Source organism: Buchnera sp. (in: enterobacteria) (assembly GCF_056343165.1).
This window is the reverse complement of the sequence record NZ_JBWHTS010000001.1, coordinates 1-55,799: the sequence shown is the minus strand read 5'-3', so window position 1 is coordinate 55,799 and position 55,799 is coordinate 1. Positions and strand designations below refer to the sequence as shown.

70 protein-coding genes, 4 tRNA genes and 1 rRNA gene (1 of these 75 running past the window's edge) are annotated in these 55,799 nt (G+C 27.2%); 61 read left to right on the top strand and 14 right to left on the bottom strand.

What is annotated here, in order from left to right; translation table 11 throughout:
* The 6 genes from rnr to dut all read left to right on the top strand — a co-directional run.
* A protein-coding gene (gene rnr / locus ACTP5B_RS00375) for a ribonuclease R (RefSeq protein ID WP_464829027.1) crosses the window boundary here: on the top strand, positions 1-1,355 show its 3' portion. The gene continues 841 nt to the left of window position 1, outside the view; only the last 1,355 of its 2,196 coding nucleotides appear in the window; its start codon lies off the left edge, out of view; it ends in the stop codon at positions 1,353-1,355.
* A gap of 146 nt (positions 1,356-1,501) precedes the next feature.
* Positions 1,502-1,843, top strand: coding sequence for a 30S ribosomal protein S6 (rpsF, locus tag ACTP5B_RS00370; protein WP_464829025.1), 342 nt, complete (start codon positions 1,502-1,504; stop codon positions 1,841-1,843).
* Positions 1,844-1,955: 112 nt separating this feature from the next.
* On the top strand, positions 1,956-2,183 hold the full coding sequence (gene rpsR, locus ACTP5B_RS00365) for a 30S ribosomal protein S18 (RefSeq protein WP_464829024.1): 228 nt from the start codon (positions 1,956-1,958) through the stop codon (positions 2,181-2,183).
* Positions 2,184-2,227: 44 nt separating this feature from the next.
* Positions 2,228-2,680 (top strand): 50S ribosomal protein L9, encoded by a 453-nt coding sequence (rplI, locus tag ACTP5B_RS00360; protein ID WP_464829022.1) that lies wholly within the window; start codon positions 2,228-2,230, stop codon positions 2,678-2,680.
* A 43-nt stretch (positions 2,681-2,723) separates the two neighbouring features.
* Positions 2,724-3,473, top strand: coding sequence for a 3'(2'),5'-bisphosphate nucleotidase CysQ (gene cysQ / locus ACTP5B_RS00355; protein ID WP_464829020.1), 750 nt, complete (start codon positions 2,724-2,726; stop codon positions 3,471-3,473).
* Between the two features lie 42 nt (positions 3,474-3,515).
* Entirely contained in the window at positions 3,516-3,971 is a 456-nt protein-coding gene (gene dut, locus ACTP5B_RS00350; RefSeq protein ID WP_464829018.1) for a dUTP diphosphatase, read from the top strand.
* 10 nt (positions 3,972-3,981) lie between these two features.
* On the opposite strand, the gene pyrE is transcribed toward dut, so the two are convergent.
* Positions 3,982-4,623 carry an orotate phosphoribosyltransferase gene (gene pyrE / locus ACTP5B_RS00345; protein ID WP_464829016.1) on the bottom strand — a complete coding sequence of 214 codons (642 nt, stop codon included), beginning with the start codon at positions 4,621-4,623 and terminating at the stop codon, positions 3,982-3,984.
* Positions 4,624-4,762: 139 nt separating this feature from the next.
* Positions 4,763-4,835: transfer RNA gene (locus tag ACTP5B_RS00340), tRNA-Ile, on the bottom strand.
* 131 nt (positions 4,836-4,966) lie between these two features.
* Between ACTP5B_RS00340 and ACTP5B_RS00335 the strand changes: the two genes are divergently transcribed.
* Together ACTP5B_RS00335 and sbcB are read left to right on the top strand one after the other, a co-directional pair.
* Positions 4,967-5,039, top strand: a tRNA-Asn gene (locus tag ACTP5B_RS00335).
* A gap of 406 nt (positions 5,040-5,445) precedes the next feature.
* Positions 5,446-6,885 (top strand): exodeoxyribonuclease I, encoded by a 1,440-nt coding sequence (gene sbcB, locus ACTP5B_RS00330; protein WP_464829015.1) that lies wholly within the window; start codon positions 5,446-5,448, stop codon positions 6,883-6,885.
* Here sbcB and murI read toward each other — a convergent pair.
* The 3 genes from murI to mutY all read right to left on the bottom strand — a co-directional run bounded on the left by murI (position 6,878) and on the right by mutY (position 9,039).
* Positions 6,878-7,666, bottom strand: a complete 789-nt coding sequence (gene murI / locus ACTP5B_RS00325; protein ID WP_464829013.1) for a glutamate racemase — start codon at positions 7,664-7,666, stop codon at positions 6,878-6,880. The genes sbcB and murI overlap by 8 nt on opposite strands.
* Before the next feature lie 67 nt (positions 7,667-7,733).
* Positions 7,734-7,967 carry an oxidative damage protection protein gene (locus ACTP5B_RS00320; RefSeq protein ID WP_464829011.1) on the bottom strand — a complete coding sequence of 78 codons (234 nt, stop codon included), beginning with the start codon at positions 7,965-7,967 and terminating at the stop codon, positions 7,734-7,736.
* Positions 7,968-7,986: 19 nt separating this feature from the next.
* Complete coding sequence (gene mutY, locus ACTP5B_RS00315) at positions 7,987-9,039, bottom strand: A/G-specific adenine glycosylase (protein ID WP_464829009.1); 1,053 nt, start codon at positions 9,037-9,039, stop codon at positions 7,987-7,989.
* Between the two features lie 114 nt (positions 9,040-9,153).
* Between mutY and trmB the strand changes: the two genes are divergently transcribed.
* Complete coding sequence (trmB, locus tag ACTP5B_RS00310; protein WP_464829007.1) at positions 9,154-9,873, top strand: tRNA (guanosine(46)-N7)-methyltransferase TrmB; 720 nt, start codon at positions 9,154-9,156, stop codon at positions 9,871-9,873.
* 10 nt (positions 9,874-9,883) lie between these two features.
* On the opposite strand, the gene hemW is transcribed toward trmB, so the two are convergent.
* The 4 genes from hemW to dnaB form a co-directional block, all read right to left on the bottom strand.
* The gene (gene hemW / locus ACTP5B_RS00305) at positions 9,884-11,014 is read right to left on the bottom strand and encodes a radical SAM family heme chaperone HemW (protein WP_464829005.1); all 1,131 of its coding nucleotides are present in this window, start codon (positions 11,012-11,014) and stop codon (positions 9,884-9,886) included.
* Between the two features lie 721 nt (positions 11,015-11,735).
* Positions 11,736-12,155, bottom strand: coding sequence for a Holliday junction resolvase RuvX (gene ruvX / locus ACTP5B_RS00300; protein WP_464829003.1), 420 nt, complete (start codon positions 12,153-12,155; stop codon positions 11,736-11,738).
* A gap of 13 nt (positions 12,156-12,168) precedes the next feature.
* Positions 12,169-13,128, bottom strand: coding sequence for a glutathione synthase (gene gshB, locus ACTP5B_RS00295; protein WP_464829001.1), 960 nt, complete (start codon positions 13,126-13,128; stop codon positions 12,169-12,171).
* 296 nt (positions 13,129-13,424) lie between these two features.
* Positions 13,425-14,822, bottom strand: coding sequence for a replicative DNA helicase (gene dnaB, locus ACTP5B_RS00290; protein WP_158355303.1), 1,398 nt, complete (start codon positions 14,820-14,822; stop codon positions 13,425-13,427).
* Positions 14,823-15,498: 676 nt separating this feature from the next.
* Between dnaB and ACTP5B_RS00285 the strand changes: the two genes are divergently transcribed.
* Positions 15,499-16,011, top strand: coding sequence for a single-stranded DNA-binding protein (locus ACTP5B_RS00285; RefSeq protein WP_464828998.1), 513 nt, complete (start codon positions 15,499-15,501; stop codon positions 16,009-16,011).
* A gap of 66 nt (positions 16,012-16,077) precedes the next feature.
* Here ACTP5B_RS00285 and bioH read toward each other — a convergent pair whose 3' ends face one another.
* Positions 16,078-16,848, bottom strand: coding sequence for a pimeloyl-ACP methyl ester esterase BioH (bioH, locus tag ACTP5B_RS00280; RefSeq protein WP_464828996.1), 771 nt, complete (start codon positions 16,846-16,848; stop codon positions 16,078-16,080).
* A 127-nt stretch (positions 16,849-16,975) separates the two neighbouring features.
* Between bioH and ACTP5B_RS00275 the strand changes: the two genes are divergently transcribed.
* From ACTP5B_RS00275 to deoD, 4 genes are all read left to right on the top strand, one after another.
* On the top strand, positions 16,976-17,554 hold the full coding sequence (locus ACTP5B_RS00275) for an NfuA family Fe-S biogenesis protein (protein ID WP_464828995.1): 579 nt from the start codon (positions 16,976-16,978) through the stop codon (positions 17,552-17,554).
* Between the two features lie 1,209 nt (positions 17,555-18,763).
* Positions 18,764-20,356, top strand: coding sequence for a peptide chain release factor 3 (locus ACTP5B_RS00270; RefSeq protein ID WP_464828993.1), 1,593 nt, complete (start codon positions 18,764-18,766; stop codon positions 20,354-20,356).
* 55 nt (positions 20,357-20,411) lie between these two features.
* Positions 20,412-21,635, top strand: a complete 1,224-nt coding sequence (locus tag ACTP5B_RS00265; protein WP_464828991.1) for a phosphopentomutase — start codon at positions 20,412-20,414, stop codon at positions 21,633-21,635.
* A gap of 46 nt (positions 21,636-21,681) precedes the next feature.
* Positions 21,682-22,386: a purine-nucleoside phosphorylase gene (gene deoD, locus ACTP5B_RS00260; RefSeq protein ID WP_464828989.1), complete on the top strand. Its 705-nt coding sequence runs from the start codon at positions 21,682-21,684 to the stop codon at positions 22,384-22,386.
* 30 nt (positions 22,387-22,416) lie between these two features.
* Here the strand turns inward: deoD and ACTP5B_RS00255 are convergent.
* Positions 22,417-22,501: transfer RNA gene (locus ACTP5B_RS00255), tRNA-Ser, on the bottom strand.
* Positions 22,502-22,897: 396 nt separating this feature from the next.
* Here ACTP5B_RS00255 and aroK point away from each other — a divergent pair.
* The 5 genes from aroK (at position 22,898) to trpS (ending at position 27,460) form a co-directional block, all read left to right on the top strand.
* Positions 22,898-23,419, top strand: coding sequence for a shikimate kinase AroK (gene aroK / locus ACTP5B_RS00250; protein WP_464828987.1), 522 nt, complete (start codon positions 22,898-22,900; stop codon positions 23,417-23,419).
* Positions 23,420-23,457: 38 nt separating this feature from the next.
* Positions 23,458-24,540, top strand: coding sequence for a 3-dehydroquinate synthase (aroB, locus tag ACTP5B_RS00245; RefSeq protein WP_464828985.1), 1,083 nt, complete (start codon positions 23,458-23,460; stop codon positions 24,538-24,540).
* Between the two features lie 297 nt (positions 24,541-24,837).
* A complete protein-coding gene (locus tag ACTP5B_RS00240) occupies positions 24,838-25,650 on the top strand; it encodes a Dam family site-specific DNA-(adenine-N6)-methyltransferase (RefSeq protein WP_464828983.1) in 813 nt (270 codons plus the stop codon).
* An 83-nt stretch (positions 25,651-25,733) separates the two neighbouring features.
* Positions 25,734-26,420, top strand: coding sequence for a ribulose-phosphate 3-epimerase (gene rpe, locus ACTP5B_RS00235; RefSeq protein WP_464828981.1), 687 nt, complete (start codon positions 25,734-25,736; stop codon positions 26,418-26,420).
* Positions 26,421-26,440: 20 nt separating this feature from the next.
* A complete protein-coding gene (trpS, locus tag ACTP5B_RS00230; RefSeq protein WP_464828979.1) occupies positions 26,441-27,460 on the top strand; it encodes a tryptophan--tRNA ligase in 1,020 nt (339 codons plus the stop codon).
* Between the two features lie 17 nt (positions 27,461-27,477).
* Here the strand turns inward: trpS and tsgA are convergent, their stop codons facing one another.
* Complete coding sequence (gene tsgA, locus ACTP5B_RS00225) at positions 27,478-28,635, bottom strand: MFS transporter TsgA (RefSeq protein WP_464828978.1); 1,158 nt, start codon at positions 28,633-28,635, stop codon at positions 27,478-27,480.
* A gap of 284 nt (positions 28,636-28,919) precedes the next feature.
* Here tsgA and ACTP5B_RS00220 point away from each other — a divergent pair, with 284 nt between their 5' ends.
* The 37 genes from ACTP5B_RS00220 to rplQ all read left to right on the top strand — a co-directional run bounded on the left by ACTP5B_RS00220 (position 28,920) and on the right by rplQ (position 50,665).
* Positions 28,920-30,137, top strand: a complete 1,218-nt coding sequence (locus ACTP5B_RS00220) for an aspartate aminotransferase family protein (RefSeq protein WP_464828976.1) — start codon at positions 28,920-28,922, stop codon at positions 30,135-30,137.
* Positions 30,138-30,441: 304 nt separating this feature from the next.
* Positions 30,442-31,206 (top strand): FKBP-type peptidyl-prolyl cis-trans isomerase, encoded by a 765-nt coding sequence (gene fkpA / locus ACTP5B_RS00215; RefSeq protein WP_464828974.1) that lies wholly within the window; start codon positions 30,442-30,444, stop codon positions 31,204-31,206.
* Positions 31,207-31,305: 99 nt separating this feature from the next.
* On the top strand, positions 31,306-31,689 hold the full coding sequence (gene tusD / locus ACTP5B_RS00210; protein WP_464829401.1) for a sulfurtransferase complex subunit TusD: 384 nt from the start codon (positions 31,306-31,308) through the stop codon (positions 31,687-31,689).
* A gap of 55 nt (positions 31,690-31,744) precedes the next feature.
* Positions 31,745-32,101: a sulfurtransferase complex subunit TusC gene (gene tusC, locus ACTP5B_RS00205; RefSeq protein WP_464828972.1), complete on the top strand. Its 357-nt coding sequence runs from the start codon at positions 31,745-31,747 to the stop codon at positions 32,099-32,101.
* An 11-nt stretch (positions 32,102-32,112) separates the two neighbouring features.
* Positions 32,113-32,400 (top strand): sulfurtransferase complex subunit TusB, encoded by a 288-nt coding sequence (gene tusB / locus ACTP5B_RS00200; protein WP_464828970.1) that lies wholly within the window; start codon positions 32,113-32,115, stop codon positions 32,398-32,400.
* Positions 32,401-32,520: 120 nt separating this feature from the next.
* Complete coding sequence (gene rpsL, locus ACTP5B_RS00195; protein WP_464828968.1) at positions 32,521-32,895, top strand: 30S ribosomal protein S12; 375 nt, start codon at positions 32,521-32,523, stop codon at positions 32,893-32,895.
* A gap of 40 nt (positions 32,896-32,935) precedes the next feature.
* Positions 32,936-33,406 carry a 30S ribosomal protein S7 gene (rpsG, locus tag ACTP5B_RS00190; RefSeq protein ID WP_464828966.1) on the top strand — a complete coding sequence of 157 codons (471 nt, stop codon included), beginning with the start codon at positions 32,936-32,938 and terminating at the stop codon, positions 33,404-33,406.
* Positions 33,407-33,517: 111 nt separating this feature from the next.
* Positions 33,518-35,626 (top strand): elongation factor G, encoded by a 2,109-nt coding sequence (gene fusA, locus ACTP5B_RS00185; RefSeq protein ID WP_464828964.1) that lies wholly within the window; start codon positions 33,518-33,520, stop codon positions 35,624-35,626.
* 65 nt (positions 35,627-35,691) lie between these two features.
* A complete protein-coding gene (gene tuf / locus ACTP5B_RS00180) occupies positions 35,692-36,876 on the top strand; it encodes an elongation factor Tu (protein ID WP_464828962.1) in 1,185 nt (394 codons plus the stop codon).
* Between the two features lie 258 nt (positions 36,877-37,134).
* On the top strand, positions 37,135-37,446 hold the full coding sequence (gene rpsJ / locus ACTP5B_RS00175; RefSeq protein ID WP_009874476.1) for a 30S ribosomal protein S10: 312 nt from the start codon (positions 37,135-37,137) through the stop codon (positions 37,444-37,446).
* Positions 37,447-37,476: 30 nt separating this feature from the next.
* On the top strand, positions 37,477-38,106 hold the full coding sequence (rplC, locus tag ACTP5B_RS00170) for a 50S ribosomal protein L3 (protein WP_464828960.1): 630 nt from the start codon (positions 37,477-37,479) through the stop codon (positions 38,104-38,106).
* Positions 38,107-38,123: 17 nt separating this feature from the next.
* A complete protein-coding gene (rplD, locus tag ACTP5B_RS00165) occupies positions 38,124-38,729 on the top strand; it encodes a 50S ribosomal protein L4 (RefSeq protein ID WP_464828959.1) in 606 nt (201 codons plus the stop codon).
* A complete protein-coding gene (gene rplW / locus ACTP5B_RS00160; protein ID WP_464828957.1) occupies positions 38,726-39,028 on the top strand; it encodes a 50S ribosomal protein L23 in 303 nt (100 codons plus the stop codon). Before rplD ends, rplW begins: the two co-directional genes overlap by 4 nt.
* Positions 39,029-39,043: 15 nt before the next feature.
* Positions 39,044-39,865 (top strand): 50S ribosomal protein L2, encoded by an 822-nt coding sequence (gene rplB / locus ACTP5B_RS00155; protein ID WP_464828955.1) that lies wholly within the window; start codon positions 39,044-39,046, stop codon positions 39,863-39,865.
* A 19-nt stretch (positions 39,866-39,884) separates the two neighbouring features.
* A complete protein-coding gene (gene rpsS / locus ACTP5B_RS00150) occupies positions 39,885-40,163 on the top strand; it encodes a 30S ribosomal protein S19 (RefSeq protein WP_464828953.1) in 279 nt (92 codons plus the stop codon).
* Positions 40,164-40,195: 32 nt separating this feature from the next.
* Positions 40,196-40,528: a 50S ribosomal protein L22 gene (rplV, locus tag ACTP5B_RS00145; protein ID WP_464828951.1), complete on the top strand. Its 333-nt coding sequence runs from the start codon at positions 40,196-40,198 to the stop codon at positions 40,526-40,528.
* 18 nt (positions 40,529-40,546) lie between these two features.
* A complete protein-coding gene (gene rpsC / locus ACTP5B_RS00140) occupies positions 40,547-41,248 on the top strand; it encodes a 30S ribosomal protein S3 (protein ID WP_464828949.1) in 702 nt (233 codons plus the stop codon).
* Positions 41,249-41,268: 20 nt separating this feature from the next.
* Positions 41,269-41,679 (top strand): 50S ribosomal protein L16, encoded by a 411-nt coding sequence (rplP, locus tag ACTP5B_RS00135; protein WP_464828946.1) that lies wholly within the window; start codon positions 41,269-41,271, stop codon positions 41,677-41,679.
* The gene (gene rpmC / locus ACTP5B_RS00130; RefSeq protein ID WP_464828944.1) at positions 41,679-41,876 is read left to right on the top strand and encodes a 50S ribosomal protein L29; all 198 of its coding nucleotides are present in this window, start codon (positions 41,679-41,681) and stop codon (positions 41,874-41,876) included. The genes rplP and rpmC overlap by 1 nt, the downstream gene beginning before the upstream one ends.
* On the top strand, positions 41,873-42,127 hold the full coding sequence (rpsQ, locus tag ACTP5B_RS00125) for a 30S ribosomal protein S17 (protein WP_464829399.1): 255 nt from the start codon (positions 41,873-41,875) through the stop codon (positions 42,125-42,127). Before rpmC ends, rpsQ begins: the two co-directional genes overlap by 4 nt.
* 103 nt (positions 42,128-42,230) lie before the next feature.
* The gene (gene rplN / locus ACTP5B_RS00120) at positions 42,231-42,599 is read left to right on the top strand and encodes a 50S ribosomal protein L14 (protein WP_464828942.1); all 369 of its coding nucleotides are present in this window, start codon (positions 42,231-42,233) and stop codon (positions 42,597-42,599) included.
* Between the two features lie 25 nt (positions 42,600-42,624).
* The gene (rplX, locus tag ACTP5B_RS00115; RefSeq protein WP_464828940.1) at positions 42,625-42,939 is read left to right on the top strand and encodes a 50S ribosomal protein L24; all 315 of its coding nucleotides are present in this window, start codon (positions 42,625-42,627) and stop codon (positions 42,937-42,939) included.
* A gap of 14 nt (positions 42,940-42,953) precedes the next feature.
* Complete coding sequence (gene rplE / locus ACTP5B_RS00110) at positions 42,954-43,493, top strand: 50S ribosomal protein L5 (RefSeq protein WP_464828938.1); 540 nt, start codon at positions 42,954-42,956, stop codon at positions 43,491-43,493.
* A 12-nt stretch (positions 43,494-43,505) separates the two neighbouring features.
* Entirely contained in the window at positions 43,506-43,811 is a 306-nt protein-coding gene (rpsN, locus tag ACTP5B_RS00105; protein WP_464828936.1) for a 30S ribosomal protein S14, read from the top strand.
* A 29-nt stretch (positions 43,812-43,840) separates the two neighbouring features.
* Positions 43,841-44,233 carry a 30S ribosomal protein S8 gene (rpsH, locus tag ACTP5B_RS00100; RefSeq protein WP_464828934.1) on the top strand — a complete coding sequence of 131 codons (393 nt, stop codon included), beginning with the start codon at positions 43,841-43,843 and terminating at the stop codon, positions 44,231-44,233.
* A gap of 13 nt (positions 44,234-44,246) precedes the next feature.
* Positions 44,247-44,783 (top strand): 50S ribosomal protein L6, encoded by a 537-nt coding sequence (gene rplF, locus ACTP5B_RS00095; protein ID WP_464828932.1) that lies wholly within the window; start codon positions 44,247-44,249, stop codon positions 44,781-44,783.
* A gap of 1 nt (position 44,784) precedes the next feature.
* Positions 44,785-45,153, top strand: coding sequence for a 50S ribosomal protein L18 (gene rplR, locus ACTP5B_RS00090; RefSeq protein WP_464828931.1), 369 nt, complete (start codon positions 44,785-44,787; stop codon positions 45,151-45,153).
* A 14-nt stretch (positions 45,154-45,167) separates the two neighbouring features.
* Positions 45,168-45,671 (top strand): 30S ribosomal protein S5, encoded by a 504-nt coding sequence (gene rpsE / locus ACTP5B_RS00085; RefSeq protein ID WP_464828929.1) that lies wholly within the window; start codon positions 45,168-45,170, stop codon positions 45,669-45,671.
* Between the two features lie 10 nt (positions 45,672-45,681).
* On the top strand, positions 45,682-45,861 hold the full coding sequence (rpmD, locus tag ACTP5B_RS00080; RefSeq protein WP_464828927.1) for a 50S ribosomal protein L30: 180 nt from the start codon (positions 45,682-45,684) through the stop codon (positions 45,859-45,861).
* A gap of 2 nt (positions 45,862-45,863) precedes the next feature.
* A complete protein-coding gene (gene rplO / locus ACTP5B_RS00075) occupies positions 45,864-46,298 on the top strand; it encodes a 50S ribosomal protein L15 (protein ID WP_464828925.1) in 435 nt (144 codons plus the stop codon).
* A 10-nt stretch (positions 46,299-46,308) separates the two neighbouring features.
* Positions 46,309-47,622: a preprotein translocase subunit SecY gene (gene secY, locus ACTP5B_RS00070; RefSeq protein ID WP_464828923.1), complete on the top strand. Its 1,314-nt coding sequence runs from the start codon at positions 46,309-46,311 to the stop codon at positions 47,620-47,622.
* 32 nt (positions 47,623-47,654) lie between these two features.
* Positions 47,655-47,771, top strand: a complete 117-nt coding sequence (gene rpmJ, locus ACTP5B_RS00065) for a 50S ribosomal protein L36 (protein WP_464828921.1) — start codon at positions 47,655-47,657, stop codon at positions 47,769-47,771.
* A 36-nt stretch (positions 47,772-47,807) separates the two neighbouring features.
* Positions 47,808-48,164, top strand: coding sequence for a 30S ribosomal protein S13 (rpsM, locus tag ACTP5B_RS00060; RefSeq protein WP_464828919.1), 357 nt, complete (start codon positions 47,808-47,810; stop codon positions 48,162-48,164).
* A gap of 18 nt (positions 48,165-48,182) precedes the next feature.
* Positions 48,183-48,578 carry a 30S ribosomal protein S11 gene (gene rpsK, locus ACTP5B_RS00055; protein WP_464828917.1) on the top strand — a complete coding sequence of 132 codons (396 nt, stop codon included), beginning with the start codon at positions 48,183-48,185 and terminating at the stop codon, positions 48,576-48,578.
* Positions 48,579-48,604: 26 nt separating this feature from the next.
* A complete protein-coding gene (gene rpsD, locus ACTP5B_RS00050; protein ID WP_464828915.1) occupies positions 48,605-49,225 on the top strand; it encodes a 30S ribosomal protein S4 in 621 nt (206 codons plus the stop codon).
* 28 nt (positions 49,226-49,253) lie between these two features.
* Entirely contained in the window at positions 49,254-50,243 is a 990-nt protein-coding gene (locus tag ACTP5B_RS00045) for a DNA-directed RNA polymerase subunit alpha (protein WP_464828913.1), read from the top strand.
* A gap of 29 nt (positions 50,244-50,272) precedes the next feature.
* Positions 50,273-50,665 (top strand): 50S ribosomal protein L17, encoded by a 393-nt coding sequence (rplQ, locus tag ACTP5B_RS00040; protein ID WP_464828911.1) that lies wholly within the window; start codon positions 50,273-50,275, stop codon positions 50,663-50,665.
* A gap of 125 nt (positions 50,666-50,790) precedes the next feature.
* Here the strand turns inward: rplQ and fmt are convergent, their stop codons facing one another.
* Positions 50,791-51,735 (bottom strand): methionyl-tRNA formyltransferase, encoded by a 945-nt coding sequence (gene fmt / locus ACTP5B_RS00035; protein WP_464828909.1) that lies wholly within the window; start codon positions 51,733-51,735, stop codon positions 50,791-50,793.
* 29 nt (positions 51,736-51,764) lie between these two features.
* Positions 51,765-52,265, bottom strand: coding sequence for a peptide deformylase (gene def / locus ACTP5B_RS00030; RefSeq protein WP_464828907.1), 501 nt, complete (start codon positions 52,263-52,265; stop codon positions 51,765-51,767).
* 251 nt (positions 52,266-52,516) lie between these two features.
* Between def and ACTP5B_RS00025 the strand changes: the two genes are divergently transcribed.
* The 5 genes from ACTP5B_RS00025 to ACTP5B_RS00005 all read left to right on the top strand — a co-directional run.
* Positions 52,517-52,990 (top strand): DUF494 family protein, encoded by a 474-nt coding sequence (locus ACTP5B_RS00025; protein ID WP_464828905.1) that lies wholly within the window; start codon positions 52,517-52,519, stop codon positions 52,988-52,990.
* Between the two features lie 55 nt (positions 52,991-53,045).
* The gene (gene tsaC / locus ACTP5B_RS00020) at positions 53,046-53,618 is read left to right on the top strand and encodes an L-threonylcarbamoyladenylate synthase type 1 TsaC (protein ID WP_464828903.1); all 573 of its coding nucleotides are present in this window, start codon (positions 53,046-53,048) and stop codon (positions 53,616-53,618) included.
* Positions 53,611-54,432 carry a shikimate dehydrogenase gene (gene aroE / locus ACTP5B_RS00015; RefSeq protein WP_464828901.1) on the top strand — a complete coding sequence of 274 codons (822 nt, stop codon included), beginning with the start codon at positions 53,611-53,613 and terminating at the stop codon, positions 54,430-54,432. The genes tsaC and aroE overlap by 8 nt, the downstream gene beginning before the upstream one ends.
* Positions 54,433-54,577: 145 nt before the next feature.
* Positions 54,578-54,650 (top strand) — tRNA-Glu (locus ACTP5B_RS00010).
* A 161-nt stretch (positions 54,651-54,811) separates the two neighbouring features.
* Positions 54,812-55,799: ribosomal RNA gene (locus ACTP5B_RS00005) — 23S ribosomal RNA — on the top strand; the annotation flags it as partial.

Sequence of the window (55,799 nt, the reverse complement as noted above, 5' to 3'; positions counted from 1 at the left end):
ATGCTGTTTTTTGTAAAAGAAAAGAAAATACAGAAGAAGGTTGGAATTTATGGGTAGCGATTGCAGATGTCAGTTTTTATGTTCAACCTAATACCCCTTTAGATAAAGAAGCGTTGGAAAGAGGTGCATCTATATATTTTCCTTCATCAGTCGTTCCAATGCTACCGGAAAAAATTTCTACCGATTTATGTTCTTTAAATCCTGATGTAGAACGCTTATGTTTAGTATGTGAAATGAGCTTATCAAATACAGGAAAACTTATTAGCTATCAACATTATGAAGGGGTTATATGTTCTCATGGACGATTTACATATGATGAGATTTTTAAAATTTGGAACGGTGATACCTTTTTACGATCTAAATATAAAAAATTTTTAAAAGATTTAGAAAATTTATCATTTTTGCAGAAAATATTAAATAAAGATAATATTTCTAAAAAAGGTATTTATTTTGAAAATGTAGAGCCTAAATTTATTTTAGATAGTAATTCTCGAATTAAAAATATTTGCCAAAATGTCCGCAATGATGCACATAAATTTATTGAATCTTGCATGATTTTAGCCAACATAGCTTCAGCTTATTTTGTTGAAAAGCATAATCATCCTGTTTTATTTCGTAATCATGATCGTCCTAAAAAAGAAAATATTATTAGTTTTCGTTTATTTTTAAAAGAAATAGGGCTTACATTATCAGGAGGAGATGTTCCAGGATCCGCTCATTATTCAAATTTATTAAGAAAGGTTTCTAATCGTCCTGAATATGAAATGATTCAAACAATATTATTACGTTCTATGAAACAAGCTGTATATTCTCCAGATAATCGCGGTCATTTTGGTTTGTCTTTGTCTAGTTATGTGCATTTTACTTCACCTATAAGACGCTATCCTGATCTTATCTTGCATAGAGTTATCAAACATTTATTATTACAAGATAAAAATATATCTAAAACTAATCATAATTATTGTAATTCTCATTTATATAGTATAAATGACATGAAAAAAATGGGATTGCATTGTTCGATAACAGAAAGACGTGCAGATGAGGCGAGTAGAGATGTATTTGATTGGTTAAAATGTGATTTTATGTATAAAAAAATCGGTTATATATTAAGTGGTGTTATTTCTAATGTAACTTCATTTGGTTTTTTTGTTCGTTTAAATCGATTTTTTATTGATGGATTAGTACATATAGCTTCTTTAAACGATGATTATTACTATTTTGATTCTATAGGACTTAAATTAATTGGCAAGTCTACTAAAAATACTTTTCGTCTTGGCGATTCTTTAAAAGTAAAAGTGATATCAGTTAATTTAAATGAAAGAAAAATAGAATTATCTCTATATAAAAATTATTGATTTTTATTTTTAAAAAGATGAAATAGTATTGATTTTTTAAAAAAATTAAATTAAGATAATTGTCTATAATTTTTAAAAAAGTTCCTTGTTTCCTATTTATTAAATTATATTTTAAGGAAGCTAAATAAACCAAAAGGAGCATTTTAATGCGGCATTATGAAATAATATTTATGGTACATCCCGATCAAAGTGAAAAAGTCCCCCTATTAATTGAAAAATATAAAAAAATTATTAGCAATGATAGTGGTTTTATACATCGTTTAGAAGATTGGGGTAGACGCCAATTATCTTATTCGATAAATAAACTACAAAAAGCACATTATATTTTAATGAATATAGAAGTCCTTCCTAAAACTATCACTCTTTTAGAAACAGAATTTCGTTTTAATAATATAATCCTTCGTAACATGATTATGTCTATGAAAAAATCAGTGGTTGAAATATCACCTATTCTAAAATTAAAAGATGATAAAAAAGAAAAAAAATAGTTTAATATATTAAATTGCTTAAAAAATATATTAATATAAAAAATATTAACTGATACGTTATGAAAAATTATACAAATATTTAATCATTTATAATTATTTAGGAGAAAAATAAATGGCGCGTTACTTTCGTCGTAGAAAATTTTGTCGTTTTACTGCAGAAGGTGTGGCAGAAATAGATTATAAAGATATTGCAGTTTTAAAAAATTATATTACAGAAAGTGGGAAAATTGTTCCAAGTCGAATTACTGGCACTAGAGCAAAATATCAAAGACAGTTGTCTAGAGCTATTAAAAAAGCACGTTATCTTGCTTTATTACCGTATACTGATCAACATCGTTAAGATATTTAAATTGTTATATATCATAAAAAAGAGAAAAATAAATTATGGAAGTTATTCTTCTATCTAAAATTCATAAATTAGGTAATTCAGGTGCAATTGTTAATGTTAAATCTGGTTATGCAAGAAATTTTTTAATTCCACAAGGGAAAGCCATTCCAGCTAATAAAAAAAATATTGAATCTTTTGAAGCTCAACGTATTGCATTAGAACAAGAAAATATAAGCAAATTTCTCATGGCACAGTCAAGAGCTGAAAAATTAAAAAAAATAGGTTCTATAAAAATTTGTTCTAAAGTTGGAAAAGAAGGTAAGATATTTGGTTCTGTAGGCATCAGAAATATTATCAAAGAGCTAACAGTATTAGGAATAAAAATTAATAAAAAAGAAATTCGCTTGCCTAATGGTTTACTCCGACAAATTGGTGAACATGCAGTTATCTTTCAACCACATAGTAAGATTTCTATTAATTTTATAGTTAATATAATATCAAAAAATTAATTTGATTGAAATTCTTCTAATCCTATTAAATATATTGTGTAAAATGTTAGACAAAATTTGTCAATTAGCACGTCGTGCCGGTAGTTGTATCATGAAGTTTTATAATTCTCAAGAATTTATAAATATTTCTTATAAATTAGATAAAACTCCTATAACTAATGTTGATTATACAGCTAATAATATAATTAAAAAAGGTCTTCTTTTAATTTCTCCCGAAGTACCAATTATTTCTGAAGAAGAGTCATATGATTTTAAAATTTATCGTCACTGGACGAGGTATTGGTTAATTGATCCGTTAGATGGAACTAAAGAATTTTTAAAAAAAAATGGCGAGTTTACTGTAAATATTAGTTTAATTGAAAATGGAGTTCCTGTATTGGGAGTAATATACGCTCCTTTTTTTGATGTTTTATATTCTGCGTTTGATAAATGTGCTTGGAGAGAAAATCAATTAGGTTTAAAAGAAAAAATTAATGTTTCTCAATCGAGAATACCACTATTAGTGACCAGTCGATCACATTCTGATAAAAAATTAAAAAATTACTTATTAGAAATGAAAGATTATCAATTAAAACAGTTAGGTTCTTCATTAAAATTTTGTTTAATAGCTGAAGGAACTGCTCAAATTTATCCGCGATTTGGCAATACTCATATATGGGATACTGCTGCCGGTCAAGCTATTGTTATTGCAGCCGGGGGGAAAGTAAAAACATGGACAGGTGATGATTTGAATTATTCATTGTCTTCTCGTTTTTCTTTTATTAATTCTGGTTTTTATGCATCTGCATTTTAAATTTTATTTAATAAGCATTTTTGATAAGGTTATACTTTTATTATGAACAATATTCAAATAAAAATTTTAAATTCAGATTTAAAAAAAAATTTTTCTTTACCTTCATATGCGACTTTAGGATCATCCGGTCTAGATCTTAGAGCGTGTTTAGAAAAAAAAATTACATTAAAGTCTCAAGAAACTATTTTAATACCAACCGGTATGGCTATATATATTGCAAATCCTAATATTACGGCCTTTATTTTACCTAGATCTGGGTTAGGTCATAAAAAAGGTATTGTATTAGGTAATTTAGTTGGTTTGATTGATTCTGATTATCAAGGTGAATTAATGATATCGCTCTGGAATCGCAGCAATCAAGATTTTTACGTCAATTCAAATGACAGAGTAGCACAAATAGTATTTGTTCCGATTATTCGACCAGGATTTTCTGTAGTCAGTGAATTTAATAAAACTAAACGTTCAAAAAAAGGTTTTGGTCATTCTGGTATAATTTAATAAAAAATTTTTATATTCCATATTTTTCACGATATTTTATTAATTTAGGTATGTGTTTTTTTAATTTTTCATCTTCTAATAAATAAGATATTAAATCTTCAATTGTAATAATTGATATAATTTTATAACTTTTTTTATTTTTAAGATCATTAATAGTATTTAAATTTCTTTTTCCTTTCTCTTTACGATCTAAAAGAACAAATACGGAAGAAATTTTTGCTTCTTGTTTTTCGAGGATGTCAATAGAATTATGTATTGCTGTTCCTGATGTTACTACATCATCTAAAATAACAATTCTTTTTTTACGTATCTCTCCACCAATTAAGTCTCCTTTTTCTCCGTGTTGTTTTTGTTCTTTTCTATCAAAAGCATACGGCACGTTTAAATTATAATAATTTTTCAATGCTATAGAAGTGGCGACAACTATAGGAATACCTTTGTATGCAGGACCAAATAAAACATCAAATTTCATTTTTGAATCTACTATAGAACGAGCATAAAACAAACCAATTTTAATAATATCTATTCCTGTAGAAAGTAATCCTGAATTAAAAAAATAAGGACTAGTTCGTCCTGATTTTAATTCAAAAGTACCAAATTTTAATGCTTTTTTTTTAAAAGAGAAGTCAATAAATTCTTTTTTCCAGTCCATAAAAATTACATCCTAATTAATCGTAAAAATTTATAATAGCATTTACATATTAATAATTTTAATTAAAATTAATATTAAAAATTAGCATGATTTTATTTTTATTAGATAATATATGAGAAGTTAATTTTATTTTTATTGATGGCCCTTGCTGGATTTGAACCAGCGACCAAGCGATTATGAGTCGCCTGCTCTTACCACTGAGCTAAAGGGCCATATCTTTACTCTCTTACTATAAAACAATTTTTTCTAATAATCTATAAATCTTTTAAAAATTTTATATTTTTTTAATATTTTTTTATATATATTTGACACGTATAAAAAATTTTGATATATATATTAATATTCCTCTGTAGTTCAGTTGGTAGAACGGCGGACTGTTAATCCGTATGTCACTGGTTCGAATCCAGTCAGAGGAGAAAAATTTTTTAATTTAATTCATAAAAATTTTAAATTCTTTTAAAAAATTTATTTTTTCTTTTTATTATTCTATTCTGTACTTTTAACAACATAGTCATCGATTCAATTTTTATAATCAATTTTTTTCATCATTTAAATTATTTTTTAATTTCCTCGTTTAATATCTGATTGAACATTTAATATTATTGTTTAAAAGTAATATTCTTTTTTTTATCTCTTATTTTTTTAATATCGCCTATTTTTTCTTGATTTTATTTTTATTTTTTTAAATTTATGTACAAATTTTAATAGATTTTTAAATAATTTTTTTAGTATCTACTATGTTAAAAATCTTTTTTGTTTTTATTAATTGAATTAATTTTGGGAATTTAATAATTTATTAAATTATTTAATTAAAATTTTAAAATGATACAATGCAAAAAAAATGAACCTACCTTTTTGTTTTATGATTATGAAACTTTTGGAGTACATCCATCTTTAGATAAACCTGCTCAATTTGCATGTATTAGAACAGATATAAACCTTAATATAATAAAAGATAGTCCACAGTATTTTTACTGTTTTCCATCAGATGATTATTTGCCTGATCCTCATTCTGTTTTAATTACTAATATTACTCCTCAATATACAAAAAAAAATGGAACCAATGAATATAATTTTGCTAAAAAAATATATAATATTTTGTTAGAGTCTAATACTTGTGTTGTTGGTTATAATAATATTCATTTTGACGATGAAATTACTAGAAATATATTTTATAGAAATTTCTTTGATCCTTATGAATGGAGCTGGAAAAATGGTAATTCCCGTTGGGATATTTTAAGTTTGTTACGAGCATGTTACGCATTAAGACCTCATGGTATAAAATGGCCTAAAAATAAATTAGGTCTTACAAGCTTCAAACTATCAGATTTAACTAAGATAAATCATATTTTGCATTTAAACGCTCATGATGCCATTTCAGATGTATATGCAACTATTGAAATAGCAAAACTTATTAAAAAAAAAGAGCCTAAGCTTTTTGATTTTTTTTTCAAAATACGAAGAAAGAATGATTTATATAAATTAGTTTTTTTGAAAAAATTCAAACCAATTATTTATATTTCTAGTTATTTTGGTGCAGCTCAAAATAATATGAGTTTTATACTTCCTATAATTATAGATAAAGATAATAATATATTAATTGCTATTGATTTATTAAAAGATATTGAAAAATTAATAAATTTTTGTCAAAAAACGTATTTTGATGATATTTTTATTAAAAATTTATTTCGTTTTGGTGTGGTATTATTGCATTTAAATCGTTGTCCTACGCTGGCTCCGATTGGAACAGTACGCAAAGAAGATTATAATCGTTTAAATTTTGATATATTTTTATTTGATAAAAATATTGATTTAATAAAAAAAAATGATTCTTTTGTTGAAAAGATGAAAATTGTTTTTTCAAAAAAAAAGAACTTTAATAGATCTTTTAATGTTGATTTAGAAATATATAACGCTTTCTTTAATTCACATGATAAAAAAATTATGAACATCATCAGAAAAACTAAACCAATTTTTTTAAAAAAAATTAATTTTAATTTTCATGATTTTCGTTTAAAGAGATTACTTTTCCGCTATCGTGCGCGCAATTTTTTTCATACACTAGATAAAAATGAAAAAAAAATGTGGTTAATACATTGCATGAATGTTTTTAATCCATTATCTTTAAAAGAATATCGCAGTAAAATTTATCATCTATTAAAAAAATATTCTAATAATTTAGAAAAAGTAATTTTATTGAAACAATTGTTAGATTATGTTTTTAAAAAATATAAAAAATTATTATTTGAAGATATTAATTAATATTAATATGTCTTGTTGTTTTAAATTTATATTTTTTTAAAAAAAATAACAATTTTTTTAAATTATTGTCGTTTTTTGAATATAAAAAAATATTTTTTTTTATATTCTGATCAATTCCTGATTGATTAAAATAATTTTGAATTTGATATGTGATCGTATTTATTGAGTCAACAAAATAAATCGATGGTTTTGCATATAAGACTTTTTTTATTTCTTCTTTTAAAAATGGAAAATGTGTACATCCTAATATGATAGTATCAGGGTATATTGAAAGATTCATCCATGGCTTAAAAATATTTTTTAATTTTACTTGCGAGACTGAAATACCCCGAATTTTTTTTTCAGCTATCAAGGCTAATTTATTGGTACCTATTATTTTTATATTATGAGAAGAAGAATTTTGATGTATTTTTTCTTGAGTATAAAATGAACTAATTGTTGCTTTTGTAGCTATTAAACCAATAATTTTATTTTTAGTTATTTTTTCGGCAGCTTTTATAGCAGGAAATATTCCAATAATAGGAAAATTAAATTTTTTTCTTAAAATAGATAAAGCTACAGTACTAACTGTATTACAAGCAATTACGATTATTTTAATGGGATATTTTTTTTTTATTATTTTTATTATTTTTATACTTCTTTGAATAATAAAAAATTCTGTTTTATTTCCATAAGGAAAAGCTTCATTATCTAGCATATAAATATAATGAATTTTTGGTAAAACTTTTTTTATAGTTTTTAATACAGATAACCCACCAACACCAGAATCTAATATAAGCACTGTAGGAATTTTTTTATAAAATAGGTAATGTTATTTATTTATGTGTTAGAAAAATATTTTAGATAAATTATTTTTTAAATAAAAATTCTTTCATATATTTTTCAATTTTTTTGCGATCTTCAAATTTTGACATATTAAAATTTTTTTCATTAATTAAAATAGTTTGTTGGGCAAGCCATTTCTTCCATGCTTTTTTAGAGATTGTATTATATATTTTTGCACCTAGTTCACCTGGATAAGATTGAAAATCTTGACCTTCTAATTTTTTTTTAAAAAACTCGCAAAAAATAACACGATTCATTATTTTCGTACTCCTTTCTTTAAAAAGTATCTTTTTTAAAACTTTTAAGTATTTTTTCGACTGGTTTTGGTAGTCCTATATGTTGAGGGTTTTTTAAGTTATACCAAATATTTTTTGTATTTTCTCTAAAAAATTTTGGAATATAAGATACCTTGATCAAAATTGGATGAATTTTTAAAATAAAATGACTGAAATTATGAGAGAATGATATCATGTCTTGAGATTGATTTATATTTATTTTTTTTTCTTTTAACCAATTGATAGCTATTTTCTTGTTATTAAATTTAGGGAAAAAAAATAAATTTTTCCAAATTTCTTCTTCAGTATTCTTTTTTAGAAAAAAATAATTTTTATATTTAATTATACAAAACCAAACTATTTTTTCCGGATATATTTTTTTTTCTTTTTTTAAAGGGTATTTTTCCCATTCTTGTTCTATTTTAGCAACACATTTTTTGTTTAAAGGGCAAATTTTACATTTTGGTTTTTTAGGGATACAAATAGATGAACCAATATCCATCATTCCCTGATTAAATTTTCCAGTGTTATGTATTGGCGTAATTAATTCAATTATATTCCATAATTTTTTTTCTAATTTTTTATCTTTTAAAGATCCTGCTATTCCATAGTAACGTATTAAAATTCTCTTTACATTTCCATCTAAAATAGAATAATTAAAATTTAATGATAAAGATAAAATAGCGCCTGCTGTTGATCTTCCTATTCCTGGTAATTTAATAACATCTGAAAATTTGATAGGAAATATTCCTTTGTATTGTTTTTCAATTATTTGTGCTGATTTATAAATATTTTCAGCTCTATTATAATATCCAAGACCACTCCAAAAATATAAAATATCATCTAATTTACTATTATTTAGAGATTTAATATTTGGGAAATTTAATATAAATTTTTCAAAATAAGGAATAACGGATTTTACTGTTGTTTGTTGTAACATTATTTCAGATATCCAAGTTATATACAATGTTTTATTTTTTTGCCATGGCAAATTTTTTCTACCATTTTGGTGGTACCAGTTTAAAATTAATTGTGAAAAAACATATTTTGCCATTATAATAAAACCATTTCATAAAAAATTATAGATGTGTTTTTTAAAAAATATCAATGTGCTAATATTATTTAAAAATATATTTTGATTAATTAAAAATAAAATATTAAATAAAACATGAAAAATAATATTCTAACTCCTAAATATAATTATAATGGTACTTTTTTACGTCAAATTCGTAGTTTTGTTTGTAGAAAAGGTCGTATTACTGCATTTCAATTAAATGCTATTCAAAAATATTGGTCTTTAATTGGTTTAGATTTTCAATTACGACCATTAAATTTATCATCTATATTTAATCGTCACGCTCCAGTTGTATTAGAAATTGGTTTTGGTTCCGGAGAATCCCTAATTAAAACCGCAACTAGTTTTCCTGATAAGAATTTTATAGGAATAGAAGTCTATAAATCAGGAATAGGATCTTGTTTGCATGCTGCTTATTCTTATAATATTAAGAACTTAAAAATCATTTATCATGATGCAACGGAAGTTATACATAATATGATTTCAGATCATACTTTATCGACCGTGCAAATTTTTTTCCCCGATCCTTGGAATAAAAAACGTCATCATAAAAGAAGACTTTTAAAATATAATTTTTTAGAAAAAATATCAAAAAAATTAATTATTAATGGTATATTGCATATTGCTACTGATTCAGAATCATATGCTTTTTATATATTAAATCAAATAAAAGATATTAAAAATTATGAAAACTTATCTAAAAAAAATAATTTTATTAGGCGTCCTCTCTCACGTATAATAACTAAATTCGAAAGAAAAGGATATTTGCAAGGTAATAAAATTTTTGATTTAATGTTCCAAATAAAAAAATGAGATTTTAAGTTTATTTTAAAAATATTTCTAATAGAAAATTTAAAAATTTTCTCCCTTTTTTAGTTGTATGCCAAAAATCTAGTTCATTAATTAAAAATCCTTCTTTTATTGCAGTTTGAATATTTTTTTCTATTAAACATTCATTTATATTAGTTTTTTCTCGAAAATGTTTTTTAAAAACTGGTTGATATAGTCTAAAAACATTCATAAAATATTCAAATATTTTATCTTTTTCAGATACTATTTTTATAGAATTTAAATAATTTCCATTTAAAAAATCATTTATATTTTTATTTTTAACTGTTCGAATGATTTTTCCATTTTTTTGAGTAATTTTACCGTGAGCACCACAACCTATTCCTATATAATCTCCAAAATTCCAATAATTTAAATTATGTTGACATTGATAATTATCTTTTGCATATGAAGATATTTCATATTTTTTATATCCTGAATTTTTTAATAATTGATCTCCTTCAATTAACATATTAAATATTATCTCTTCATTAGGTAATTTTATTTTTTTTGCATAAAACACAGTATTTGGTTCTATAGTTAGTTGATACCATGATATATGAGATGGATTATGTTTAATAGCAAACTGTAAATCTAATAATGCGTCTTCTATTACTTGACCCGGTAAACCATACATTAAATCTAGATTTAAATTATCACTAATTTTTTTTGATTCTATAACTGCTTTTATTGCTTCTTTTGAATCATAGGTGCGTTCTATTTTTTTTAAAAAATTTGAATTAAATGTTTGAATACCTAAAGAAAAACGATTTATACCAGAATTTTTATAATGAATAAAACGTTGATACTCTAGAGTTTTTGGATTGGCTTCTATACTGATTTCGGCATTTTTAGAAATAATATTTCTTTTTTTTATACCATGAATTAATTTTTTTATAGAATTACTTTTTAATAAAGTAGGTGTTCCGCCACCAATAAAAATAGTATTTATTTCTCTATTATCAATTAAATGTAAATCTTTTTCAAAATCTTTTAATAAATTTTCAATATATCTTTCTTCAGGAATAGTTTTTTGACTTACATACGAATAAAAATCACAATATCCACATTTTTTTAAGCACCAAGGAATATGAATATATAAACTAATAGGAGATAATTTTAACATGATAACACTTTCATCTTTTTGAATTAATTTTTAAAAAATACATTTTTTTAAAATACCGTATCTAATTTTTATTATGCTGCTTGTATCAAGTAGCGACTCTTTTATAATCAAAACTTATTACTAATGATAGGATATCTATTGATAAGTATTTTTTGAATTAGTTAAATATAATTTTTATTTTTTATATTGCATTTTGTATATCAATAATATTTTTTTATTGACGTATTATCTATAATTTTTTTAAGTGTAGATTAAGTATTAAAGCAATTTATTTTTCTAAATTTTCATATTATTCTAATACTATTTTGTTAAATATTTCAAAATTATTAAATTTATATTCAAATATGTTTTATTTAGTAAATGTTCCAGTTTTGAATTTATTTTATAAAATAGCTATTTTCAATTCAGCCGTTTGATGCTAAGAAAAGTTTTCAGCGGTTTTTTATTTTTTTAGGTTCTATTTTACTATTTATTAATAAAATGTGATGTAATATTTTTATTTTTTTTAATTGCTCGATTGTAAAATGTCTTCCTATAAATAATTTTCTCTAAAATTATTAATTCTTAAGAATATTTCCGCTTCAATAATATTGATATTTTGATTTTTCCTAACTACTATTATTTTTTAAAAAAAGATAATTTTTTATAATGTTTTGTGTTTTTTATGATTTTGTAATTTAAATAGATATTTTCGACGTTATTTTTTAAAATTTTTTAACAACTATATTGAAAAAAAATATTGGCTAAACCAACTTTCTAATATAATTACAGCAGCATAAGAATGAATTTTTTCTTGTTTTAATGCTTTAAAACCATTTTTTTCGAACATTATTGATTTAGCTTCTACAGTAGTTAAGCGTTCGTCATGCATTTTTACGACAATTTTGAATTTATATTTCAATAGATTAGCAAATTTTTCTGATTTATTAGTTATTTTTTGTTTTGTTCCATTTATATTTAATGGAAGACCTACAATAATAAATTTAGGTTGCCAGTATTGTATTAAATTGCTTACATTATTCCAATTAGGATTTCCATTTTGAGCATTTAAAACTTTTAAAGGTCTTCCTTTTTTAGTTATATTTTCCCCTACAGCTACTCCAATTTTTTTTATACCAAAATCAAATGCAATGACTATCATTTTATGATCTCTATCACAATATTTTTTTTTCAATACAATCGAACAACATTCCAGTAATCGAAATGTTTTTTTCTGATTCAATTTCACAAATACAGGTTGGACTTGTAACATTGATTTCTGTTAATTTATCGCCTATTACATCTAATCCAACAAAAATTAAGCCTTTTTTTTTCAAGATAGGAGATAAATAATTTGCTATTTTCCAATCTTTTTTATTTAATGATTGTATTTTCGCCTTCCCCCCTAAAGCTAAATTAGCTCTAGTTTCTCCAATTTGAGCAATTCTTGCCACACACCAAGGTACAATTTTACCGTCAATAATTAAAATTCTTTTATCTCCTAGTTTTATTTCTGGTAAATATTTTTGAACCATGCAATATTTTTTTTCATAATTCGTCATTGTTTCAACAATAACTGAAAAATTAGGATCATTTTTTTTTATTCTAAAGATTTTAGCTCCACCCATTTGATCTAATGGTTTTATTATAATATCTTGATTTTTTTTCCAAAACCGATGTATTTCAAAAATATTTCTTGTTACTAAAGTATCAGGAATTAAATCTGGAAACCATGATATAAACATTTTTTCATTGCAGTCTCGCAAACTCTGAGGTTTATTGATTATTAAAACACCATTTTCTTCTGCGCGTTCTAGAATATATGTTGAGTAAATAAATTCAGTATTAAATGGAGGATCTTTTCGCATAAAAATAACGTCTAATTCGCTTAAAGAAATATTTTGTTCTTGAACAAAACGATACCATTCTTCTGTATTTTTTTGTAATGTTACTAATCGAGTTCTTGCATATGAATGTCCCTTCCTTATATAAATATCATGCATTTCCATATAATGAATAGTATGATTTCTTTTTTGAGCTTCTAATAAAATAGCAAAACTTGAATCTTTTTTAATATTAATAGTGCTAATAGAATCCATTAATATTCCAATTTTTAAATTTGTTTTTTTATGCATATATCTTCTCTTATTTGATTGAGAAATTTTTTGTAATAATCTTGAATTAAATTTACAATATATTTATATTCGAATCTAAAATAATATTATTTTAATTATTTTTTTAAAAATATTAATTAATGAAATTATTTTCCTGAAAATTTTAATTTTTATAAAATTTATTTTGGTATTATTTAAATAATTTATTTAAAAAAAGAATTAATTTTTTATAATTAAATAATTAAAAAATATTTTTTGATAGCTACAATTGATATTTTATTTTTAAACTGTTTAAAAATTTTTAAAAATATTAATATTTAATCGTATTTATGACCAGAATAGTTATCAAATCTAGACCAATGTCCATTAAAAGTTAAACAAACTGTTCCAATTGGCCCATTTCTTTGTTTTCCTATTATAATTTCTGCTATCCCTTTCAGATCGCTATTTTCGTTGTAAATTTCATCACGATATATAAACATTATTAAGTCTGCATCCTGTTCTAAAGATCCTGATTCGCGTAAATCTGAATTTACTGGTCTTTTATCAGATCTTTGTTCTAAAGATCGATTTAGTTGTGATAGCGCTATTACTGGAACCTGGAGTTCTTTTGCTAAGGCTTTTAATGTTCTTGATATTTCTGCAATTTCAAGAGTACGATTTTCGGACAGGGAAGGCACTCTCATTAATTGTAAATAATCTACCATGATCAAAGTTAATCCATTATTTTCACGATAAATACGACGTGCTCTTGAACGAACTTCACTGGGAGTTAATGCTGAAGAATCATCAATATAAATATTCTTTTTTTTTAGAAGTATATTAATAGTACCAGATATACGCGCCCAATCTTCATCATTTAATTGTCCAGTGCGAATTCGTGCTTGATTAACTCTAGATAAAGATGCCAACATGCGCATCATAATTTGTTCTCCAGGCATTTCTAAGCTGAATATTAATACAGGTTTGTCATATAGCATAGCAGCATTTTCACATAAATTCATTGCAAATGTTGTTTTTCCCATTGAGGGTCTTGCTGCAATAATTATAAGTTCAGATCGCTGTAGTCCTGATGTTTTTTTATTTAAATCTTGATATCCTGTATTAATTCCTGTTACACCATCGTGAGGTGATAAAAATAATTTTTCAATACTGGCAACAGTTTCATCAAGAATTTGTTCAACATTTTTTGGTCCAGAGTCTTTTTTAAAACGTTTTTCTGCAATTTTAAATACGCTTGATTCTGCATAATCTAGCAATTCTTCACTTTTTCTGCCCTGTGTATCATACCCGGCATTAGCTATTTTATTCGCTACTAATATCATTTCTCTTACTATCGCACGTTCTCGAACTATATCAGCATATGCAGTAATATTTGCTGTGCTAGGAGTATTTTTTGATAGTTCAGCTAAATAAGAAAATCTACCGACACTTTCTAGTTTTCCTTTTTGTTCTAGAGATTCAGATAGAGTGATTAAATCTATTGGATATCCTAGATCAAGAAGTTTTTGCATTTCTTGAAATATCAATCGATGGGGTTTACTGAAAAAATCATCGGCAACTACATGTTCTGAAACACTATCCCACTGTTCGTTATCTAACATCAATCCACCTAATACTGACTGTTCCGCTTCTAAAGAATGTGGTGGAATTTTTAATCTATTGATTTGATTTAAATATAATTTATTTTTAGCCATATTTATTGCATATACCATTATTTAGTGAATCTGTATGAAATTATATCGTAATATTGCAATAATATAATATCTATGGACTAATCTATTTGCTTCATTTTTTAAAATCTTTTTTATTTCTTTTATAATTATAAATTTAAAAAATTATAAAATAAATTTTATATATTTTAATATTTTATGAAATAGTTTTATTCTTCTTTAATTTTGATCATTAAATTGAAATGTGTATAAATTTGAAATGTGTATAAATAATAAAATTTATTTATTTATTTTTACTGGAGAAATATTTATTTTTATTATTTAGATTTCATTTTTTATTTAATTTTTTTAGAAAAGAATATATTTTTAAAAATTAATTTGAAATATACTCAATGATATTAGTTTTTCTTTTTAATTTTAAAAATATAAGTATTTTAATAAAAAATTTATAGATGATTTTTTATATTGTAAAAGATAGAATATATGATTATTTATCATTAAATGTTAATTTTAAATTAATAATATAAATTATAATATCTTTTTTTTCTGAATTAATTGCAAGAAAAAATAAGTTGATACTTAAAGTATTTTAACACTTTTAAAAAATAATACAGTATTTTGTAGATTTGATTATACTCAATAAAATATTTAACATGTATAATTTCAATTTATATGTTTAAGTGTGTTTTAAAAATCACATTTAAAAAATGGAGTTTTTATGGCAAGTAGAGGCGTAAATAAAGTTATTCTTATTGGTCATTTAGGACAAGATCCTGAAGTTCGTTATATGCCTAATGGTAATGCAGTAGTAAATATGACATTAGCTACTTCAGAGAATTGGAAAGATAAAAATACCGGTGAAAATAAAGAAAAAACAGAATGGCATCGAATAGTTTTATTTGGAAAACTAGCAGAAATTGCTGGTGAATATCTTCGAAAAGGTTCTCAAGTTTATATTGAAGGATCATTGCAAACTAGAAAGTGGCAGGATCAAAATGGACTTGAACGTTATACTACAGAAGTTATTGTAAATATTGGCGGCACAATGCAAATGTTAGGTAATCGCAATTCTAATTTACAACCAATGTCAACACATGATCATAACACCAAAGTAAAAGAAAACAAAACTAATACAGTAGATTTTGATGATAATGTAGAAAAACATAATGCCAATAAAGATTTAACTCACGCTACTTCAGAAATAGATTTTGACGATGAAATTCCTTTTTGATGAATATCATTTTAAAAATTGAACACATGACAGCCCCAATTTTTTGGGGCAACTAGTTTTTAAATTTTAAAATAATTTTTTAAGTTTTGATAGTATAGAGCAAAATTTATTTTTGTGAGAAATAAATGGGGCATGACCAGCTTTTTCTATAATAACGGAATGAGTTTTTGGCCATTTTTTATCGAGTATATAAGATATATTTTTAGGAACTAAATTATCTAATGAACCATATATCCTCAGGATAGGAACTTTAATAAAAGTAATATCTAAACGCAAATCCATTAAAAAAATTATTTCTAAATTTTTTTCTAATAGTTTCAGACTTGGTCTAGGTTGAGATAGTAATATATTTTTTAATATGTTTATATCTTTAATATATTTTTTTGAACTGATTTTTTGTAGGTTTAAAAATTCACTTATTGTTTTATAATATTGTGTTTTAAGATTAAAATAAAAACGGTGTGCTGTATCTTTCGTTATTCCAGGCCAATTGTCTTTTTTTATAAAACATGGAGAAGAAGCTACACTAATTACAGATAAAGTATGTTCAGGATAAGACAATGCAAAATAACTGGCAATTAATCCACCTATAGACCATCCTAGCCAAATAGAATTTCTAGGCATATTATGATATAACACCTGAATTATTTCGTCTATTTTCATTGGGGGTAAATTTTTATTTTTTCCAGATCCAGGCAAGTCAATTAAATAAAATTTAAATAATAATTGAAGTTTTTGAACGACAAAAAACCATATTTCTGAGTTTATTCCCCATCCACTTAACACAATAATATTTATTTTCCCTGTTCCTATAGTAGTCCAGCAAAATTTTCTCATTGATTTCTCTTTTTTATAATTATTACATTTTTTAAAAAAATATTTATTTGAAGATCAAATATTTTCTGTTAATTTTGACAAATTAATGATATTATTTATTAAACAAAATTTATTATAAACAATTCTTATGATTAATATTTCTAAAAATGCCCAAAAACATTTTGTTTCACTTTTATCAAATGAACCTAAAAATACTCAAATACGTATTTTTATCGTGAATCCAGGCACACCTAGCGCAGAATGCGGTTTAGCATTTTGCTCAGAAGATGAGATAGAAAAGTCAGATATTGAATTAAATTATAATAAATTTTTTGTTTACGTTAATAGAGAAATTATTTCTTATTTAAAAGATTCAGAAATTGATCTTGTTACTGATAAACTTAGTTCTCAATTAACATTAAAAGCACCATATGCTAAAAATAATTTTTCTAAAAAAAAATGTTCTTCACTAGAAGAAAAAATAAAAAATTTTTTAAATTTAGAAATCAATCCTCAATTATCTATGCATGGAGGACAAGTTCATTTAATCAAAATAGATGAAGACCAGATAGCTACAATACAATTTAGCGGAGGTTGTAATGGATGTTCAATGATTGGATTGACTTTAAAAGAAACAGTTGAAAAAAAAATATTATCCGCTTTTCCTGAAATAAAAAAAGTATATGATGAAACACAGCATCTACATGGACAACATTCATTTTACTAATTTTTAAAATACTAACTGCAATATTTTCAACATTATCGATATTTATTATGTAATGTATTGTTATTAGAAACTAAATAGAAATTAAATAGAAACTAAATTGAAAACTAGTAAAAACTAATTTTTATTTTTATTTAAAAAATTGTTTTTTTTATTTATATATTTTAAATCAGAAAAAAAAATTATTTGAATCTTGTTCCATTTTAAAACTATAACTTTTAATTATTCCTATTTTATAAACTTATGTTATTGTATAGCCATTCATATCTATTCTACAAGATATACATTTCGTTAAATTAATTATGTTTTTTATATGTGTGGTCTAATTTTTTCAAGAACTCTCTATTTTTAGAGTGTATTTTGTTCCATATCTAATAAATTTTTTACTGTTTTATAATAAGTAATATTAAATAATTTTATTGTAAATTCGTAGTTAAACATTAATTATGATAATTATTTAAGCTGTTATTGAATGCATTTTATTTTTTAGAAAAAGATTATATGTTTATTCTAAATTCTACTAATATTTTAAAGGTTAGATAGAAGAATTAAAAGCACTAAAATTATTGAAATGTCATTTATTTATTTTATATTTCTTTAATATACTTCAAAAGAATCAAGTCGGTTATAAAAATTAACTATATTGGTGAGATAATTTTCTATTTTTTAAAAAATTTTAATGATTTTGAAGGATCCTTATAATATATTTCTAATAAAGCAACTGATTTACTAATTATCGTTAATATCTTTCTATTTTTATGAATAAAAATAAAAAAATAAAATTTTTATCAGTCATTGTATCAGTTCGATAAGAAGTAAATGAAATTATCATAATGTTTTTTTATTTTATCAGTAATTACAACTTTTTTTATTAAAATTATATTCAGAAGAACTAATCAATATTTAATATTTTAATTTTTTATTTTCAAACATATTTTCAACCATATAAAACTTTAATAGTTATTTTAAGATATCTAGAAATACGAGAATATCCGTATTTCGATTTTTATATTAATTTTCCCTTTTTATGTAAAGTATATAAATTTTTTCTTTTTTCTTAAACTCTTCTTCATTACTTTTTTAAAGTAATCATTTTAAAAATGTATTTTAATAATTTTTTTATTAGATAGATGATATTTTTTTATGTATTATATTTTTATATAAATTTTTTTATATGAATCTTTAATATTAAGTATTTTAATGAGTATATATATGTTTGATTCAAATCATGAACAGGAATTGAGCAAAAGAAGAACTTTTGCAATTATTTCCCATCCTGATGCTGGAAAAACTACTGTTACTGAAAAAATGTTATTGTTTGGAAAAGCAATTCGCACTGCTGGAACGATAAAAGGAAGAGGAAGCGGAAAATATGTTAAATCAGATTGGATGAATATTGAAAAAGAACGCGGTATTTCTGTAACAACTTCAGTTATGCAATTTACATATAAAAATATTTTAATAAATTTGTTAGATACTCCTGGTCATCAAGATTTTTCAGAAGATACATATCGCATTCTTACGGCTGTAGATTGTTGTTTAGTTGTAATTGATGCTGCTAAAGGTATAGAAGAACGAACTAAAAAACTAATAGATGTAACACGTATTCATAATACCCCTATTATTACTTTCATTAATAAGTTAGATCGTGATAGTCGAGAACCAATAGAAATTTTAGATGAAATTGAGAAAGAGTTAAAATTAAATTGCATACCTATTAATTGGCCTATTAGTTGCGGGAAAAATTTTAAAGGTATTTATCATATTTATGATAAAATAATTGATTTATATAAAAATAAATTATTTAAAAGAAAAATTTTAAATTTTTGTGATTTTTTTGATTTTTCTAATAATTTGCTAGATGAATATATTGGTAAAGAACTAGCTAAACATATTCGTCAAGAATTAGAATTAATTATCAGTATATATCCAAAATTTAACAGAGAAATATTTTTAAAAAATATTATTACTCCTGTTTTTTTTGGTAGTGCACTTAGAAATTTCGGAATTGATCATGTATTAGATAGTTTAATAAAATGGGCTCCTTCTCCATTGTATCGTCAAAGCGATAAACGCAGAGTGTATCCTCAAGAAAAAAAATTCACAGGTTTTATATTTAAAATTCAAGCTAATATGGATTTAAAACACAGAGATAGAATAGCATTTATGAGGATTGTTTCAGGGAAATATACAAAAGGAATGAAATTAAAACATGTAAGAGCAAAAAAAAATGTAACGGTTTCTGATGCTTTTAACTTTTTAGCGGGTGATAGAATATCCATACATAAAGCATATCCCGGTGATGTTATAGGTCTTCATAATCATGGAACAATTAAAATTGGTGATACCTTTACAGAGGGAGAAGAAATAAATTTTATTGGAATACCAAGTTTTGCGCCAGAAATTTTTCGTCTTATTTACTTAAAAAACCCTCTCAAAAAAAAACAATTAAAAAAAGGTTTAATTCAACTATCTGAAGAAGGAACTATTCAAGTATTCCGTCCTATTCTCAATAACAATTTGATTTTAGGTGCTATTGGAACGTTGCAATTTGATGTTGTTATTGAACGGTTAAGAATAGAATATAATATAGATGCAATATATAAAAAAGTTAATATCATTGTTGCTCGTTGGATCAGATCTAAAAATTATAATAGCATATACCAATTTAAAAAAAATCACAGCGCTAATTTAGCATATGATACTACTGATAATTTAATATATTTAGCGCCAAGTATTGCTAACTTGAATATAATTATAACTCAGAATTCTGAAATTTTTTTTGATAAAATACGAGAACAGTAATATTTCAAAAAATTAAATAATAATGATTTTTTAATTAATTTTTGGAAGTGTAATTATGAAACGAGTTTTTTTAATTGTTTTAGATTCTTTTGGCATAGGTTCTAGTCCTGATGCAAATAAATTTAATGATGTCGGTTCTGATACATTTGGACATATAGTTGAACAGTGTTTTTTAGGCCAAGCGAATGTGGGAAGAAAAGGTTTTTTAAATATTCCCAATTTAGTGAAATTGGGAATAATAAATGCATATAAAGAATCTACGGGAAAATATCCTTTAGGATTTGAGCGCAGCGCCAATATTATTGCTAGGTATGGTTTTGCCAGCGAAATTTCTTCTGGAAAAGATACTACTTCAGGACATTGGGAAATTGCAGGTGTGCCAGTTTTAGATAATTGGTTTTATTTTAAAGACAAACAAAATAGTTTTCCTGATCATTTATTAGAGAAAATTATAAATTCCGCAAAATTAACAGGTTTGATCGGAAATTGTCATGCTTCAGGAACTGATATTATAAATCGTTTGGGTCAAGAACACATTAAAACAAAAAAACCGATAATTTACACTTCATCAGATTCTGTTTTGCAAATAGCATGTCATGAATATTTTTTTGGTTTAGCTGATCTTTATAAATTATGCGAAACTATTCGTTCTATTTTAGATGAATATAAGTATAAAGTCGCAAGAGTTATTGCAAGGCCTTTCATTGGAAATAATAAATCGAGTTTTCAACGTACCGGCAATAGACGTGATTTTTCAATTAAACCTTTCTTTACAACAGTTCTAAAAAAATTAATAGATGAAAAAAAAGGACAAGTCATTGCAATTGGAAAGGTTTCTGATATTTATGGCGGAGTAGGAATAAGTAAAAAGATCAAATCTACTGGTCTTGATGAACTGTGCAATACAACAATTAGTGAAATGAAAACTGCTGTTAACAATACTATTGTTTTTACTAATTTAGTGGACTTTGACTCAAATTGGGGTCATCGTCGTGATGTTTCTGGATATGCTAAAGGTTTAGAATTTTTTGATTATAGATTATCAGAAATACTAAATTTAGTACAAAAAAAAGATTTATTAATTTTAACAGCAGATCATGGATGCGATCCAACATGGGAAGGAACAGATCATACTAGAGAAAATGTTCCTATATTAATTTATTCACCAGGTATTAAACAACATTTTTTAGGTCATCGTAAAACATTTGCTGATATAGGGCAAACTATTGCAAAGTATTTTCTGTTAACTGACATGCTCTATGGTCAAAGTATGCTTTAAAGTTTTAAGACCCGGTATTTTATATATTTTAAAAAAGGAAAAATTAGTGTCTACTCCGCATATCAATAGTAAAAAAAATGATTTTTCAGATGTAGTTCTTATGCCGGGAGATCCAGTTCGAGCAAGATATATTGCTGAAAAATATTTAAATAATTGCATTCAAATAAATAATACTCGTTTAATGTTAGCGTATACTGGATTTTATAAAGGTAGAAAAGTTTCAATAATGAGTCATGGTATTGGAATACCATCAGCTTGTCTCTATACAAGAGAATTAATTGTCGAATTTAATGTAAAAAAAATTATTCGCATAGGAACTTGTGGTGCTGTACGAGATGATATTAAGTTGCGTGACATAGTAATTAGTATGGGTGCTTCTACTGATTCAAAAATACATAGAATAGGATTTAATAATCATGATTTTTCTGCAATTGCAGATTTTAATATGATTTATAACATTTTTTTAGTTGCAAAAAAAATGAATATTCAAGTTACGATTGGTAATTTCTTCACAACAGATTCTTTTTATAATGATGATGAAAATATGCTAAATATTTTAAAAAAATATAATATTATTGGAGTTGATATGGAAACTTCAGGAATATATGGCGTAGCTGCTGAATTAAAAGTTCAAGCATTATCAATATGTACAGTATCTGATCATATAATCAATAAGGAGTCTCTTTCATCGAAAGAAAGAGAATCAAGTTTTAATGATATGATTGAACTAGCTTTAGAATCTGTTTTATAAAAAATATTTTTGAAAGTAAAAGTATATTTTTGGTGAGAAAGGGATTCGAACCCTTGATACGTTTCCATATACACGCTTTCCAGGCGTGCTCCTTAAGCCTCTCGGACATCTCACCATTATTTTAAAAAATACTGAAAATTAATTTTTATATTTTAATATAAAAAAATAAAAAACGTCAAGTTTTTACTTATTTAGATTGTATTTTAATTAAATTATATTTAATGTTTTTTTACAAATAGAAAATATCTTTTTTAAAATAAAAATAGAAAAAATTATACTGATTCTGATAGAATGTATTTTATATATTTTTTAAAAACAGTCATTTTATATTTTTGCTATGTTAATTAAAAGGATTAATTGATTAATGAACAAATAATAAAAAATATTTTTAAAATATGTATCAATCGTTAATTTAAAATAATTTTATTTTATTTTTAACGTGTGTTTATGTCCTGCTAGCAAAATATGCTGAGCATTGGTCTTATTAACGAATTATCTTAGTAATAAAAACATGGCAGAAAAACGAAATATTTTTCTAGTTGGGCCTATGGGTGCTGGGAAAAGTACTATTGGTCGTCAATTATCTCAACAACTTAACATGGATTTTTTTGATTCTGATCAAGAAATTGAAAAGCGTACTGGCGCCGATATAAGTTGGGTTTTTGACGTAGAGGGTGAAAGTGGTTTTCGTTTGAGAGAACGAAAAATTATTGATGAATTAACTACCAAACAAGGTATTGTTCTTGCTACAGGCGGAGGTTCAGTTAAATTTAAAGAAACTCGTAATTTTCTATCATCTCGTGGTATTGTCATCTATTTAGAAACAACAATTGAAAAACAATTGGCACGCACTAAAAGAGATAAAAAAAGACCATTATTACAAACTGCAACTTCAAATCGCATTATATTAGAAAATTTAGCTTATGAAAGAAATCCTTTATATGAAGAGATCGCAGATATTAGAGTTAAAACTGATGATAAAAGTGCTAAATCTGTAGCTTTTAATATAATTCGTTTATTAGAAGAAATATAAAAAACTAATAAAAGAAAAATCTATGGAGTGTAAAAATTGTGGAACGATTAAAAGTAGTGCTAGGGGAACGAAGTTATCCTATTAGTATAGGGTCTGGTATTATTCAAGAAGATAATATTTTTTGGCCCTTGAAACCAGGGGATCAAGCGATGCTGGTGACTAATAAAACACTAGCTAATCTCTTAAAAGATAAAGTCTTTTATCATTTAAGAAAATCTGGCATTAAGGTAGATCAAGTAATTTTATCAGATGGAGAGCAGTATAAAACATTAAATGAAATGGAATTAATTATTTCAGCTTTATTGGAAAAAAAGCATGCTCGTGATACTACTTTAATTGCATTAGGCGGAGGTGTAATAGGTGATTTAGCTGGTTTTGCTGCTTCTGTTTATCAAAGAGGCGTACGTTTCATTCAAATACCAACTACTCTTTTATCTCAAGTAGATGCTTCTGTTGGTGGGAAAACAGCTGTTAATCATTTACTGGGTAAGAATATGATCGGTTCTTTTTGGCAACCTTCTTCTGTAATTATTGATGTTGATTGTTTAAAGACACTTCCTTATAATGAATTAGTATCAGGTATGGCGGAAGTTATTAAATATGCTATTATTTTTGACGAAAGATTTTTTTCTTGGTTAGAAAATAATATAGAATCTGTTTTATCTTTAGATCATACCGCTATTTCTTATTGTATAAAAAAATGTTGTGAACTAAAATCACAATTAATTTCTTTAGATGAAAGAGAAAATAATTTTAGATCACTATTAAATCTTGGCCATACATATGGTCACGCTATTGAAGTACATGCAGGTTATGGAAATTGGCTTCATGGTGAAGCAATATCAGTGGGCATAGTTATAGCGGCACGCACTTCTGAATTACTAGGATATTTAAAAACAATAGATTTCCAAAGAATACTTATGTTATTAAAAAAAACTGGCTTACCTATCAAAGGACCTAAAAATATGTCTGCTGCTTCATATATTCCATATATGATGAGAGATAAAAAAGTTATTTCAGGAGAGATTAGATTAGTTTTGCCATTATCTATTGGAAAAGCAGAAATTTATAGTAATGTAGATAAAAATATTATTTTAACTGCTATTAAAAATTCCCAATAAATTTTTTTATAGCATAAAATGTTACAATTATTTTTATGAAATAATATAATTCTTAATTATTTTGTGCTCTTATAGTTTTATTCTTTAAAAAAAAATTGTATATTCTGTGTTTTTAATTTAAAAGTCATATTAAGCATAAAAAAATATTTCTTTAAAATTTAGTTATTTTTGAATAAAGTCTTTAAAAATATTTTATAATTAATATATTTTAAATTATAAAAATAAAACTATAGAGAGTAAAAACAATATTTTAAAAAATATTTATACCTTAAATTTAAATAAAAATACAGATATTTTATGAAAAAAAAACGCTCTTTTTTAAAGTGGGCAGGAGGAAAATATTTAGTATTAGATCATATTCTTAAAATTCTTCCAGAAAGAAAATGTTTAATTGAACCATTTGTAGGAGCGGGATCAGTATTTTTAAATACTAACTATAATAGTTATATTTTAGCAGATATTAATAGTGATTTGATTAATTTATTTAATATTGTTAAAACCCGTTTTTTAGATTTTATCGATGACGCGCAATGTTTTTTTACCCCTCGTACTAATACATTAGATTTTTATTCTATACATCGTACTATGTTTAATAATAGTTCTAATAATTATCAAAAAGCACTAATTTTTTTATATTTAAATAGACATTGCTATAACGGATTATGTCGATATAATTTAAAAGGAGAGTTTAATGTTCCTTTCGGGAATTATAAAAGACCATATTTTCCACAAAAAGAATTATATCAATTTTCTGAACACGCTCAAAAAGCAGTTTTTATCTGTTCTTCTTATAATATTACATTAAAAAAAATTAATACTGATTGTGTAGTATACTGTGATCCACCTTATTTACCTTTGTCTAAAACTTCAAATTTCACTAGATATTATATTAATCATTTTGATTTCTATGAACATAAAAAATTAGTATGTCTCATTGAATCTATTTTTAAAAAAAAATCAATTCCTTTTTTAGTGTCAAATCAAGATATTTTATTAACACGTTTATTATATCAAAAAGCTTTTTTATATTTTATAAGTTCCAAACGTTCTATTAGTTGTACTGCTAATAGTCGAAAAAAATTTAATGAATTATTAGCGTTATACAATTAAGATTATTATATTTTGAGATTACATTATCAATAATCAATAAAAATTATAATAAATTCATTTAAATTGAAGATAGGAAAATTAAGATGAAAAATTTTTTTTTAGCCCCATCAATTTTGTCTGCTGATTTTGCACGTTTAGGAGAAGATACAAAAAAAGCAATAGACGCAGGAAGTGATTTAATACATTTTGATGTAATGGATAATCATTATGTGCCTAATTTAACGATGGGCCCTATGATTTTAGAATCATTGCGTAATTATAATATCACAGTACCAATCGACGTTCATTTAATGGTAAAACCTGTAGATAATTTAATTCCGCAATTTGCTAAAGCAGGAGCAACATTTATTACTTTTCATCCAGAAGCGACGCTTCATATTGAACGAACATTGCATTTGATTAAAGAACATGGATGTAAAGTTGGACTGGCATTTAATCCAGCTACACCACTTAGTTTTCTTGATTATGTATTAGAAAAATTAGATTTAATTTTATTGATGTCAGTTAATCCTGGATTTGGAAATCAGTCTTTTTTACCGTCAACTTTTAATAAGTTGCGTGAAGTTAGAAAAATTATTGATTCTAATTTTCCTGATATTCTTTTAGAAGTAGATGGCGGAGTCAAATTAGACAATATTGCTGATATTGCATGTTCAGGAGCAAATGTTTTTGTAATTGGTTCTGGATTATTTCAGTATTCTAATTATGAACTTATTATTAAAAAAATTAGAACAGAATTACAACATTCTTATTCTAGATCCATTCATTAATATTTTATTTGGGATGTAAAATGATTTTTTCTAAACCCATTTTGTTTAGCGCCGTTCAGCCTTCTGGAAACTTAACGATTGGAAATTATATAGGAACAATGCGTCATTGGTCTAAAATGCAAGATAATTATGAATGCATCTATTGTATTGCCGATCTCCATGCACTAACTATGCAAGAAAATAAAATCGATTTAAAAAAATCTATATTTGACACATTATCTTTTTATTTGGCTTGTGGAGTAGATCCCCAAAAAAGTATTATTTTTATCCAATCTCATGTCTATCAGCATAGTCAGCTAAATTGGATTTTGAATTGTTTCAGTCAATTCTCTGAATTGTTACGTATGACACAATTTAAGATAAAAAGAGATATGAAAAAAAATTGCATAAAAAAAACTAATGCAGCTTTATTTAATTATCCTATTTTAATGGCTGCAGATATTTTATTATATCAAACTAATTTTGTTCCAGTAGGACGTGATCAAAAACAACATGTAGAACTGACACGAAATATAGCTGATCGTTTTAATAGTTTGTATGGAAAAATATTAACATTACCTCAACCATTAATTACTCAATATGGCTCTAAAATTATGTCTTTATTAGAGCCAAGTAAAAAAATGTCTAAATCTGATATTAATAAAAATAATGTTATTTTTTTATTAGATGATATTCCGACTATTGTATCAAAAATACAATATGCTCTTACTGATTCAGAAATACCATCTAGAATATATTATGATATAGAAAAAAAACCAGGAATTTCAAATTTATTAGAAATTCTTTCTGCTATTACAAAAAAAGATATTGATATTTTGATAAAAGAATTAGAAGGTATAATGTATTTAGAATTTAAAAATATTGTAGCAGATTGCTTATCTAAATTTTTATCTAAATTACAAAAATCTTATAAGGATTATCGTCATGATGAATCTTATTTAAAAAAAATAGCATATGAAGGAGCAATTAAATCTCAATTAAAATCTGAAAAAACTTTAAAAAATATACATGATAAATTGGGATTGATTCCATTTTTTTAAATACAAAAAGAATTTTTTCATTTTATTATTTTATTTAAATAGGTTAAAATAGATAAAAGAAATACTAGAGCATATAATATATTTGAACTAATTAAAGTTATATATAATCCCCTTGTTTCTACTATAGGACTAGTTACAATAAATGTAAGTAAAGTTCCAATCGTGCCGAATAATAAAACTAAATTTATTAATTTTGGAGAAGGTTTTTTTGTTTGTAAAGATGCTAAAGTTATGATTATAGTATAAATAGCACTAGAGAAAAAACCTAAACTAATAATTATATATTGTTGGTTTAAAAAAATCTTACTATGAATAAAAAAATACATAAGAATAGTAGAAATACCTGAAAGAAATATAAAAATACGATATAAATTAAAAAATTTAATTATAAAGCTAAAAAACCACATTCCTATCATGTAAGACATCCAGAAACTACTGACTAAAGTACCAGTTTTTTTTATATCAACATTCATGATTTCAGTAGCATACTGCGGCACCCAAGAAATAAATCCTAATTGCCCTAATATATAAAGGAGTGCTGAAATTGATAGTAAAACTACATTAAAGTTCCATTTTTCTTTTATTTCTTTAACATTTTTTATCTCGTTTTTTAATTGTATGAAACTTAAATTAATTGTTAGAAGAAAAATTAATAAATAAATTACTCCTATACATATATAAGTCCAATACCAAATAATTTTTTTTTCTAAAAGATAAGCCGTAATAATTGGGAATATCATGCCAGACATACTAAAAAAAGAGTCAGTTAATAATAACTGTGATCCTCTTTTTGATCCTGAATACAGATGAGTAATAATAAATGTGCCAATTGACATAGTAATTCCACTTACTAAACCAAGTATAAACATATTTATTGAAAATAAAAATATACTATTACAGAAAACTATGCCGATTAAAGCTATAATAGTCAGTACAAATCCAAATATTAGTTGTTTTTTTAATGATACGATTTCTATCAACCAAGAATTAATAAAAATTGATATCAATATTCCTGCGTTTAAAAAAGTAAATGTATTACTCATCTGAGATACAGATAAATGAAAATAATCAGAAATGTTTCCCATAATCATACCTGTGACAACAATTAGCGCACCGGTAAATGCATATGATAAAAAACTAATCCACGTGAGTCCTATTCGATTTATATCTTTCATTTTTATTACCTTTTTATAAATTTTAATAAAAATACAATTAAATATATTATATTTTTTTATATTTTTAATATATCCTACGATATCATGTGATAATTCAATTTAAAATCTATATGATAATTTAATTGTTATTTTATCTTTTAATTTTTTTTTAAGATTAATAATGTTTCAAATTTTACTAACAAAATAAGTTTAATTTTAATAAAATATAATGTATATTCCATTTTAAAAGTTTTATATATTTCTTAATAATTTTTTATTTCCACAAGTATATTTTAGGCAATTCAATGATGTCAAAAAAAATGTTAATTACACGAGATACTTTTGATAAGTTGATTTTACCTGTATATAATCCGGTTTCTTTTGTTCCTGTAAAAGGAAAAGGCAGTCGTATTTGGGATCAAACAGGAAAAGAATATATTGATTTTTCTGGAGGCATTGCAGTAACATCATTAGGACATTGTCATCCTGTATTAAATAGAACATTAAAAAATCAAAGCAAAAATTTATGGCATGTCAGTAATATCTTTACTAATGAACCAGCCCTTAGACTAGCTAAAAAATTAGTTGATTCTAGTTTTGCATCACGAGTGTTTTTTGCAAATTCCGGTGCAGAAGCCAATGAATCTGCTTTCAAGTTAGCACGTTATTACTCATCTAAAATATATAACATTAAAAAAAATAGAATCATTTCTTTTTATAACTCTTTTCACGGACGTACATTTTTTACTGTTTCTGTTGGAGGGCAATCAAAGTACTCTGATAATTTTGGTCCAAAACCCTCAGGAATAATACATGTTTCATTTAATGATATTAATACTGTGAAAAATATAATTAATGAAGATGTGTGTGCAATAGTTCTAGAACTCATTCAAGGAGAAGGTGGGGTAATACCAGCAAATCTTGATTTTGTAAAAGAATTAAGAGAGTTATGTGATAAATATAATGCACTTCTAATTTTCGATGAAATACAAACTGGAATAGGTAGAACTGGAAAATTATTTTCTTATCAACATTATGGTGTTATACCCGATATTTTAACTCTTGCAAAATCTTTAGGCGGGGGGTTTCCAATAAGTGCGATGTTAACGACAGATAAAGTTGCATCGGCAATGCAGACTGGAATTCATGGTACTACTTATGGCGGGAATCCACTTGCTTGTGCAGTAGCAGAATCTGTTTTTGACATTATCAATACAAAAAAAGTTTTATCCGGAGTTAATAAAAAATATCAAATAATAATATCGGAATTAAATGTCATTAACAAACGTTTTAAATTTTTTACAGAAATAAGAGGTAAAGGACTTTTAATCGGTATTGTATTAAAACCAAATATTTCATATAAAATAAATGAAATATTGAATCTTTCGTTTTTAGAAGGTGTGATTTTTCTTACAGCGGGTAATAATGTTATTCGTTTAGCACCTTCATTAATTATTAGTGAATATGATATTATCGAAGGTATGAAACGTTTTTATCATGCTTTAGAAAAATGTTTACTATAAAGATATAATTCTTTTTATAATTACTTTTGTAAATTTGATACGTTTTAAAAATAAAAAATTTTTTATAAAAATTAATAATATTTTCTAATAAAATTTTTATAAAATTATTCTTTTAGAAAACAATTGATGCATTTTTTATAGTTTTATTTAAAAATTTATTTTTTAAAAAACCTGAAAAATAATATTAAAATACATTAATTTAAATTTTTTTAGGCAAAAAATTTAATTTTTATTATTTTTCCTATACTTTAAGAAAATATATTTAAACAAAATATGTAATATTTTATTTTCTTTGGAGTCATAAATGATTTTTTTTCTTCTAAAAAGAGTTATATTATTATTTATAATATTATACATTCCAAAATCTTTTTCGGCATCAGAACTTGCATCTGATGTATATTTTCAAGCTTGTTCAAAAAAAAACAATACTTTTCAAAATAATAATGAAAAATTAGGTTATGTTTTAGGTGTGTCGTTAGGTAATTATGTCAATCAATCTTTTGAAAAACAAGAAAAAATGGGGCTTAAACTAGATAAAAATAATTTTTTAAAAGGAGTACAAGATGCGATTTCTGGTAATTTGAAACTTTCGCATCAAGAAATCTCTTTAATTCTTAAAGAACTCGAAGAAAAATTAGAGAATGCGACTAGAATTCAATTTGAAAAAAATATAAAAGAAAATTTTATTCAAGGAAAATTATATATGAAAAATTTTTCTAATCTAGAAGGTGTAAAGAAAACAACTAGTGGTCTTTTATATCTTATAGAACGAGAAGGAAAAGGTGATAAATTAACAAACAATACAAAAATTACTGTGCATTATAAAGGGATGTTAATTAATGGTACTGAATTTGATAATTCTTATAAAAGAGGTGAACCTATATCATTGATTTTGAAAGATGTTATATTAGGTTGGCAAGAAGGTTTAAAATATATTAAAAAAGGTGGTAAGATCAAATTAGTAATACCTCCTAATTTAGCATATGGAGAACAAGGAGTTAATGGTATTCCAGGCAATTCTACTCTAGTTTTTGAAATAGAATTATTAGATGCTGTTAATACTTTATAGTGTATTTATCTTGATCATTAATTTTCAAAACATGATATAATTAAAGATGTTTTAAAAATATTGTAGTGTAAAATTTTAACAATGAATTATACAGAAAGAATGAATTATACAGTATTAGTAACTGGTGCTCCTTACGGAACACAAAATTCCAGCACTGCTTTTTTGTTTTGTCAAGCTTTATTGAAAACAAAAAATACGTTGTATAGTGTTTTCTTTTATTGTGATGGAGTACTGAATGCTAACACCATGACTACACCGGCAATTGATGAGTTTAATTTAATCAAGGCTTGGCAACAACTGAACGAACATCAAGTAAAGTTATACGTTTGTAATAGTGCAGCGTTAAGAAGAGGTGTTGTAGAAGATGAAAATCTGCATAATATGAACATTAAAAAAGGAAATCTAGCATTATTTTTTCAATTAAGTAGTTTAATAGAATTAGCTAATTCTATGAAAATATGTGATCGCATAATACAATTTTAATTCGATATAATTTTTAATTTGATATCATTATTACTAATTAAGTGTCATTATCAAAATGAAGATGATTGCTTTTGTTTTTTCTCATGCTCCACATGGAACTAGTTTTGGAAGAGAAGGTTTAGATGCTATTTTTAGCATTTCATTGATCTTTAAAAAAATAAGTTTATTTTTTATTGGTGATGGTGTTTTGCAATTGATTAAAAGTTATAAATCAGAAAACATTTTAGCTCGTGATTATACGTCTTCTTTTTCTATACTCTCTTTTTATAATATAAAAGATTTTTATTGTTGTAAAGCATCATTAATTGAAAGAGGATTAAATAATAATAAATTTATATTAAATATAGAGATATTAGATTCGCATATTTTACGTTTAAAATTGGATGATTATGATGCGATTATTAATTTTTAAGGTTTATAAATATGTTGCATACTTTAATGAAATCTCCCTTTAAAACCAATATTTCTCTTGTTATAAGCATGTTAAAAAAATCAGATGACTTTTTAGCTCTTCAAGATGGAGTGTTAATTGCATTAAAAAACAATATTTTTTTAAAGCGTATAATTATGTCTTCAGTAAAATTATATCTCATAAAAGAAGATGTTTATGCTCGAGGGATTCAAAAAAATATTTCTACAAAATTTATTTTAATAAGTTACATGCACTTCGTTTCATTAACACTTAAACATAAGAAACAAATGACTTGGTAAAATACTAAGTTATATTTAATTTAAACCCAATCCTAAAATTCTTCATGATAATAGAAAATATTTTTTATTTATATTATTTTGATATTTTCAGCAAATCAATTGAAATAGTAGGAGTTTTTTATGGCCACAGTGAATCAATTGGTCCGTAAACCCCGTGTTCGAAAAGTTGTTAAAAGTAATGTCCCAGCATTAGGGAAAAGTCCTCAAAAAAGAGGTGTTTGTACTAGAGTTTATACTACTACACCTAAAAAACCTAATTCAGCTTTACGTAAAGTATGTCGTGTTAGACTAACTAATGGTTTTGAAGTGACTGCTTATATTGGAGGCGAAGGTCATAATTTGCAAGAACATTCTGTTATTTTAATACGTGGAGGGCGTGTTAAAGATTTACCTGGAGTTCGATATCATATTGTTAGAGGTTCGTTAGATTGTGCTGGAGTTAAAGAACGTAAGAAAGGTCGTTCTAAATACGGTGTTAAAAAACCAAAAGCATAAAAAGTATCATTAATATATTTTACATTCAATGGAGTTTTCTATGCCACGTCGTCGTATTATTAGCGCTCGAAAAATTTTACCAGATCCAAAGTTTTCTTCAGAATTATTAGCTAAATTTATTAACATTCTTATGGTCGATGGTAAAAAATCTATTGCTGAAGCTATTGTTTATAATGCATTAAAAAACTTGTCTCAACGTACAGATAAAAAAGAATTAGAAGCGTTTGAGATGGCTCTAGAACATGTACGTCCAACAGTAGAAGTTAAATCTCGTCGAGTAGGTGGATCAACATATCAGGTGCCTGTTGAAGTTCGTCCAGTACGACGCAATGCTTTAGCTATGCGTTGGATTGTAGAATCTGCTCGTAAGCGCGCTGATAAATCTATGTCTTTGCGTTTATCGAATGAACTTTATGATGCTTTAGAAAATAAAGGTACAGCAGTTAAAAAAAGAGAGGAAGTACATCGGATGGCAGAAGCTAATAAAGCTTTTGCTCATTATCGTTGGTAATATTTTAAAAGTTTAAGTTTTTTTGTGTTACTTATAAATTATATTGAGGCAATTATCTCAATTCGGCTTATGAGGTATAACTTTTTAAAACCTACAAAATGAGAGAAGATAATGTCTCGTACAACACCTATTTCTCGATATCGTAATATTGGAATTAGTGCACATATAGATGCAGGCAAAACAACTACCACTGAAAGAATCTTATTTTATACAGGTATTAATCATAAAATTGGTGAAGTTCATGATGGTGCAGCTACTATGGATTGGATGGAACAAGAACAAGAACGGGGTATTACTATTACATCTGCTGCTACTACTACTTTTTGGAGTGGAATGGCTAAACAATTTGAACCACATAGAATCAATATTATTGATACACCTGGACATGTTGATTTTACTATTGAAGTAGAACGTTCAATGCGAGTACTAGATGGTGCCGTTATGGTATATTGTGCAGTTGGGGGTGTGCAACCACAATCAGAAACTGTATGGCGTCAAGCAAATAAATATAATGTTCCTCGTATAGCATTCATAAATAAAATGGATCGTATGGGAGCTAATTTTTTAAAAGTAGTAAAACAAATTAAAACACGTTTAGGTGCCAATCCTGTTCCTTTGCAGTTAGCTATTGGTTCAGAAGATAATTTTATTGGGATTGTAGATTTAATCAAAATGAAAGCTGTTCATTGGAAAGAATCTGATCAGGGTTTAACATTTGTTTATAATGAAATCCCTGCAGAAATGATTGAATTAGCAGAGAAATGGAATCAAAATTTAATTGAATCTGCAGTTGAGTCTAATGAAGATCTTTTAGAAAAATATTTAAATGGAGTACAACTGTCTGAAAGCGAAATCAAATCTGCATTACGTAAGCGTGCTTTAAAAAGTGAAATTATACTTATTACTTGTGGTTCAGCTTTTAAAAATAAAGGCGTTCAAGCTTTATTAGATGCAATAGTTGAATACTTACCTGCTCCTGATGATATTCAAGATATTAAGGGTGTTTCAAATGAGAGAAAAGATATTTTAGAGATTAGAAAATCAGATGACAACGCTCCTTTTTCTGCTTTAGCATTTAAAATTGCAAATGATCCATTTGTGGGTAATTTAACTTTTTTTCGTGTGTATTCAGGAGTAGTAAAATCGGGAGACACTGTTTTCAATTCTGTAAAGTCTCAGCGGGAAAGATTTGGTAGAATTGTTCAAATGCATGCTAATAAAAGAGAGGAAATAAAAGAAGTATATGCAGGTGATATAGCTGCGGCTATTGGTTTAAAAGATGTTACTACTGGTGACACTTTATGTGATTTAAATCAACCAATTATTTTAGAAAAAATGGAATTTCCTGAGCCAGTAATATCTATTTCTGTTGAGCCAAAAACTAAAGTTGATCAAGAAAAAATGGGTTTGGCATTAGGAAGATTAGCAAAAGAAGATCCTTCCTTTCGAGTACGAACTGATCAAGAATCTAATCAAACAATAATTTCTGGGATGGGTGAATTACATTTAGAAATTATTATTGATCGTATGAAACGAGAGTTTGGTGTTGATGCTAATATTGGAAAACCTCAAGTAGCATATCGTGAAACTATTCTTGATAAAATTGAAGATATTGAAGGTAAGCACATCAAACAGTCAGGTGGAAGAGGTCAATATGGTCATGTTGTTATAGAATTATTCCCATTAGATCCAGGAGCAGAAGGATATTTATTTATCAATGATATAAAAGGAGGAATTATACCAAGTGAATATATTTCAGCAATTGACAAAGGAATTCAAGAACAATTGAAATGTGGCCCTTTAGCCGGTTATCCTGTAGTCGATATTGGAGTTCGGCTTTATTTTGGTTCCTATCATGATGTTGATTCTTCTGAATTAGCTTTTAAGTTAGCTGCTTCTATAGCATTTAAAAATGGTTTTAAAAAAGCAAGGCCAATTTTATTAGAACCAATTATGAAAGTTGAAGTAGAAACACCAGACGATTATATGGGAGATGTCATAGGCGATTTAAATCGTCGAAGAGGCATTATTGAAGGCATGAAAGATTTATCTATCAGTAAAATTATTAATGCATGTGTACCTTTATCTGAAATGTTTGGTTATGCTACTGATTTGCGTTCTCAAACTCAAGGAAGAGCTTCTTATTCTATGGAATTTTTAAAATATGTAGAAGCTCCATCGAATATTTCTAAAAATATTATTGAAAGAAGAGAAAAGTAGAAGTTTTTTTCTATATTGTATACAATATTTTTTATTTATGATAGATTTTGATATAGGGAAAAAAAATGTCCAAAGAAAAATTTCAACGTTTAAAACCTCATATAAATGTAGGTACAATTGGTCATGTAGATCATGGCAAAACAACTTTAACGGCAGCGATTACAACTGTTTTATCTAAAAAGTTTGGTGGTTCTGCGCGTGCTTTTGATCAGATAGATAATGCTCCAGAAGAAAAAGCAAGAGGTATTACAATTAATACTTCGCATGTAGAATATGATACTGAATTTAGACATTATGCTCACGTTGATTGTCCAGGTCATGCTGATTATATAAAAAATATGATTACCGGTGCGGCACAAATGGACGGTGCAATTTTAGTTGTTGCTGCAACTGATGGACCGATGCCTCAAACTCGTGAACATATTTTACTTGGAAGACAGGTGGGAGTTCCTTATATTATTGTTTTTCTTAATAAGTGTGATATGGTAGATGATGAAGAATTATTGGAGTTGGTAGAAATGGAAGTTCGTGATTTGTTAACACAATACGATTTTCCTGGAGACGACACGCCTATTATTCGCGGATCAGCTCTGAAGGCATTAGAAGGCGATCCTGAATGGGAGTCAAAAATAATTGATTTATCTAAATTTTTAGACAGCTATATTCCTGAACCTAAACGAGCAGTAGATCAACCTTTTTTATTACCAATAGAAGATGTATTTTCTATATCAGGAAGAGGTACAGTGGTAACTGGACGAGTAGAAAAAGGTATAATTAAAGTAGGTGAAGAAGTTGAAATTGTAGGAATTAAAAAAACAACTAAAACTACTTGTACAGGCGTGGAAATGTTTAGAAAATTATTAGATGAAGGTCGTGCTGGAGAAAATGTAGGTGTTTTGCTTCGCGGTACAAAACGTGATGAAATTGAAAGAGGTCAAGTTTTAGCCAAACCAGGTAGTATTCATCCACATACAACATTCGAGTCTGAAGTTTATGTTTTATCCAAAGAAGAAGGTGGGCGTCATACTCCATTTTTTAAAGGATATCGTCCTCAGTTTTATTTTAGAACTACTGATGTAACAGGTTCTATTGAATTACCAGAAGGTGTTGAAATGGTCATGCCAGGAGATAATATTAAAATGACTGTTACTCTAATTAATCCTATTGCAATGGCTGACGGATTACGATTTGCTATACGTGAAGGTGGTCGTACTGTCGGAGCGGGTGTTGTTTCGAAAGTTTTACTTTAATAATTTGATATTTAAAATATTTTATGCTGATATCTAGTTGAATTTATTAAGAAAAGAGTATAAAATGCTCTTTTCTTGATTATATTATATGTTTTAAGCATAAAATAACTTTCATATAATTTCATCCGTTTTTTAAAATACTCCTGATATAGGAGTTATATGATAATAACTAATTTTATCTACTCTTAAATAACACAGATTTATTTAGAGCAGATCAAATTTTCAATGTGTTATGTAAATAATTGGAGTTCTGGTCTAATGCAGAACCAAAGAATTCGTATTCGTTTAAAAGCTTTCGATCATAGATTAATTGATCAATCAACTACAGAAATCGTTGAAACAGCAAAAAGAACTGGTGCACAAGTACGTGGACCCATTCCTTTACCAACTCGCAAAGAACGTTTTACTATTTTAGTTTCTCCACATGTAAATAAGGATGCACGTGATCAATATGAAATTCGTACACATAAGCGTTTAATTGATATAGTAGAGCCTACTGAAAAAACTGTTGATGCACTTATGCGATTAGATCTCGCTGCCGGTGTAGATGTACAAATTAGTTTAGGTTAACAAGACAGATATAATTAAGGTATTAAATAAATGATTGGTTTAGTTGGTAAAAAAATTGGTATGACTCGTATTTTTACTAAAGAAGGAGCTTCAGTTCCCGTTACTGTAATTGAATTGAAAGAAAATCGCATTACACAAGTAAAAAACATGAAAACTGATTTCTATTGTGCTATTCAAGTTACAACTGGTATACAAAAAACGAATAGATTAACAAAACCAAAAGCAGGACACTTTTTGAAATCTGGTGTAATTCCAGGACGTGGTTTATGGGAATTTAAAATTGATAAAGATAACACTTTTCAAGTTGGACAAAGTATTACAATTGATATTTTTAACAACATAAAAAAAGTTGACGTCACAGGTGTTTCTAAAGGAAAAGGTTTTTGCGGTACAGTAAAACGTTGGAATTTTCATACTCAAGATGCAACACATGGCAACTCTTTGTCTCATAGAGTACCTGGTTCTATTGGTCAGAATCAAACTCCCGGTAGAGTATTTAAAGGTAAAAAAATGTCAGGACAATTAGGAAATAATCGTGTAACTGTACAAAATTTAAACGTAGTACATATTGATAAAGAAAGAAATCTTATTTTGGTAAAAGGTGCTGTTCCCGGCGCTACCGGTGGTGATCTTATCGTTAAACCAGCTATTAAGGTTTAAGCAGTGAGGAGTAAAGCATGGAATTAGTAGTTAAAGACGCACAAAGTGTTATTAGTGTTTCTGAAATCATTTTTGCTCGTGATTTTAATGAAGCTCTAATTCATCAAGTCGTTATTGCTTATTCAGCATCTACCCGTCAAGGTACGAAAGCACAAAAAAGCCGCGCTGAAGTGTCTGGATCAGGTAGAAAACCATGGCGTCAAAAAGGTACGGGTCGTGCACGAGCAGGATCTTTTAGAAGTCCAATTTGGCGGTCAGGTGGTGTTACATTTGCTGCAAAACCGCAAGAATATAGTCAAAAAGTTAATAAAAAGATGTATCGTGGCGCATTAAAAAGTATTTTTTCGGAATTAATACGTCAAAAAAGATTAATAGTTTTTGAAAGTTTTTCATTAGATTTACCGAAAACAAAACTTTTAGCACAGAAATTACAAGAGATAGATTTAAAAAATGTTCTTATTATTACTAGCAAAATAGATAATAATTTATTTCTTGCATCTAGAAATTTATATTCTGTAGATGTGAAAGATGTTTATTCTATAGATCCTGTCAGTTTAATTGCTTTTGAACATGTCATAATTACTGTTGAAGCAGTGAAAAAAATAGAGGAAATGCTTTCATGATTTCTGAAGAACGTTTGCTGAAAATATTACTTTCTCCACATATATCTGAAAAATCATCTACATCTATAGAAAAATTTAATACTGTTGTTTTAAAAGTTCTAAATAATGCTACTAAATATGAAATAAAATGTGCAGTAAAAAAAATATTTAATGTAGAAGTAGATAATGTCAAAACATTGAAAGTTAAGGGTAAAAAAAAACGTCAATCCAATCGAATTATTCAAAGAAGCAATTGGAAAAAAGCTTATATTAAAGTCAAAAAAGGGTATAATTTAGATTTCATAGGTAATACAGAGTAGTCGGAGGACAAAACAATGGCAATTGTTAAATGCAAACCGACATCTCCGGGTCGTCGCCACGTTATTAAAGTCGTTAATACACAGTTATATAAAGGAAAACCATATTCTTTATTATTAAGAAAAAAAAATAAAAGTGGAGGACGCAATAATAATGGACGAATTACTACTCGTCACATTGGTGGTGGACATAAAAGAGCATATCGTATTATAGACTTTAAAAGAAACAAAGACGGTATAGAAGCTACTGTAGAAAGATTTGAGTATGATCCTAATCGTTCTTCTAATATTGCTTTGATATTATACAAAGACGGTCAAAGAAAGTATATTTTAGCTCCAAAAAATTTAAATGTAGGAGACACTATAATTTCTGGTGTACATTCTCCTATAAAAATAGGAAATTCTTTACCACTTAAAAATATTCCAGTAGGTGCATTTATTCATAATGTAGAAATGAAACCTGGAAAAGGTGGTCAAATAGCTCGTTCTGCAGGAAGTTACGTACAGCTAGTGGCATGTGATGAAGAATACGCAACTTTAAGATTGCGTTCTGGTGAGATGAGAAAAACTCAATCTAATTGCAGAGCTACTATCGGGGAAGTAGGAAATTCTGAACATATGTTAAAAGTTCTAGGTAAAGCAGGAGCTTCTCGTTGGATAGGCATACGTCCTACCGTCCGTGGTACAGCCATGAATCCTGTTGATCATCCTCATGGTGGTGGTGAAGGAAGAAATTTTGGAAAACATCCAGTTACCCCATGGGGAATCCAAACAAAAGGCAAGAAAACGCGTAAAAATAAACGCACTGAAAAATTTATTTTACGTCATCGTAGAAAATAATTATTGTAGGATTTAATTTATGCCACGATCTCTTAAAAAAGGTCCTTTTATTGATGTAAGTTTGTTGAAAAAAGTAGAAAAATCAGTCAATACAAATGATAAAAAACCTATTAAAACATGGTCAAGACGTTCAACAATTTTTCCAAATATGGTAGGTTTAACAATATCTATTCATAATGGTCGTAATCATATTCCTGTTTTTATTACCGAAGAAATGGTGGGACATAAATTAGGTGAATTTTCTCTGACTCGCACTTATAGAGGACATACTGCTGATAAAAAAGTAAAAAAACGTTAATTAAAAAATAAAAAAAGATAAAAGAGGAGTAAATGGAAACTTTAGCTCAACATCGTCAAGCACGTTCTTCAGCTCAAAAAGTTCGTTTAATTGCAGATTTAATTCGTGGGAAAAAAGTTCCACAAGCGTTAAATATTTTAACTTACACTAATAAAAAAGCTGCTTTTTTAGTTAAAAAAGTACTTGAGTCAGCAATAGCAAATGCAGAACATAATGATGGTGCTGACATAGATAAATTAAGAATTAAAAAAATATTCGTCAACGAAGGTTCAACAATGAAAAGAATGATGCCGCGTGCTAAAGGACGTGCAGATCGTATTTTAAAACGTACTAGTCATATTACTGTAATTGTATCTGATCGTTAACATTAAGGAGAATCAGTGATGGGTCAGAAAGTACATCCTAATGGTATGCGATTGGGTATAATAAAAAAATGGAATTCTGTTTGGTTTGCTAATACTAAAGATTTTGCTGATTATTTAGATAGCGACCATAAAGTTCGTCAATTTTTAATGAAAAAACTAGAAAAAGCATCAATTTCTCGAATTATCATTGAAAGACCTGCTAAAAGTATACGGGTTACAATTTATACAGCTAGACCTGGTATCGTTATTGGTAAAAAAGGTGAAGATGTAGAAAAATTAAGGATTGCCATCTCTAGAATTACTGGAGTACCAGTTCAGATTAATATTTCTGAAGTACGGAAACCTGAATTAGATGCTAAACTTATTTCTGATAGCATTACTTCTCAGTTAGAACGAAGAGTTATGTTTCGACGTGCCATGAAAAGATCTGTTCAAAATGCGATGAGACAAGGTGCTAAAGGGATAAAAGTAGAAGTTAGCGGGCGATTAGGGGGTGCAGAAATAGCTCGTAGAGAGTGGTATAGAGAAGGACGAGTACCCCTTCACACATTACGCGCAAATATTGATTATAGCATTTCAGAAGCCCATACAACATATGGTGTGATAGGAGTTAAAGTTTGGATTTTTAAAGGTGAAATATTAGGTGGCATGGAAACTATTGAAAGATTAGACAAACCTTCTGTTCAAATAAAAAAACAATATCGTAAAAATAGAAAGTAAGCAAGAGAGAGAAGCTGACAATGCTGCAACCAAAACGTACTAAATTTCGAAAAATGCATAAAGGTCGAAATCGTGGTTTGGCATCTGGTACTGATATTAATTTTGGTTCTTTTGGTTTACAAGCCATTGATAGAGGACGTTTGACTGCACGTCAAATTGAATCAGCAAGAAGAGCTATAACTCGTTGTATTAAAAGACAAGGAAAAATGTGGATACGCGTGTTTCCCGATAAACCCATAACTCAAAAACCATTAGAAGTAAGAATGGGTAAAGGAAAAGGAAATGTTGAATATTGGGTTGCTTTAGTACAGCCCGGTAAAATTCTTTATGAATTAGACGGAGTTACTGAAGAAGAATCTCGTAAAGCATTTAAGTTAGCAGCTGCAAAGTTACCAATTAAGACTACTTTTGTAACCAAGATGGTGATCTGATGAAAGCAATTGTAGAATTTAGAAAAAAAAATAAAAAAGATCTCTATTTAGAACTTTTGCAGTTATTGCGAGAACAGTTCAATCTTCGTATGCAGTCTGTTTCTGGAAAATTAAAACAGCCACATTTGCTACGAAAAGTTCGACGGAATATTGCACAAGTTAAGACTTTGTTAGATGAAAAGGAAAAATTAAAATAATGCAAAAAATTCGAATTTTGCAAGGTCGTGTTATTAGTAATAAAATGCAAAAATCTGCTGTTGTGTTAATTGAACGTTTTGTTAAGCATATCATTTATGGAAAGTTTATTAAACGCACCACTAAACTTCATATTCATGATGAAAAAAATGAATGTTCTATAGGTGATGTAATAGAAATTCGAGAGTCTCGTCCAATTTCTAAAACAAAATCTTGGGTCTTAGTACGTATTATTGAAAAAACAGTTTTTTAAAAAATATAGAAATAATGTTAGTTCTATTATTTTTTCTATGACAAAATTCAAATAATTTTATAATAAAATTATTTTTAATTAAAATAATTGGAGTTTTAAAATTATGATTCAAGAACAAACTATTCTTCATGTAGCTGATAATTCCGGTGCGCGATCCGCTATGTGTATCAAAGTTTTAGGTGGTTCACATCGTCGTTATGCAGGTATTGGTGATATAATTAAGATTACTATTAAGGAGGCGATACCCAGGGGAAAAGTAAAAAAAGGTGAAGTTCTTAAAGCTGTCGTTGTCAGAACTAAAAAAGGAGTCAGACGATCTGATGGTTCTGTTATTCGATTTGATACTAATGCTTGTGTTGTACTAAATAATAATGAACAGCCTATTGGTACTCGTATTTTTGGACCTGTGACTCGTGAACTAAGAACAGAAAAATTTATGAAGATTATTTCACTAGCCCCCGAAGTACTTTAGTCATAAGATTTTGAAGGAATAAAAAATGGCATCAAAATTACGCCGGAATGATACAGTTATTATATTGTCTGGAAAAGATAAAGGAAAAACAGGTGTTATTAAAAATTTTTTATCTTCAAGTAAAGTAATTATTCGTGGTTTGAATTTAATGAAAAAACACCAAAAACCAGTTCCATCTCAAAATAAAAATGGTGGTATTATACAAAAAGAAGCACCTATTCATATATCTAATGTTGCTATATTAAATCCTGAATCTAATAAATCAGATCGCATTGGGTTTAGATTTGAACAAGGTAGAAAAGTTCGTTTTTTAAAATCTAACAGAAAAACGATTCAATAGTTTGGAGTAATATGATGACCACGTTATATAATTATTACAAGTCAACAGTCATCAAAAAGATCATGTTAGAACTAAATTATAGTTCTCTTATGCAAGTACCTAAAATTGATAAAATAACTTTGAATATGGGTATTGGTGCTGCTGCTTCCGATAAAAAAATTTTAGATAATGCAATTTTAGATTTAACAGCAATATCAGGACAAAAACCATTAATTACTAAAGCACGTAAATCTGTGGCCGGTTTCAAAATTCGTCAAGGTTATCCTATTGGGTGTAAAGTAACGTTGCGCGGGCAAAAAAAATGGGATTTTTTTGAGCGCTTAATTATTATTGCTGTTCCACGTATTCGTGATTTTCGTGGATTATCAAGCAATTCTTTTGATGGGAGAGGGAATTATAGTTTAGGAATACGCGAACAAATTATTTTCCCGGAAATTGATTATGATAAAATTGATCGAGTTCGTGGATTAGATATTACAATAACTACTACTGCTAAATCTGATCATGAAGCTCGTGTATTATTATCTGCTTTCAATTTCCCTTTTCGTAAGTAAAAAGGTTATTCAATGGCTAAACAATCAATGAAAGCACGTGAAGTTAAACGTATAAAATTAGCTAATAAATTTTACACGCAACGTAATGAATTAAAAAACATAATTTCCAATATGAACGTTTCAGAAGAAAAACGTTGGAATGCAGTTTTAAAATTACAATCTTTTCCACGTGATTCCAGTCCATCACGTCAGAGAAATAGATGCCGTCAAACCGGTCGTCCACATGCTTTTTTACGTAAATTTGGATTAAGTCGTATTAAAGTTAGAGAAGCTGCAATGAAAGGTGAAATACCCGGTTTAAAAAAAGCAAGTTGGTAAAATGTATTTTTTATATTTTGGAGTTTAAAATGAGCATGCAAGATCCAGTAGCAGATATGTTAACTCGTATTCGAAATGGTCAATCAGCTAATAAATATTCTGTGAAAATGCCTTCATCTAGATTAAAAAAATCAATTATCGAATTGTTAAAGAATGAGGGTTATATTAAAGATTATAAAATTTTAGGTAATATTAAATTAGAATTAGAAGTATTTTTAAAATATTTTCAGGGAAAATCAGTAATAGAAATGATTAAACGTATCAGTCGTCCAAGTTTGAGAATATATAAAAATAAGAATAATTTGCCCCAAGTTATGTCTGGTTTAGGAATAGCAGTTATTTCGACTTCTCGAGGTATAATGACAGATCGAATGGCGCGTCAAGCAGGTCTTGGCGGTGAAATTATTTGCTATATAGCTTGATAATGGAGGAAGAATGTCTCGTATTGCCAAACGTCCAATTTTTATTCCTTCTGATATTAATGTTCAGTTGAATTCGCAAAATATATTAATTAAAGGAAAATATGGTCATCTTTCACGTACTATTCATGAATCAGTAAAAATTGAATTTTTAAATAATAAAATAACTTTTTCACCACATGCAGGTTTTTCTAATGGTTGGGCACAAGCAGGAACTGCAAGAGCTCTTATAAATTCTATGATTATAGGTGTTTCTAAAAAATTTAGTAAGAAACTACAATTATCTGGAGTAGGTTATCGTGTTTCAATAACAAAAGGTGACACAATTAATATGTCATTGGGTTATTCTCATGTCATTACATATTCTTTACCTAAAGGTATTGATGTAGAAAACCCTACTCCAACAGAAATTATTATTCAAGGCATAGATAAGCAATTAGTTGGACAAATTGCAGCTAATTTACGTTCTTATCGTATGCCGGAGCCTTATAAAGGAAAAGGTATACGATATTCGGATGAAATTATACGTATGAAAGAGGCCAAGAAAAAATAAAATGATTTTTTCAAGTAAAAATAAAATGATTTCTCGTATACGCAGATCTATAAAAACACGTCGTAAAATTAAAAAATTAGGTGCTATTCGATTAGTTGTTCATCGCACTTCCCGTCATATGTATGCTCAAATAATTTCTTCATCAGAATCGAAAGTATTAGCATGCGCTTCAACATTAGAAAAAAAAATCAATCGCAGTTTAAAATACACAGGAAATAAAGAAGCCGCGTCAAAAATAGGTAAAATTATTGCAGAACGAGCTTTATCAAAAGGAATAAATCAAGTTTCTTTTGATCGATCTGGTTTTAAATATCATGGTCGCATACAAGTTTTAGCTGAATCTGCACGTGAAGTTGGACTAAATTTTTAAGGTAAAATTATAAAATGGCTAATATTGAAAAAAAAAATAATAGCGATTTACAAGAAAAATTAATTACAGTAAACCGCGTTTCAAAAACTGTCAAAGGCGGTCGAATATTTTCTTTTACAGCATTAACTGTAGTAGGTAATGGAGATGGACGAGTTGGTTTTGGTTACGGTAAAGCACGTGAAGTTCCTGCTGCTATCCAAAAAGCTATGGAAAAAGCTAGACGTAATATGATTACGATACCGTTAGTTAATAAAACTTTACAACATTCATTAAAAGGCTTTCATACTGGATCAAAAATTTTCATGAAACCCGCTTCGGATGGAACTGGAATTATTGCTGGTGGAGCTATGCGTGCAGTTTTAGAAGTAGCTGGTATACATAATGTGCTGGCTAAAACTTATGGTTCTACTAATCCAATTAATGTAGTACGAGCTACTATGAATGGTTTAGTCAACATGAAATCTCCAGAAATGATAGCTGCTAAAAGAAACAAACGTGTTGAAGAAATATTAGGATAAATTATTTTTAATGAAAAATATAAAAATTACTCAAATTAAAAGTGCTATAGGAAGATTACCTAGGCATAAAAAAACTTTAATTGGACTTGGATTACGTTATATCGGACATACTGTTATCCGTGAAGACACACCATCTATTCGGGGAATGATTAAAAAGATTTCTTATATTTTAAAAATACAAGAGGAATAAAAATGCATTTAAATACTCTCTCTCCAGCAAATGGGGCACATCAAAATCGAAAAAGAGTAGGTCGTGGCATTGGTTCAGGATTCGGGAAAACTGCAGGTCGTGGTCATAAAGGTCAAAAATCTAGATCAGGTAGTAGTATTCGCCGCGGTTTTGAAGGAGGACAAATGCCTTTGTATAGAAGACTACCTAAATTTGGTTTTAATTCTAGAAAAAAAAATATTACAACAGAAGTTCGTTTATCAGATTTATCAAATTTATCCACGAAAATCATTGATCTAGAAATATTAAAAAAAGAAAATATTGTTAAAAAAAATGTAAAATATGTCAAGATAATTCTTACAGGAAAATTAAAAGCTCCCCTAATAATAAGAGGTTTACTCGTTACTAAAGGTGCTCGTTCTGAAATTGAAAATTCTGGTGGTAAAATTGAAGGATAAGCGGTAAATAATGGTTAAGAAATTAGGATTAAACTTTAAAAAAACTAAAAAAAACATCAGTGAAATAAAACAGAGAATTATTTTTCTAATAGCAGCTATTATAATTTTTCGTATTGGTTCTTTTATTCCTATTCCCGGAATCGATACTACTATTTTGTCTAAAATATTGAATGAACAAAAAGGCACTATTGTTGATATTTTCAACATGTTTTCTGGTGGGGCCTTGAGTCGTGCTTCCATTTTTGCACTAGGAATTATGCCTTATATATCAGCTTCTATTATTATTCAATTGCTAACATTAGTGTATCCAACTTTATCTGAAATTAAAAAAGAAGGAGAGTCTGGACGCCATAAAATTAATCAGTATACTAGATATGCTACTTTAATATTAGCTTTTGTACAATCTATTGGAATTGCTACTACTCTTCCTAATATAGTAGGAATACGTACAATTATAATCAATCCTGATTTTTGTTTTTACTTAATTGCCACAACCAGCTTGGTAACTGGTACTATGTTTTTAATGTGGTTAGGAGAGTTAATTACAGAACATGGCATTGGTAATGGTATTTCAATTATTATTTTTATAGGAATCATTGCAGGTTTACCATCAGCTATTGGAAATACTATTGAAAAAACAAGACAAGGAGATTTACATATTTTTTTATTTTTATTTATTTTATTATTAATTTTTTTAGTTATTTTTTTTGTTGTTTTTATAGAAAGAGGACAAAGAAAAATTATTGTACATTATGCACAACGTCAACAGGGTCGTCGTATTTATTCTGCTCAAAGCACCCATTTACCTTTAAAGATTAATATGTCTGGAGTTATACCTGCAATTTTTGCTTCTAGTATTGTTCTGTTTCCTGCGACTATAATATCTTGGTTTAAAGTTAGTAATCAATTTTTAAAAACTATATCATTTTATTTGCAACCTAATCAACCTATATATTTAATTTTATACGTATCTGCAATAATATTTTTTTGTTTTTTCTATACGGGATTAGTTTTTAATCCTCGTGAGACAGCAGATAATTTAAAAAAATCAGGAGCTTTTATTTCAGGAATTAGACCTGGAGAACAAACAGCAAAATATATTAACAAAATTATGTTAAGACTAACGTTAGTTGGATCTTTCTATATCACATTTATTTGTTTAATTCCAGAATTTATGCGCAGTGCTATGAATGTTCCTTTTTATTTTGGCGGCACTTCATTGCTAATTGTTGTTGTAGTTATTATGGATTTTATTGCTCAAATTCAAACATTGATAATGTCTAATCAATATGAATCCATGCTAAAAAAAGCTAATCTAAATTAAATTTTTGATTTTAGAAGATTTAAGGAAATAAAATGAAAGTACAAGCTTCTGTAAAAATACTTTGTCGAAATTGTAAAATAATAAGAAGAAATAATGTTGTAAGAGTTATTTGCAGTAACGAACCGAAACACAAACAGCGTCAAGGTTAATAATTTATTTAAAATTTATTCATAGGATTTTATAATATGGCTCGTATTGCGGGTATTAATATTCCTCAAAACAAACACACTTTAATTGCATTAACTGCAATATATGGAATTGGTAAAAAACGTTCTAAATTGATTTGTTCCGTCACAAACATTCCGGAATATTCTAAAATTATAGATTTAAATGAAGAACAAATTGATCTTTTAAGACTACATGTTTCAAAATATGTTATTGAAGGTGATTTAAGACGAGAAAGAACTTTAAATATTAAACGCTTAATTGATCTTAGTTGTTATCGTGGTTTGCGTCATCGCAGAAGTCTTCCTGTACATGGCCAAAGAACTAAAACTAATGCTAGAACTTGTAAAGGTCCTCGAAAACCAATAAGAAAATAATTTAGGTAATAATTAATTATGGTCAAAAATTCATTATCGATTCGCACACGTAAACGTGTGAAAAAACAAATTTTAGATGGTATAGCTCATGTTCATGCATCTTTTAACAATACTATTGTAACTATTACTGATAGACAAGGGAATGCTTTAGGATGGGCTACTTCTGGTGGATCTGGTTTTAGAGGTTCTCGAAAATCTACTCCGTTTGCAGCACAAGTTGCTGCTGAACGTTGTGCAGAAATAGTAAAAGATTATGGAATAAAAAATTTAGAAGTTATGGTCAAAGGTCCAGGTCCAGGTAGAGAATCTACAATTCGAGCTTTAAATGCAGCTGGATTTCGTATTACAAATATTACTGATGTCACACCAATTCCTCATAATGGTTGCCGTCCTCCTAAAAAACGTCGTGTTTGATTTTTTAGGAATTATTGGAGAATAAAATGGCAAAATATTTAGGTCCAAAATTAAAATTAAGTCGACGAGAAGGTACTGATTTGTTTCTTAAATCAGGACTTCGTCCAATAGAATCAAAATGTAAATTAGAACAACCTCCTGGACAACATGGTGTTCGCAAACCCAGATTATCTGATTATGCTGTTCAATTGCGTGAAAAACAAAAAGTACGTCGTTTATATGGTATTTTAGAACGACAATTTAAAATATATTATAAGATGGCTGCTAGTTTAAAGGGTAATACTGGAGCAAATTTATTGCAATTTTTAGAATCTAGATTAGATAATGTAGTTTATCGTATGGGTTTTGGTTGCACTCGTTCTGAATCAAAACAGTTGATTAGTCATAAATCTATTATGGTTAATAATAAAATTGTTAATATTGCTTCATATCAGGTTTCTCCTAACGATCAAATTTCTATTAGGAATAAATCTAAAAATCAATCACGTATAAAAGCAGCTTTAGAGCTTGTTGAACAGAGAGAGAAGCCAACTTGGCTAGAAGTTAATACAACTAAAATGGAAGGTATTTTTAAAAGATTTCCTGAACGTTCTGATTTATCTGCAGAAATTAATGAATACTTAATTGTTGAACTTTATTCTAAATAAAAAAGTTTACTGTTAAAGAGGAGATGATATGCAGAATTCTATCATGGAATTTTTAAAACCACGTTTAGTTGATATTGAACAAATAAGTACAACTCATACTAAAGTAACGTTAGAGCCATTAGAAAGAGGATTTGGTCATACACTTGGAAACGCACTTCGTAGAATTCTTCTATCTTCTATGCCGGGATGCGCAGTGACTGAAGTTGAAATTGATGGAGTACTTCATGAATATAGTACTAAAGAAGGCATACAAGAAGACATTTTAGAAATCTTATTAAATTTAAAAGGATTAGCTGTTAAAGTACATGGTAAAGATGAAACTTTTCTTACACTAAAAAAGTCTGGAATTGGATGCGTTACTGCTGCAGATATTGTACATGATGGTGATGTTGAAATTATTAAACCAGAACATGTTATTTGTAATTTAACTTATGAAAATTCTTCTATTAAAATGAGAATAAAAGTACAGCGTGGTAGAGGTTATATTCCTGCTTCTTCACGAGTTCATTTAGAAGAAGATTCCAGACCTATAGGTTGTTTATTAGTAGATGCTTGTTATAGTCCTATAGATCGAATTTCTTATAATGTAGAAGCTGCTCGTGTAGAACAAAGGACTGATTTAGATAAATTAGTTATTGAAATGGAAACAAATGGAACTATTGATCCCGAGGAAGCAATTCGACGAGCTGCTACTATTTTAGCAGAACAATTAGAAGCTTTCGTTGATTTACGAGATGTTCGTGAACCTGAAATTAAAGAAGAAAAACCTGAATTTGAGCCTATTTTATTGCGTCCAGTAGATGATTTAGAACTAACAGTTCGTTCTGCTAATTGTCTAAAAGCAGAAGCTATACATTACATTGGTGATTTAGTACAAAGAACTGAGGTAGAACTTTTAAAAACTCCTAATTTAGGAAAAAAATCTTTAACGGAGATTAAGGATATATTAGCTTCTCGCAGTTTATCTCTTGGTATGAGATTAGAAAATTGGCCACCATCAAGTATTTTAGATGAGTAATTTATGTTTTATATAGAAGGAATAAATTTATGCGTCATCGAAAAAGTGGTCGTCAATTAAATCGTAATAGTCCCCATCTTAATTCTATGCTAAAAAATATGGCATGTTCGTTATTTACACATGAAGTTATAAAAACTACTTTAGCTAAAGCAAAAGAATTGCGTCGTATTGTTGAACCTATTATTACCTTATCTAAAATAGATACAGTTGCACGTAGACGACTAGTATTTTCTCGTATTCGTGATAATCTAATAGTAGCAAAATTATTTAAAAATTTAGGTCCTTGTTTTGTAAGTAGATTAGGTGGTTATACTCGCATTTTAAAATGCGGATTTCGATCTGGAGATAAAGCTCCAATGGCCTATATTGAATTAGTTGACCGTGTCAAAAAAAATAAAAAAGAAGAAATTATAGAACAATAAAATTTATATTATTTTCTTTTTGAGAATTTATTGAATATAATTTCAAAGCAAACGGTACGTTTCCGTTTGCTTATTTTTTATAATGTAAATTATCATACAGATTATATAAAATATATTAAAATTTTTTATAAAATAGTACCTACTTTAAATAAATCACTTTTAGAAAAAATTACATTTTTAACATCTATAATTTTTTTTCCAGGTAATTGTATTTTTTCAATGTTTAATATTTGATGAGATGTATTTATTTGAATTCCAGATTCATTACAACAGATAATTTCTCCTACATTAAATTTTTTATTGATAATAGGAATAACTGTTGACTGCCATACTTTTATAGTTTTTTCTTGTAATAAAAAATAACATACTGGCCATGGATTAAATGCTCTAATTAAACGTTCTAATTTTATAGCTTTTGAATTCCAATTTAAAAGGGCATCTTTTTTTTGTATTTTTTTTGATAAAGAAGCATTTTTTTCATTTTGTTTTTTTTCAATAATTGTATTTGAGATAATTTTTTCTAAAACTTTTAATAATGCTTGTATTCCAATTGTAATCAATTTTAAAGATAAGCTTTTAGTTGTATCTTTTGAAGATATTTTGCATTCTACTGAATATATTATAGTACCAGAGTCAATTTTATCATTCATATTAATTATACTTATACCTGTTTTTTTATCACCGTATATAATTGATGATTGAATTGGAGTGGCTCCTCGCCATCTAGGTAAAAGTGAAGGATGAACATTAATACAACCCTTTGGGAAGATAGTAAGAATTTTTTTTGGTATTATTTTACCGTAGGATACAACTATCATGATATCTGCGTTAAGCTGTAATATTTTATTTTGAAGATTTTCATTATTTAAATTTAAAGGTTGAAAAATAGGAATTTTATTTTTTATAGATAATATTTTTACAGGGGAAAAATTAATTTTGTGTCCTCGTCCAGAAGGACGATCTGGTTGAGTAATTACCGAAATTACATTATGTTGAGAATTAATAAGAGAATTTAAATATTCGGCAGAAAAGTATTCTGTTCCAGCAAAAATAATTTTTAATTTTTTCAAATTTATTTTTTTCCTTGATTAAGAATTTTTTATTGTATTTTTTTAAATTTTTTAAATTTCTTTTGAATTCTTTCTCTTTTTAATTGTGATAGATAATCAATAAATAATTTACCTTTAAGATGATCTATTTCATGTTGTATGCAAATAGATACTATTGATTTTGTTTCTATTTCTATTTTTTCTCCATAAAGATTAATTGCTTGGACTGTTATATAATTATATCTTGGAACAGAAGCTCTATATTCTGGAATGGACAGACATCCTTCTTCGATACTAATATTGCCTGATTGTTTGATAATTTTAGGATTTATTAGTACTAAATTATTTTTTTCTTTTTCCATTGTATTGATAACTATAATTTGCAATTGTATATTTACTTGAGTTGCCGCTAAACCAATTCCTTCTGCTTGATGCATTGTATCTATCATATTTCTTGCAATTTTTTGTATTTTTTTATCAACTAACTTGACTGGTTTTGCAATGAGTCTTAAACGTGTATCAGGATAATAAATAATTTTTAACAAAGACATATTTTTTAAAATCTAAAATAGTTGAATTTCATTCATTAGGTTGGTCTATATAGTATAGACTTTTTTATTATAATTAAAAGTTTGCTTTTTTTATATTTTAAATAAAAAAATTTATGACATTTTTTAGTAAAAATTTATTTGCATTGTATTATAATATTTTACATATTATATATTAATAATATTCATAATAAACTTATATATAGAATATATTACTAAATATTTAAATTTTTTAATATGTAATTGAGGACATAATGTTTGATATATTAATATATTTGTTTGAAAATTATGTACATAGTGAATCAAAAATTTCCATTGATTACGATAGTTTAACTGATGATTTATCTGATATAGGTTTTCAGAAACGAGATATTTTTAATGCTTTGCGTTGGTTAAAAAACATTTCTTGTTATAAGAAAAATATTATTTCATCTATTAATTTATTATCGAATCAGATTTCCACTCGAATTTATACTCAAGAAGAATCTTTAAAGTTAAATGTTGATTGTCGTGGTTTTATACTTTTTTTAGAACAGTTAGAGATATTAACATTAGATACACGAGAAATGATTATTGAAAGAATTATGGAATTAGATATTCATGAATTAAATCTTGAAGATTTAAAATGGATTGTATTAATTGTACTATTTAATGTACCTGGATGCGAATTAGTATATCGTAAACTTGAAAATTTATTATTTAATTTTAAAGAAGATGTTATTCATTAAATAATATTTTTAAAATCAAATAAAAAATAATAATTTTCATTATGAGAATTTGCTAATGAATAAAGATTATTTTTTAAATTCACTAATTTATTGTATAAAAATGTTGCATGATGAAAATGTAATTGCTTATCCTACAGAATCAATGTTTGGATTAGGTTGTGATCCTCACAGCAAAAAAGCTGTAAAAAAATTGTTAAGTTTAAAAAATAGAAGCGTAGAAAAAGGTTTCATATTAGTAGCTGCAGATTTTAATCAGATCAAAATGTATATTAATGAAAAAAAATTGTCAGACAAACAAAAAAAGAAAATTTTTTTTCATTGGCCTGGACCGTTTACTTTTTTACTTCCGGCTAATCCTAAAGTTCCTTATTGGTTGACTGGTAAATTTAAAACGATAGCTGTACGTGTTAGTGCTCATGTTGAAATAATAAAACTATGTAATGCTTTTGGACGAGCTTTAATATCTACAAGTGCAAATATTTCTAATATGACTCCTTGTTTTACTTCTGAAGAAGTTTTTAAATGTTTCGGTAAAGATTTTCCTTTGTTAAGTGGAAAGATAGGAAATGAAAAAAATCCCTCTAAGATTATTAATATTACAAATGGAAAGTTAATTCGCTATGTTTAAATACCAAGATTTTAATTATGCTTTATTTGGAAATCCTATTGATCATAGTCAATCTCCTAAAATTCATAGTTTATTTTCAAAACAAACAGGTATTTTTCATTCTTATAAATCTGTTAACGTTTCACTAGATAAGTTTTATATTACTTTGCATGATTTTTTTAAACAATGTGGTCAAGGTGCAAATATTACTTCACCATTCAAAAAAGAAGCTTATCTTTTTTGTGATAAATTAACTCCAAGAGCTAAAATTGCTAAATCTGTTAATACATTTAAAAAAATAGATAGTAATCAGATTTTAGGAGATAATACAGATGGAATTGGATTATTATCAGATTTAATCAGATTAAATTTTATAAAAAAAAAATATTCGATATTAATAATTGGTGCAGGTGGAGCAGTTAAAGGCATTCTTTTTCCTCTTTTATCATTTGGCTGTTCTATTACTATTTTAAATAGAACTTTGTTAAATGCTAAAAAATTGGTTTCACAATTTAATAAATATGGAAAAATAAATATTTTTGATGAAAGTTCATTAAAAATAAAAGCTTTTGATTTAATTATCAATGCAACATCTAAATTTTTTGAAAAAAAAGATAATTTTATCCCTTTGTCTGTAGTTTCTTCAAAAACATGTTTTTATGACATGAATTATCAAATAAATAATAAATATTTTATGCATTGGTGTTTTAATATAGGAGCTAAATTTTTTTCTAATGGAATTGGCATGTTAGTTTTTCAAGCTGCGCATTCTTTTTTTTTATGGCATAATATTCTCCCTAAAACAGATTATATTATTAATGATTTAAGAAAATAAAAATTTTAAAAAGATTAAATAAATTGCTGTATAATTTTGTATAAAAATTTTTTTTATTTTAATTAATCACAAAGAAAATGCTTGACTCTTTTTTTTTGATCTGTTATTTATTATATTAAACATTAAATAAAAATAATTTTTTTAAGTCCCCTTCGTCTAGAGGTCTAGGACATCGCCCTTTCACGGCGGCAACAGGGGTTCAAATCCCCTAGGGGACGATAAGTAAAAATATTTAAAAAATATTTATATACTAATTTAAATTATTGTGTTATTCTCAAAATAACAATTAATAAAAATTAAAATTATAAAAATTAAGCTCTTTAAAAATTCGGAAAAAACAAGCATATAACTTATTTTTTAAAACACCTGTGGGTTGTAAGGTTAAGCAAATAAGCGTACATGGTGAATGCCTTGGCAGTCAGAGGCGAAGAAGGACGTGCTAATCTGCGAAAAGCGTCGGTAAGCTGATATGAAGCGCAATAACCGTCGATATCCGAATGGGGAAACCCGATGTAATTTTTTTGCATCATTATTAACTGAATTAAATAAGTTAATAAAGCAAACCAAGGGAACTGAAACATCTAAGTACCTTGAGGAAAAGAAATCAACCGAGATTCCCTTAGTAGTGGCGAGCGAAAAGGGAACAGCCCAGAACTATAAACAATATAAATTATAGTAAAATGATTTGGAAAATTCAGCGATACGAGGTGATAGCCCTGTATACGAAATAATTTATATTGCGAGTTCAAAAAGTAGAGCGGGACACGAGAAATCCTGTTTGAATATGGGGGGACCATCCTCCAAGGCTAAATACTCCTGACTGACCGATAGTGAACCAGTACCGTGAGGGAAAGGCGAAAAGAACCCCGGCGAGGGGAGTGAAACAGAACCTGAAACCGTGTACGTACAAGCAGTGGGAGCACCTTCGTGGTGTGACTGCGTACCTTTTGTATAATGGGTCAGCGACTTATATTCTGTAGCAAGGTTAACCGAATAGGGGAGCCGTAGGGAAACCGAGTCTTAACTGGGCGTTAAGTTGCAAGGTATAGACCCGAAACCCGGTGATCTAGCCATGGGCAGGTTGAAGGTTGGGTAACACTAACTGGAGGACCGAACCGACTAATGTTGAAAAATTAGCGGATGACTTGTGGCTGGGGGTGAAAGGCCAATCAAACCGGGAGATAGCTGGTTCTCCCCGAAAGCTATTTAGGTAGCGCCTCGTGAACTCATCTTCGGGGGTAGAGCACTGTTTCGGCTAGGGGGCCATCCCGGCTTACCAACTCGATGCAAACTGCGAATACCGAAGAATGTTATCACGGGAGACACACGGCGGGTGCTAACGTCCGTCGTGAAGAGGGAAACAACCC

What these genes read in the sequence shown, in the direction of transcription:
- ruvX (WP_464829003.1), bottom strand. Translation starts at nt 12,155, where the DNA reads ATGATAGTCATTGCATTTGATTTTGGTATAAAAAAAATTGGAGTAGCT.
- rplV (WP_464828951.1), top strand. Translation starts at nt 40,196, where the DNA reads ATGGAAACTTTAGCTCAACATCGTCAAGCACGTTCTTCAGCTCAAAAA.
- ACTP5B_RS00270 (WP_464828993.1), top strand. Translation starts at nt 18,764, where the DNA reads ATGTTTGATTCAAATCATGAACAGGAATTGAGCAAAAGAAGAACTTTT.
- rpsJ (WP_009874476.1), top strand. Translation starts at nt 37,135, where the DNA reads ATGCAGAACCAAAGAATTCGTATTCGTTTAAAAGCTTTCGATCATAGA.
- trpS (WP_464828979.1), top strand. Translation starts at nt 26,441, where the DNA reads ATGATTTTTTCTAAACCCATTTTGTTTAGCGCCGTTCAGCCTTCTGGA.
- aroK (WP_464828987.1), top strand. Translation starts at nt 22,898, where the DNA reads ATGGCAGAAAAACGAAATATTTTTCTAGTTGGGCCTATGGGTGCTGGG.
- rpsE (WP_464828929.1), top strand. Translation starts at nt 45,168, where the DNA reads ATGGCTAATATTGAAAAAAAAAATAATAGCGATTTACAAGAAAAATTA.
- ACTP5B_RS00240 (WP_464828983.1), top strand. Translation starts at nt 24,838, where the DNA reads ATGAAAAAAAAACGCTCTTTTTTAAAGTGGGCAGGAGGAAAATATTTA.
- rpmD (WP_464828927.1), top strand. Translation starts at nt 45,682, where the DNA reads ATGAAAAATATAAAAATTACTCAAATTAAAAGTGCTATAGGAAGATTA.
- rplF (WP_464828932.1), top strand. Translation starts at nt 44,247, where the DNA reads ATGTCTCGTATTGCCAAACGTCCAATTTTTATTCCTTCTGATATTAAT.
- tusC (WP_464828972.1), top strand. Translation starts at nt 31,745, where the DNA reads ATGAAGATGATTGCTTTTGTTTTTTCTCATGCTCCACATGGAACTAGT.
- dut (WP_464829018.1), top strand. Translation starts at nt 3,516, where the DNA reads ATGAACAATATTCAAATAAAAATTTTAAATTCAGATTTAAAAAAAAAT.
- tusB (WP_464828970.1), top strand. Translation starts at nt 32,113, where the DNA reads ATGTTGCATACTTTAATGAAATCTCCCTTTAAAACCAATATTTCTCTT.
- rplC (WP_464828960.1), top strand. Translation starts at nt 37,477, where the DNA reads ATGATTGGTTTAGTTGGTAAAAAAATTGGTATGACTCGTATTTTTACT.
- rpsK (WP_464828917.1), top strand. Translation starts at nt 48,183, where the DNA reads ATGGTCAAAAATTCATTATCGATTCGCACACGTAAACGTGTGAAAAAA.
- fusA (WP_464828964.1), top strand. Translation starts at nt 33,518, where the DNA reads ATGTCTCGTACAACACCTATTTCTCGATATCGTAATATTGGAATTAGT.
- tsaC (WP_464828903.1), top strand. Translation starts at nt 53,046, where the DNA reads ATGAATAAAGATTATTTTTTAAATTCACTAATTTATTGTATAAAAATG.
- rplE (WP_464828938.1), top strand. Translation starts at nt 42,954, where the DNA reads ATGACCACGTTATATAATTATTACAAGTCAACAGTCATCAAAAAGATC.
- rpsC (WP_464828949.1), top strand. Translation starts at nt 40,547, where the DNA reads ATGGGTCAGAAAGTACATCCTAATGGTATGCGATTGGGTATAATAAAA.
- ACTP5B_RS00275 (WP_464828995.1), top strand. Translation starts at nt 16,976, where the DNA reads ATGATTAATATTTCTAAAAATGCCCAAAAACATTTTGTTTCACTTTTA.
- bioH (WP_464828996.1), bottom strand. Translation starts at nt 16,848, where the DNA reads ATGAGAAAATTTTGCTGGACTACTATAGGAACAGGGAAAATAAATATT.
- rpsM (WP_464828919.1), top strand. Translation starts at nt 47,808, where the DNA reads ATGGCTCGTATTGCGGGTATTAATATTCCTCAAAACAAACACACTTTA.
- rplN (WP_464828942.1), top strand. Translation starts at nt 42,231, where the DNA reads ATGATTCAAGAACAAACTATTCTTCATGTAGCTGATAATTCCGGTGCG.
- tuf (WP_464828962.1), top strand. Translation starts at nt 35,692, where the DNA reads ATGTCCAAAGAAAAATTTCAACGTTTAAAACCTCATATAAATGTAGGT.
- aroE (WP_464828901.1), top strand. Translation starts at nt 53,611, where the DNA reads ATGTTTAAATACCAAGATTTTAATTATGCTTTATTTGGAAATCCTATT.
- ACTP5B_RS00045 (WP_464828913.1), top strand. Translation starts at nt 49,254, where the DNA reads ATGCAGAATTCTATCATGGAATTTTTAAAACCACGTTTAGTTGATATT.
- rpmJ (WP_464828921.1), top strand. Translation starts at nt 47,655, where the DNA reads ATGAAAGTACAAGCTTCTGTAAAAATACTTTGTCGAAATTGTAAAATA.
- def (WP_464828907.1), bottom strand. Translation starts at nt 52,265, where the DNA reads ATGTCTTTGTTAAAAATTATTTATTATCCTGATACACGTTTAAGACTC.
- ACTP5B_RS00220 (WP_464828976.1), top strand. Translation starts at nt 28,920, where the DNA reads ATGATGTCAAAAAAAATGTTAATTACACGAGATACTTTTGATAAGTTG.
- pyrE (WP_464829016.1), bottom strand. Translation starts at nt 4,623, where the DNA reads ATGGACTGGAAAAAAGAATTTATTGACTTCTCTTTTAAAAAAAAAGCA.
- rpsN (WP_464828936.1), top strand. Translation starts at nt 43,506, where the DNA reads ATGGCTAAACAATCAATGAAAGCACGTGAAGTTAAACGTATAAAATTA.
- trmB (WP_464829007.1), top strand. Translation starts at nt 9,154, where the DNA reads ATGAAAAATAATATTCTAACTCCTAAATATAATTATAATGGTACTTTT.
- rplO (WP_464828925.1), top strand. Translation starts at nt 45,864, where the DNA reads ATGCATTTAAATACTCTCTCTCCAGCAAATGGGGCACATCAAAATCGA.
- secY (WP_464828923.1), top strand. Translation starts at nt 46,309, where the DNA reads ATGGTTAAGAAATTAGGATTAAACTTTAAAAAAACTAAAAAAAACATC.
- sbcB (WP_464829015.1), top strand. Translation starts at nt 5,446, where the DNA reads ATGATACAATGCAAAAAAAATGAACCTACCTTTTTGTTTTATGATTAT.
- fkpA (WP_464828974.1), top strand. Translation starts at nt 30,442, where the DNA reads ATGATTTTTTTTCTTCTAAAAAGAGTTATATTATTATTTATAATATTA.
- rpsR (WP_464829024.1), top strand. Translation starts at nt 1,956, where the DNA reads ATGGCGCGTTACTTTCGTCGTAGAAAATTTTGTCGTTTTACTGCAGAA.
- rpsH (WP_464828934.1), top strand. Translation starts at nt 43,841, where the DNA reads ATGAGCATGCAAGATCCAGTAGCAGATATGTTAACTCGTATTCGAAAT.
- rpsS (WP_464828953.1), top strand. Translation starts at nt 39,885, where the DNA reads ATGCCACGATCTCTTAAAAAAGGTCCTTTTATTGATGTAAGTTTGTTG.
- mutY (WP_464829009.1), bottom strand. Translation starts at nt 9,039, where the DNA reads ATGGCAAAATATGTTTTTTCACAATTAATTTTAAACTGGTACCACCAA.
- ACTP5B_RS00320 (WP_464829011.1), bottom strand. Translation starts at nt 7,967, where the DNA reads ATGAATCGTGTTATTTTTTGCGAGTTTTTTAAAAAAAAATTAGAAGGT.
- rplW (WP_464828957.1), top strand. Translation starts at nt 38,726, where the DNA reads ATGATTTCTGAAGAACGTTTGCTGAAAATATTACTTTCTCCACATATA.
- rpmC (WP_464828944.1), top strand. Translation starts at nt 41,679, where the DNA reads ATGAAAGCAATTGTAGAATTTAGAAAAAAAAATAAAAAAGATCTCTAT.
- tusD (WP_464829401.1), top strand. Translation starts at nt 31,306, where the DNA reads ATGAATTATACAGTATTAGTAACTGGTGCTCCTTACGGAACACAAAAT.
- ACTP5B_RS00265 (WP_464828991.1), top strand. Translation starts at nt 20,412, where the DNA reads ATGAAACGAGTTTTTTTAATTGTTTTAGATTCTTTTGGCATAGGTTCT.
- rplQ (WP_464828911.1), top strand. Translation starts at nt 50,273, where the DNA reads ATGCGTCATCGAAAAAGTGGTCGTCAATTAAATCGTAATAGTCCCCAT.
- rpsG (WP_464828966.1), top strand. Translation starts at nt 32,936, where the DNA reads ATGCCACGTCGTCGTATTATTAGCGCTCGAAAAATTTTACCAGATCCA.
- rplX (WP_464828940.1), top strand. Translation starts at nt 42,625, where the DNA reads ATGGCATCAAAATTACGCCGGAATGATACAGTTATTATATTGTCTGGA.
- hemW (WP_464829005.1), bottom strand. Translation starts at nt 11,014, where the DNA reads ATGTTAAAATTATCTCCTATTAGTTTATATATTCATATTCCTTGGTGC.
- rplP (WP_464828946.1), top strand. Translation starts at nt 41,269, where the DNA reads ATGCTGCAACCAAAACGTACTAAATTTCGAAAAATGCATAAAGGTCGA.
- cysQ (WP_464829020.1), top strand. Translation starts at nt 2,724, where the DNA reads ATGTTAGACAAAATTTGTCAATTAGCACGTCGTGCCGGTAGTTGTATC.
- rpsD (WP_464828915.1), top strand. Translation starts at nt 48,605, where the DNA reads ATGGCAAAATATTTAGGTCCAAAATTAAAATTAAGTCGACGAGAAGGT.
- dnaB (WP_158355303.1), bottom strand. Translation starts at nt 14,822, where the DNA reads ATGGTATATGCAATAAATATGGCTAAAAATAAATTATATTTAAATCAA.
- ACTP5B_RS00285 (WP_464828998.1), top strand. Translation starts at nt 15,499, where the DNA reads ATGGCAAGTAGAGGCGTAAATAAAGTTATTCTTATTGGTCATTTAGGA.
- ACTP5B_RS00025 (WP_464828905.1), top strand. Translation starts at nt 52,517, where the DNA reads ATGTTTGATATATTAATATATTTGTTTGAAAATTATGTACATAGTGAA.
- gshB (WP_464829001.1), bottom strand. Translation starts at nt 13,128, where the DNA reads ATGCATAAAAAAACAAATTTAAAAATTGGAATATTAATGGATTCTATT.
- rpe (WP_464828981.1), top strand. Translation starts at nt 25,734, where the DNA reads ATGAAAAATTTTTTTTTAGCCCCATCAATTTTGTCTGCTGATTTTGCA.
- rplD (WP_464828959.1), top strand. Translation starts at nt 38,124, where the DNA reads ATGGAATTAGTAGTTAAAGACGCACAAAGTGTTATTAGTGTTTCTGAA.
- rplB (WP_464828955.1), top strand. Translation starts at nt 39,044, where the DNA reads ATGGCAATTGTTAAATGCAAACCGACATCTCCGGGTCGTCGCCACGTT.
- rplR (WP_464828931.1), top strand. Translation starts at nt 44,785, where the DNA reads ATGATTTTTTCAAGTAAAAATAAAATGATTTCTCGTATACGCAGATCT.
- rpsF (WP_464829025.1), top strand. Translation starts at nt 1,502, where the DNA reads ATGCGGCATTATGAAATAATATTTATGGTACATCCCGATCAAAGTGAA.
- rplI (WP_464829022.1), top strand. Translation starts at nt 2,228, where the DNA reads ATGGAAGTTATTCTTCTATCTAAAATTCATAAATTAGGTAATTCAGGT.
- tsgA (WP_464828978.1), bottom strand. Translation starts at nt 28,635, where the DNA reads ATGAAAGATATAAATCGAATAGGACTCACGTGGATTAGTTTTTTATCA.
- rpsL (WP_464828968.1), top strand. Translation starts at nt 32,521, where the DNA reads ATGGCCACAGTGAATCAATTGGTCCGTAAACCCCGTGTTCGAAAAGTT.